Source organism: Skermania sp. ID1734 (assembly GCF_007489285.1).
In the GTDB taxonomy this organism is placed as follows: domain Bacteria; phylum Actinomycetota; class Actinomycetes; order Mycobacteriales; family Mycobacteriaceae; genus ID1734.
The window spans coordinates 115,344-172,463 of sequence record NZ_VLIY01000007.1; the positions used below are offsets into that span (position 1 = coordinate 115,344).

58 protein-coding genes (1 of these 58 cut by a window edge) are annotated in these 57,120 nt (G+C 64.7%); 33 read left to right on the forward strand and 25 right to left on the reverse strand.

The window, feature by feature from the left end:
• Positions 1–737, reverse strand: the 5' portion of a protein-coding gene (locus FOS14_RS10680) for a DUF1989 domain-containing protein (RefSeq protein WP_143770301.1). 10 nt of this gene lie to the left of the window's left edge; only the first 737 of its 747 coding nucleotides appear in the window; its start codon is at positions 735–737; its stop codon lies off the left edge, out of view.
• A complete protein-coding gene (locus FOS14_RS10685) occupies positions 737–2,296 on the reverse strand; it encodes an amino acid permease (protein ID WP_370512205.1) in 1,560 nt (519 codons plus the stop codon). Before FOS14_RS10685 ends, FOS14_RS10680 begins: the two co-directional genes overlap by 1 nt.
• 195 nt (positions 2,297–2,491) lie before the next feature.
• On the opposite strand from FOS14_RS10685, the gene FOS14_RS10690 reads away from it, so the two are divergent.
• On the forward strand, positions 2,492–3,151 hold the full coding sequence (locus FOS14_RS10690) for a TetR/AcrR family transcriptional regulator (RefSeq protein WP_143770303.1): 660 nt from the start codon (positions 2,492–2,494) through the stop codon (positions 3,149–3,151).
• Between the two features lie 35 nt (positions 3,152–3,186).
• On the opposite strand, the gene FOS14_RS10695 is transcribed toward FOS14_RS10690, so the two are convergent.
• Positions 3,187–3,558, reverse strand: a complete 372-nt coding sequence (locus FOS14_RS10695; protein WP_143770304.1) for a PH domain-containing protein — start codon at positions 3,556–3,558, stop codon at positions 3,187–3,189.
• A 59-nt stretch (positions 3,559–3,617) separates the two neighbouring features.
• Between FOS14_RS10695 and FOS14_RS25485 the strand changes: the two genes are divergently transcribed.
• From FOS14_RS25485 to FOS14_RS10745, 9 genes are all read left to right on the forward strand, one after another.
• On the forward strand, positions 3,618–3,854 hold the full coding sequence (locus FOS14_RS25485) for a hypothetical protein (protein ID WP_221936692.1): 237 nt from the start codon (positions 3,618–3,620) through the stop codon (positions 3,852–3,854).
• Between the two features lie 486 nt (positions 3,855–4,340).
• Positions 4,341–5,891, forward strand: coding sequence for a hypothetical protein (locus FOS14_RS10705; RefSeq protein ID WP_255450237.1), 1,551 nt, complete (start codon positions 4,341–4,343; stop codon positions 5,889–5,891).
• A 211-nt stretch (positions 5,892–6,102) separates the two neighbouring features.
• A complete protein-coding gene (locus FOS14_RS10710; protein WP_143770306.1) occupies positions 6,103–7,107 on the forward strand; it encodes a hypothetical protein in 1,005 nt (334 codons plus the stop codon).
• 964 nt (positions 7,108–8,071) lie between these two features.
• Positions 8,072–9,307: an FAD-dependent monooxygenase gene (locus tag FOS14_RS10720; protein WP_143770308.1), complete on the forward strand. Its 1,236-nt coding sequence runs from the start codon at positions 8,072–8,074 to the stop codon at positions 9,305–9,307.
• Positions 9,267–10,010: a TetR/AcrR family transcriptional regulator gene (locus tag FOS14_RS10725; RefSeq protein WP_255450238.1), complete on the forward strand. Its 744-nt coding sequence runs from the start codon at positions 9,267–9,269 to the stop codon at positions 10,008–10,010. Before FOS14_RS10720 ends, FOS14_RS10725 begins: the two co-directional genes overlap by 41 nt.
• Positions 10,011–10,079: 69 nt before the next feature.
• Positions 10,080–10,862, forward strand: coding sequence for an SDR family oxidoreductase (locus FOS14_RS10730; protein WP_143770310.1), 783 nt, complete (start codon positions 10,080–10,082; stop codon positions 10,860–10,862).
• Positions 10,863–11,006: 144 nt separating this feature from the next.
• Positions 11,007–11,228 carry a hypothetical protein gene (locus tag FOS14_RS10735; RefSeq protein WP_143770312.1) on the forward strand — a complete coding sequence of 74 codons (222 nt, stop codon included), beginning with the start codon at positions 11,007–11,009 and terminating at the stop codon, positions 11,226–11,228.
• A gap of 160 nt (positions 11,229–11,388) precedes the next feature.
• Positions 11,389–13,038: a bifunctional diguanylate cyclase/phosphodiesterase gene (locus tag FOS14_RS10740; RefSeq protein ID WP_185981718.1), complete on the forward strand. Its 1,650-nt coding sequence runs from the start codon at positions 11,389–11,391 to the stop codon at positions 13,036–13,038.
• 36 nt (positions 13,039–13,074) lie between these two features.
• Entirely contained in the window at positions 13,075–13,923 is an 849-nt protein-coding gene (locus FOS14_RS10745) for an SDR family oxidoreductase (protein ID WP_143770316.1), read from the forward strand.
• Here FOS14_RS10745 and soxR read toward each other — a convergent pair.
• Positions 13,920–14,387, reverse strand: coding sequence for a redox-sensitive transcriptional activator SoxR (soxR, locus tag FOS14_RS10750; protein ID WP_143770319.1), 468 nt, complete (start codon positions 14,385–14,387; stop codon positions 13,920–13,922). The two genes, FOS14_RS10745 and soxR, sit on opposite strands and share 4 nt — an antisense overlap.
• 175 nt (positions 14,388–14,562) lie before the next feature.
• Here soxR and arcA point away from each other — a divergent pair, with 175 nt between their 5' ends.
• Positions 14,563–15,777, forward strand: coding sequence for an arginine deiminase (arcA, locus tag FOS14_RS10755; RefSeq protein ID WP_143770321.1), 1,215 nt, complete (start codon positions 14,563–14,565; stop codon positions 15,775–15,777).
• On the opposite strand, the gene arsC is transcribed toward arcA, so the two are convergent.
• A complete protein-coding gene (gene arsC, locus FOS14_RS10760; RefSeq protein ID WP_143770323.1) occupies positions 15,774–16,133 on the reverse strand; it encodes an arsenate reductase (glutaredoxin) in 360 nt (119 codons plus the stop codon). The genes arcA and arsC overlap by 4 nt on opposite strands.
• Before the next feature lie 76 nt (positions 16,134–16,209).
• Between arsC and FOS14_RS10765 the strand changes: the two genes are divergently transcribed.
• Positions 16,210–16,566 (forward strand): GntR family transcriptional regulator, encoded by a 357-nt coding sequence (locus tag FOS14_RS10765; RefSeq protein WP_143770537.1) that lies wholly within the window; start codon positions 16,210–16,212, stop codon positions 16,564–16,566.
• A gap of 1 nt (position 16,567) precedes the next feature.
• Here FOS14_RS10765 and FOS14_RS10770 read toward each other — a convergent pair whose 3' ends face one another.
• Positions 16,568–18,124, reverse strand: coding sequence for a dolichyl-phosphate-mannose--protein mannosyltransferase (locus FOS14_RS10770; RefSeq protein ID WP_143770325.1), 1,557 nt, complete (start codon positions 18,122–18,124; stop codon positions 16,568–16,570).
• A 94-nt stretch (positions 18,125–18,218) separates the two neighbouring features.
• On the opposite strand from FOS14_RS10770, the gene rsmI reads away from it, so the two are divergent.
• Positions 18,219–19,067: a 16S rRNA (cytidine(1402)-2'-O)-methyltransferase gene (gene rsmI / locus FOS14_RS10775; RefSeq protein ID WP_143770327.1), complete on the forward strand. Its 849-nt coding sequence runs from the start codon at positions 18,219–18,221 to the stop codon at positions 19,065–19,067.
• Between the two features lie 8 nt (positions 19,068–19,075).
• On the opposite strand, the gene FOS14_RS24705 is transcribed toward rsmI, so the two are convergent.
• The 4 genes from FOS14_RS24705 to metG all read right to left on the reverse strand — a co-directional run bounded on the left by FOS14_RS24705 (position 19,076) and on the right by metG (position 22,572).
• Positions 19,076–19,246, reverse strand: a complete 171-nt coding sequence (locus tag FOS14_RS24705) for a hypothetical protein (RefSeq protein WP_185981720.1) — start codon at positions 19,244–19,246, stop codon at positions 19,076–19,078.
• 329 nt (positions 19,247–19,575) lie between these two features.
• A complete protein-coding gene (locus tag FOS14_RS10780) occupies positions 19,576–20,688 on the reverse strand; it encodes a DUF2786 domain-containing protein (RefSeq protein ID WP_143770329.1) in 1,113 nt (370 codons plus the stop codon).
• 33 nt (positions 20,689–20,721) lie between these two features.
• Positions 20,722–21,003 carry a hypothetical protein gene (locus tag FOS14_RS10785; RefSeq protein ID WP_143770331.1) on the reverse strand — a complete coding sequence of 94 codons (282 nt, stop codon included), beginning with the start codon at positions 21,001–21,003 and terminating at the stop codon, positions 20,722–20,724.
• Between the two features lie 18 nt (positions 21,004–21,021).
• A complete protein-coding gene (metG, locus tag FOS14_RS10790; protein ID WP_143770333.1) occupies positions 21,022–22,572 on the reverse strand; it encodes a methionine--tRNA ligase in 1,551 nt (516 codons plus the stop codon).
• A gap of 22 nt (positions 22,573–22,594) precedes the next feature.
• Here metG and FOS14_RS10795 point away from each other — a divergent pair, with 22 nt between their 5' ends.
• The 5 genes from FOS14_RS10795 to FOS14_RS10815 all read left to right on the forward strand — a co-directional run bounded on the left by FOS14_RS10795 (position 22,595) and on the right by FOS14_RS10815 (position 28,915).
• Entirely contained in the window at positions 22,595–23,461 is an 867-nt protein-coding gene (locus FOS14_RS10795) for a TatD family hydrolase (protein ID WP_370512206.1), read from the forward strand.
• 173 nt (positions 23,462–23,634) lie between these two features.
• Positions 23,635–24,798: a resuscitation-promoting factor gene (locus FOS14_RS10800; RefSeq protein ID WP_143770338.1), complete on the forward strand. Its 1,164-nt coding sequence runs from the start codon at positions 23,635–23,637 to the stop codon at positions 24,796–24,798.
• 44 nt (positions 24,799–24,842) lie between these two features.
• Entirely contained in the window at positions 24,843–25,733 is an 891-nt protein-coding gene (rsmA, locus tag FOS14_RS10805) for a 16S rRNA (adenine(1518)-N(6)/adenine(1519)-N(6))-dimethyltransferase RsmA (RefSeq protein WP_143770340.1), read from the forward strand.
• Positions 25,734–25,820: 87 nt separating this feature from the next.
• Positions 25,821–27,413, forward strand: a complete 1,593-nt coding sequence (locus FOS14_RS10810; protein WP_143770341.1) for a GMC family oxidoreductase — start codon at positions 25,821–25,823, stop codon at positions 27,411–27,413.
• Positions 27,410–28,915, forward strand: coding sequence for an aldehyde dehydrogenase family protein (locus tag FOS14_RS10815; RefSeq protein ID WP_255450239.1), 1,506 nt, complete (start codon positions 27,410–27,412; stop codon positions 28,913–28,915). Before FOS14_RS10810 ends, FOS14_RS10815 begins: the two co-directional genes overlap by 4 nt.
• A 102-nt stretch (positions 28,916–29,017) precedes the next feature.
• Here the strand turns inward: FOS14_RS10815 and FOS14_RS10820 are convergent, their stop codons facing one another.
• Together FOS14_RS10820 and FOS14_RS10825 are read right to left on the reverse strand one after the other, a co-directional pair.
• On the reverse strand, positions 29,018–31,219 hold the full coding sequence (locus tag FOS14_RS10820) for a cation-translocating P-type ATPase (RefSeq protein ID WP_255450240.1): 2,202 nt from the start codon (positions 31,217–31,219) through the stop codon (positions 29,018–29,020).
• Positions 31,216–31,428: a heavy-metal-associated domain-containing protein gene (locus tag FOS14_RS10825; protein ID WP_143770344.1), complete on the reverse strand. Its 213-nt coding sequence runs from the start codon at positions 31,426–31,428 to the stop codon at positions 31,216–31,218. Before FOS14_RS10825 ends, FOS14_RS10820 begins: the two co-directional genes overlap by 4 nt.
• 124 nt (positions 31,429–31,552) lie before the next feature.
• Here FOS14_RS10825 and FOS14_RS10830 point away from each other — a divergent pair, with 124 nt between their 5' ends.
• Together FOS14_RS10830 and FOS14_RS10835 are read left to right on the forward strand one after the other, a co-directional pair.
• On the forward strand, positions 31,553–32,488 hold the full coding sequence (locus tag FOS14_RS10830) for a 4-(cytidine 5'-diphospho)-2-C-methyl-D-erythritol kinase (protein WP_143770346.1): 936 nt from the start codon (positions 31,553–31,555) through the stop codon (positions 32,486–32,488).
• 15 nt (positions 32,489–32,503) lie between these two features.
• Positions 32,504–34,288: an ABC-F family ATP-binding cassette domain-containing protein gene (locus tag FOS14_RS10835; RefSeq protein WP_143770348.1), complete on the forward strand. Its 1,785-nt coding sequence runs from the start codon at positions 32,504–32,506 to the stop codon at positions 34,286–34,288.
• Between the two features lie 11 nt (positions 34,289–34,299).
• Here the strand turns inward: FOS14_RS10835 and FOS14_RS10840 are convergent, their stop codons facing one another.
• The 5 genes from FOS14_RS10840 to FOS14_RS10860 form a co-directional block, all read right to left on the reverse strand.
• A complete protein-coding gene (locus FOS14_RS10840; protein WP_143770350.1) occupies positions 34,300–35,178 on the reverse strand; it encodes an Abi-alpha family protein in 879 nt (292 codons plus the stop codon).
• Positions 35,172–36,491 carry a hypothetical protein gene (locus FOS14_RS10845; protein WP_143770352.1) on the reverse strand — a complete coding sequence of 440 codons (1,320 nt, stop codon included), beginning with the start codon at positions 36,489–36,491 and terminating at the stop codon, positions 35,172–35,174. The genes FOS14_RS10840 and FOS14_RS10845 overlap by 7 nt, the downstream gene beginning before the upstream one ends.
• A gap of 267 nt (positions 36,492–36,758) precedes the next feature.
• Positions 36,759–37,712 carry an Abi-alpha family protein gene (locus tag FOS14_RS10850; RefSeq protein ID WP_185981721.1) on the reverse strand — a complete coding sequence of 318 codons (954 nt, stop codon included), beginning with the start codon at positions 37,710–37,712 and terminating at the stop codon, positions 36,759–36,761.
• 5 nt (positions 37,713–37,717) lie between these two features.
• On the reverse strand, positions 37,718–39,094 hold the full coding sequence (locus tag FOS14_RS10855) for a hypothetical protein (RefSeq protein ID WP_370512207.1): 1,377 nt from the start codon (positions 39,092–39,094) through the stop codon (positions 37,718–37,720).
• Positions 39,095–39,320: 226 nt separating this feature from the next.
• Positions 39,321–40,091, reverse strand: a complete 771-nt coding sequence (locus tag FOS14_RS10860; protein WP_143770355.1) for a universal stress protein — start codon at positions 40,089–40,091, stop codon at positions 39,321–39,323.
• Between the two features lie 304 nt (positions 40,092–40,395).
• On the opposite strand from FOS14_RS10860, the gene FOS14_RS10865 reads away from it, so the two are divergent.
• Together FOS14_RS10865 and FOS14_RS24710 are read left to right on the forward strand one after the other, a co-directional pair.
• Positions 40,396–41,076, forward strand: coding sequence for a DUF6230 family protein (locus FOS14_RS10865; protein WP_143770357.1), 681 nt, complete (start codon positions 40,396–40,398; stop codon positions 41,074–41,076).
• A gap of 7 nt (positions 41,077–41,083) precedes the next feature.
• A complete protein-coding gene (locus tag FOS14_RS24710) occupies positions 41,084–41,569 on the forward strand; it encodes a DUF6114 domain-containing protein (protein WP_185981722.1) in 486 nt (161 codons plus the stop codon).
• On the opposite strand, the gene lepB is transcribed toward FOS14_RS24710, so the two are convergent.
• Complete coding sequence (gene lepB, locus FOS14_RS10875; protein ID WP_143770359.1) at positions 41,547–42,152, reverse strand: signal peptidase I; 606 nt, start codon at positions 42,150–42,152, stop codon at positions 41,547–41,549. The genes FOS14_RS24710 and lepB overlap by 23 nt on opposite strands.
• Positions 42,153–42,362: 210 nt before the next feature.
• Between lepB and FOS14_RS10880 the strand changes: the two genes are divergently transcribed.
• The 4 genes from FOS14_RS10880 (at position 42,363) to FOS14_RS10895 (ending at position 45,029) form a co-directional block, all read left to right on the forward strand.
• Positions 42,363–42,998, forward strand: coding sequence for a DUF6230 family protein (locus FOS14_RS10880; protein WP_143770361.1), 636 nt, complete (start codon positions 42,363–42,365; stop codon positions 42,996–42,998).
• Positions 42,992–43,579, forward strand: coding sequence for a DUF6114 domain-containing protein (locus tag FOS14_RS10885; protein WP_255450241.1), 588 nt, complete (start codon positions 42,992–42,994; stop codon positions 43,577–43,579). Before FOS14_RS10880 ends, FOS14_RS10885 begins: the two co-directional genes overlap by 7 nt.
• Positions 43,576–44,358, forward strand: coding sequence for a hypothetical protein (locus tag FOS14_RS10890; RefSeq protein ID WP_143770363.1), 783 nt, complete (start codon positions 43,576–43,578; stop codon positions 44,356–44,358). Before FOS14_RS10885 ends, FOS14_RS10890 begins: the two co-directional genes overlap by 4 nt.
• A gap of 119 nt (positions 44,359–44,477) precedes the next feature.
• The gene (locus tag FOS14_RS10895; protein WP_143770365.1) at positions 44,478–45,029 is read left to right on the forward strand and encodes a DUF6230 family protein; all 552 of its coding nucleotides are present in this window, start codon (positions 44,478–44,480) and stop codon (positions 45,027–45,029) included.
• Positions 45,030–45,063: 34 nt separating this feature from the next.
• Here FOS14_RS10895 and FOS14_RS10900 read toward each other — a convergent pair whose 3' ends face one another.
• A complete protein-coding gene (locus FOS14_RS10900) occupies positions 45,064–45,309 on the reverse strand; it encodes a hypothetical protein (RefSeq protein ID WP_143770367.1) in 246 nt (81 codons plus the stop codon).
• Between the two features lie 191 nt (positions 45,310–45,500).
• Between FOS14_RS10900 and FOS14_RS24715 the strand changes: the two genes are divergently transcribed.
• Positions 45,501–45,644 carry a hypothetical protein gene (locus FOS14_RS24715; RefSeq protein ID WP_185981723.1) on the forward strand — a complete coding sequence of 48 codons (144 nt, stop codon included), beginning with the start codon at positions 45,501–45,503 and terminating at the stop codon, positions 45,642–45,644.
• A gap of 62 nt (positions 45,645–45,706) precedes the next feature.
• On the opposite strand, the gene FOS14_RS10905 is transcribed toward FOS14_RS24715, so the two are convergent.
• A complete protein-coding gene (locus FOS14_RS10905; RefSeq protein ID WP_143770369.1) occupies positions 45,707–46,504 on the reverse strand; it encodes a universal stress protein in 798 nt (265 codons plus the stop codon).
• A gap of 342 nt (positions 46,505–46,846) precedes the next feature.
• On the opposite strand from FOS14_RS10905, the gene FOS14_RS24720 reads away from it, so the two are divergent.
• The 4 genes from FOS14_RS24720 to FOS14_RS10925 all read left to right on the forward strand — a co-directional run bounded on the left by FOS14_RS24720 (position 46,847) and on the right by FOS14_RS10925 (position 49,401).
• Positions 46,847–47,737: an Abi-alpha family protein gene (locus tag FOS14_RS24720; RefSeq protein WP_185981724.1), complete on the forward strand. Its 891-nt coding sequence runs from the start codon at positions 46,847–46,849 to the stop codon at positions 47,735–47,737.
• A gap of 72 nt (positions 47,738–47,809) precedes the next feature.
• Entirely contained in the window at positions 47,810–48,313 is a 504-nt protein-coding gene (locus FOS14_RS10915; protein ID WP_143770372.1) for a nuclear transport factor 2 family protein, read from the forward strand.
• Positions 48,314–48,316: 3 nt separating this feature from the next.
• Positions 48,317–48,730, forward strand: a complete 414-nt coding sequence (locus FOS14_RS10920) for a VOC family protein (protein WP_143770374.1) — start codon at positions 48,317–48,319, stop codon at positions 48,728–48,730.
• The gene (locus FOS14_RS10925; RefSeq protein ID WP_255450242.1) at positions 48,727–49,401 is read left to right on the forward strand and encodes a pyridoxal 5'-phosphate synthase; all 675 of its coding nucleotides are present in this window, start codon (positions 48,727–48,729) and stop codon (positions 49,399–49,401) included. The genes FOS14_RS10920 and FOS14_RS10925 overlap by 4 nt, the downstream gene beginning before the upstream one ends.
• Before the next feature lie 9 nt (positions 49,402–49,410).
• Here FOS14_RS10925 and FOS14_RS10930 read toward each other — a convergent pair whose 3' ends face one another.
• Positions 49,411–51,048: a peptide chain release factor 3 gene (locus tag FOS14_RS10930; protein WP_143770376.1), complete on the reverse strand. Its 1,638-nt coding sequence runs from the start codon at positions 51,046–51,048 to the stop codon at positions 49,411–49,413.
• A 225-nt stretch (positions 51,049–51,273) separates the two neighbouring features.
• Between FOS14_RS10930 and FOS14_RS10935 the strand changes: the two genes are divergently transcribed.
• Positions 51,274–52,431, forward strand: a complete 1,158-nt coding sequence (locus tag FOS14_RS10935; protein ID WP_255450243.1) for an alkane 1-monooxygenase — start codon at positions 51,274–51,276, stop codon at positions 52,429–52,431.
• On the opposite strand, the gene FOS14_RS10940 is transcribed toward FOS14_RS10935, so the two are convergent.
• Entirely contained in the window at positions 52,428–53,066 is a 639-nt protein-coding gene (locus FOS14_RS10940; RefSeq protein ID WP_255450244.1) for a TetR/AcrR family transcriptional regulator, read from the reverse strand. The two genes, FOS14_RS10935 and FOS14_RS10940, sit on opposite strands and share 4 nt — an antisense overlap.
• A 93-nt stretch (positions 53,067–53,159) precedes the next feature.
• Between FOS14_RS10940 and FOS14_RS10945 the strand changes: the two genes are divergently transcribed.
• Complete coding sequence (locus FOS14_RS10945; protein ID WP_143770380.1) at positions 53,160–54,446, forward strand: NAD(P)/FAD-dependent oxidoreductase; 1,287 nt, start codon at positions 53,160–53,162, stop codon at positions 54,444–54,446.
• A 67-nt stretch (positions 54,447–54,513) separates the two neighbouring features.
• Here the strand turns inward: FOS14_RS10945 and pth are convergent, their stop codons facing one another.
• The 3 genes from pth to FOS14_RS10960 all read right to left on the reverse strand — a co-directional run bounded on the left by pth (position 54,514) and on the right by FOS14_RS10960 (position 57,118).
• A complete protein-coding gene (gene pth / locus FOS14_RS10950; protein WP_143770383.1) occupies positions 54,514–55,095 on the reverse strand; it encodes an aminoacyl-tRNA hydrolase in 582 nt (193 codons plus the stop codon).
• A gap of 23 nt (positions 55,096–55,118) precedes the next feature.
• Positions 55,119–55,778: a 50S ribosomal protein L25/general stress protein Ctc gene (locus tag FOS14_RS10955; protein ID WP_143770385.1), complete on the reverse strand. Its 660-nt coding sequence runs from the start codon at positions 55,776–55,778 to the stop codon at positions 55,119–55,121.
• Positions 55,779–55,945: 167 nt separating this feature from the next.
• Entirely contained in the window at positions 55,946–57,118 is a 1,173-nt protein-coding gene (locus FOS14_RS10960) for an aminotransferase class V-fold PLP-dependent enzyme (protein ID WP_143770387.1), read from the reverse strand.
• Between the last annotated feature and the right edge of the window lie 2 nt (positions 57,119–57,120).

The following is a 57,120-nucleotide window of genomic DNA, read 5'->3' on the forward strand; positions in this document are numbered from 1 at the left end:
CTCCAGTTCTGTGCGGCCGCCCATGCGCTTTCGGTGTTTTCTACTGCGCGTTGGTATTCGGGATCGGTGTTGGGCAGCTGGGTGAGGGTCGCGGGCTCGCCCCAGGCGACGATGTCGAGTGGGGTAGTCGGCGTCGGGTCTAGCGGATGCGGCGCGTTGGCCAACAGGACTATCAACGGCAGGTGGACGATCAGCTCGACATATGCTCCGGCGCCGCGTCTTCCGAGCACATCGAGCGATCCGTCGGATCCGACGTGCACGCCGCGGAAGAACGAGATCGTGGGCCCAACCTCGCGCGGCCCGAGGCCATGTTTGGCGGCGCCGCGGGTTAGCAACGCTCTCCCGGATGCCGAGGCGCCGCATAGCGTGTCGTGCTGGCTCGAGGTATCGGCAACAATCGTGGCGAGCACGCGCCCCTGATCGGAAAGCAGTGGGTGGCCGACGCCCAGGTAGGCCTGCCACGGCACTTTCACCGTGTCGGCGACATTCAATCGCTCCCAAGGTGCTTCGGCTCGCAAGACGATCAGATGTGCGCATCCGCGTCCCTGCGGGTCGGTCAATCGGAGCTTCGTGCCCCGACCAAGAACCCTTGTGGCGTAGCCGTCTGCGGGGATCTGCTCAGCCCAGGTGACGGAGTCCGGATCGACACCGGCGGGGGGAGCGGGGACCGACCAGTCAGCGTTTGCGGCTTGAGCGCGGGCGTGGTCGCGGGCGCCAATCGTGGAGGCGGTGTTCATCATTGGGCCCCTTCGAGCGAAATTGCGTTCAGTGGCCGACGACGTAGCGCTCCGTGTACCACGACCCCAGAGAGCAGTGAGGCGAGCACGAACAGCGGTGCGGCCCACAGCATCCACCACGAGCCACCGTTCGGCGTGTAGATCTCCGGCCGCGGCCATGCGAGGTTCACCACCATCGCGATGCCCCAGACGACCGCGATCGCGTTGATCGGTATGCCGAGCGCGCCGAGTGCAAACAGTTTGGTGCCGTCCGTGCTCAGCTCAGGCTCCTGCTTGGGCCACCCGCGTAACCGGCGCACCAGCAAGGGCACCGTCACCAGTAAGTAGGCGAGGTAGAGCATGGTGATGCAGACGCTTGCCAATGTCGCGAACAGCGCGGCGTTACCCAGATTGATCGCCAGCAACCCGATGCCTAGAACTCCGATGACCACGGCAGGCCAAGCCGGCGTGCCGAACCTCGGCTGCACGGCAGCAAGATACTTGGCTGCGGGCAGCTTTCCGTCGCGTGCCATCGAGAACATCAGCCGGGATCCGGCCGTCTGAATAGCCAAGGTGCAAACCGCGATCGCGACGGCAACTGTGCACAGCAGCAGCGTCCCGAACGGACTGTCGAGGCGTGAGGTGATGACGTAGGCGAGTCCCTCGCTCGCCAGCCGGCCGTCGCTGAGGCTCGGCGCGGCCATCAGCGCACCGATGAGCATGAGGCCGCCCCCGAGGGCCGACGCCGAGAGCGCGCTGATGATCGTCCGGGGCGCGACGGCGCGAGGGTTCTTGGTCTCTTCGGAAAGCTCACCGGCAGAGTCGAATCCGACCATGACGTACGCGGCCATCAGGCCGGAAACCAAGAATGCTGCCCAATATGGCCCGGGGGCGGCGTAGTTCGTCTGCACCACGACGCCCGGTCCGCGATCGGCGCTGCCGAAGAACACACCGATCACCGCGATCACGCCGACGATTTCGCACGTCACGCCTATCGAATTGATTCGGGACATCACATCGATACCCACGACGTTGACGATTGTGGTCAGTATCAACAAGATCGAGCCGAGTAGCACCGCATTGGCCGCGCCGGAGGTGGATGTCAGCGCCGGGTCGGTTCCGATGATTTGGAACCCGCTCCACACCGACGGCAACACCACCTGCAGCGCGATCGCGGCCGCGGCGGCGGTGACGATCTGCGCGATGATCATGAACCAGCCGGCGAACCAGCCGACCAGCTCACCGGCGAGGCGTCGCGACCATTGATAGATGCAGCCGGAAATCGGGTATCGCGCAGCAAGTTCGGCGAAGTTGAGCGCGACCAACAATTGGCCGACGAACACGACCGGCCAGGTCCAGAAGAACGCTGCCCCGCCGAACGAGTAACCGAGACCGAAGAATTGGAAGATCGTGGTCAGGATCGAGACGAACGAGAATCCCGCGGCGAAGGATGCGTATCTGCCGAGCTTGCGGCGCAGTTGTGGTTGATACCCGAAATGGGCGAGGTCAGCGCTGTCGGCATCGGTGGCAGACGACTGTGTGGTGACGGCGGCGGGCAGGGTTATCGGGGGTGCGCTCACGAAGGGCTCCGGTCGTCGAAGGCGGATTACCTGTCGCTTGAAAGTTTTCCCGGGTCCTCGACCGTTGCGGTGACGCTGATGTATCGCTCTGGTGGCCGCCGGTAACTTCTGTGTTGCCAGCGTTTCTGTCGAGTGACAGAAATCTCACTGCCGCGGGTTCGGACACTGCGCAGGGACTAATGCCAGAATGTCGCCGTGGCGAATCCCGGCCCCGGCCGACCTCGACTCGAGCAGCAGCGGCGACCCGGAACGACCCCGCGCGCCGAAATTCTTGACGCCGCAGCCGAACTCTTCAGCGAGCACGGCTACGCCAACACCTCGACCCGGCGCATCGCGGACGCGGTTGGGATGCGGCAAGCCTCGCTGTACCACCACTTCGCGACCAAGGACGACATTCTCGATGCGCTCTTGAGCGAGACGATCGCCGAACCGCTGGAATTGGCGGGCCGACTGGTGGGCGACACCGAGGCGCCGGAAATTCGGTTGTATGCACTGGCTCAGTTCGATGTCGCGCAGCTGTGTGCGAGCCATTGGAACCTCGCGGCGCTGTATCTATTGCCCGAGGTGCGGACCACCAGGTTTGCGGCCTTCCGGCAGCGCCGCGAGGAACTTCGGGGCCATTACGCCAGCCTCGCTCGGGACGTAGTCGCCGCCTGTGACGGCGTAGCGGACGCGATCACCTTGCCGTTTCGGCTTGTCGAGACGGTGGTCAACATCCGGTCGGACGACGGAATGGCTCCTTCCGACGCCGAACGCACGATCGCCGAGGCGGCCCTTCGTGTTCTCGGGTGGTCCGGCGACTTCGCCGATGTGCGGCGTGGAGCAAACGCGGTGATCGGCCGGCTGGCCAGGTAGTTGTCTGGTTCACATTGGATATTTACTGCGCGCAATTAGCGCGTGATGTGCCACAAGATGACGTCGTGCACGTGCCGGGACTTGTCGGCGCCACGGAAATCGGCTACATGGACGTTGGATCCGGCGTCGATGGCGATGCTGCCGCTGGAGAAGAACTTGCCGGAAAAGCTTTTGTTGCTCACCACTGACACCGACCGGATGTTCTTGTACGGGACTGAGGTGATGGCGACTTTGTTGCCGACGAAACTCTTGTCCTGCAGGATCACCCTGCTGCTTGTCAGGGCGACGAATCCGGTTCCGGTGCCGATGCAGTCGTAGACCGCGAGGACCGTTTCTCCTTGGAGCAGACCACTTTGAATCTGCGCGAGCTGGTCGGGGCGGTCATAGACGGGTTGGGGGTTCGTCATCAGGTTCAGGCCTTTGGTTGTTCGGTGGCGTTTGCTTTGCTTGGACATTACCGAGGTCGGTGACAAGGCTGTGCAGAGGTGCGCGCATCGAGCTCTCGAATCCCGACGGAATTGGCAAGCAGACTTCTTTCGACCATGATGCTTCCATCTATTGGGCGCCATCACCCGGCGCCCACGAAATGGGCGGTGCCATCGGCGCGAAATGGTGTCGACTCGGCTGCGAGCGCGTCCTTGGATATCCGACTGCTGATGAGCTGACCAATCCACGTTGCCGTTGCCGTCGAAGCCGCAGGTGAACCCGGGTTGTGCTGCGCAAAGGGCCTCCATGGCACTCGTCAAGCGCATTACTCCTGTTACCAAAGTGATAGCTGATGAGCTTGTTCATTTGCGTCTCGTGTGAAAAGGATAGGTAAAGAACGGCCCTCAGCGGGCTTCGCTGAGTGACGACCACCAAATTTCTCTGGGGGATCACGACCATGGATAACTTGCGGTTACGACGAGATCGCGCAACCCAGCGCTGGATCGCAGCCGCTGCGGCCATCGGCAGCATCGTCGGCGGTTCTGCGGCTGTCGCCTCCGCCGCTCCAGAATCCGAAACGACAACTACGACGTTGTCGGTGCCGATACCAACGAGCGCACAGGTTTCAACGACAGCACCGCCAACACCGGTGACTAGCCCAGATCGCAGCGGCGCACTTGAGTCCACTTCTGCGCAAGCGGTACCACCCCGGATTACGAAGGCGACGAAGCCTCCAGTCGCAACCAGTCCTGAGACTCGGTCGATGGTGATGCCCGCGCCAACCACTTCGAGTCCCGCTGCCGTGCCAGGCGGAAAGTGGAAACCGACGCAGAACCCGAAGTCGAAAATCGTTCCAGGACAAATGCGGTCGGACCGCGAGAAAGTGCCTGGCGGGTTCAGCAAGGCTGATGCCGACAAAGCCGAAACCATGGAAGCAGCACTGCAACCGCAAAGCGGAATGATGTCACCGATGGTCGCGCCCGGATGCCAGGTGTACTGGCCGTCCCCGTACGAGGTGTGCGGCGCTATCCGCGATAAGTACAACTCGCTTGGCGGTCCGAACAGCTTTCTGCTGTGGCCGACCAGTAACGAGCTGGTCAATCCCGATGGATTTGGACGGAGAAGCGTCTTTCAAAATGGACCCATCTACTGGTCGGCATCCAGCGGCGCGCACCCGGTGGTCAACCACTTCTTCGCATGCTGGCAGCGCAACGGCTGGGAAGCTGGTGTCCTCGGCTACCCAACGACCGATGAGATTGTCAACCCTGACCCGGTTGCGCCAATCGGGCGGCGCCAAGTGTTTCAGGGCGGCACCATTTACTGGAAGCTCAACGAGGCTTACTACGTAGCTGGAGCCATCCGTGACAAGTGGGGCCAAACTGGTTGGGAGCAAGGATTCCTCGGCTACCCAATGAGCGACGAAATCAAGCTGCCCGACGGCCGAGGCCGGATGAACAGGTTCGAAAAGGGAAACGGCGTGATCTATTGGTCACCGACGACCGGTGCATGGCCGGTAATTGGACCGATCCTGGAAAAGTGGGCTGCGGCTGGCTACGAACGCAGCAGTTTTGGCTATCCCATCGGTGATCAGGTAAGCCGAGACGGCGACGTCACTGTGGAGCAGAACTTCGAGCACGGAACGATTACCGCGCCCGGGCCGAAAACAGCCGAGCTTGCACAACTGAGCGTCTACCTGACGGCGAACGATGTTCTCGCACTCGCACAACGTATCGCGCAAACAGGTTCTGCCACCGTCGTGGACTTCATCGAAGATGCTTTGGACGAAGCACGACGATCAATGATCATCCTGGCAGGAGACCCGAATCCCGGCCAAGACACGCCACTACCCGAGCCACGTGGTGCTGGCGACATCTTCTTCTCCGAAGCGGCTACCTACCGCGTGAGTCATGGCCACAACGGAATCTTCATCTCGAAAACGCATTCTGTCGAGGCGCTCAACCCTGAAAAAGGGGTGCGTGAGGTAGACAACACGGCGGACGGGGGCAGAATCATGAAGAGTCCGCAAATGATGTGGGTGAATACGTCCAGCGGCGTACGTGCAAAGGCTGTCGAGTTCGCCCAAAACAGAGTCGGTTTCCCGTACAACTCCAATTTCCTTTCCAACAAGGACATCCAGGGAAACGATCCCGGATCGCCGGGCTACAACTGTTCCTCACTCGTGTGGGCTTCGTTCAAATGGGCTTCTGTCAACACGCCGGGGTGGAACGGCGACCTTGACTTGAACGGTGACGGCGGTTGGGGTGTGTATCCGCGAGACATTCTCAAGTCATCCTGGGTCACGAAATATCCATGAGACTCGCCAGTGAATCGGTGAACCAAATGACTAGACGGGCCAGACGAATAAATGAAAAGTCGCGCCTACTGCAGCTTGCAGCGCTTGCGGCCAGCTGCAGCGTCGCCATAGGTTGTACATCGCAAAGCCAGCCCGGAGATCAACCGATCCTCGACACCTTCCCGCGCAAGCTATAGGGATTGTGTCAGTTGGTCCAAGCCAGCCGCCCATTATGTCGAAGCAGGACCACACTTACATTTATGCATTCGATAAAGATGGCCTACCCATTGGAAAATTGCAGGGTGGAGCAATTTACGACAGTCAGATCTTGGCATCGAAAAAGGCTGTCGTCACGACTGCCTCCGACTCAGTCACGAGACTAACGACGACTTCAAAAGCGGTCACAGTGGTCGATGAGGATATGGTCCAGGCCGCTGTAAATGACCCCGCTACCGGCCGGGCGTCGATTTGGTTCAACAGCGGTGTCATAGACGGACGTTATTCGACCAGATTCGTCGCAATCGACACCGACGCTAAGACTAACCGAGGATTAGTCCCCGGCATGGTGCTCGCCGCTGGCTACTGCAGGGAACGCTTGTTCGTCATATCGGAGGACCGCAAAGCTACACAGGCCACGCCATCGTACCGAACTGTCCTATACGAAATTTCGCCGGCCGGGAAGGTCGTGGCCCGTGGCGACTGGGACTACCCCGAGGACTTCAGACCCGCGACCCGGAGCATTCCGTGCTCGCCCGACGGAAAAACGTTGTCGGCTCTCTACGCCTCGCACGAAGCGCGATTATCCAACTCTGGCGATCCCGGCCTGTCACTGGTGCGGATACATACAAGGGACGGGGCCAGAACGGAATCTCAACTCGACATGCATGGATTCAGCTGGCGTATATCGCGGGGCTCACTGATCGACGCAGGTGATCGACTGATCTGGGCCACAATCTATGGGGATATCCTCTCCGTGCCATCGACAGGCTCAAACAAAGTCTTGCTCAAGTGGCGGCTTCCCGCGAACCATCTTGAAAGCAGAATCGATCTCACTTCGACGCATGTCGCCCAGATCGACTATCGCGAAAAGCCGACTTACACAACCTACGATCTTGCCACCGGACAGCGCCGATTCGGTCCCATTGATCTGCCGTGGCTGAAACCCATTGTTCGGTCGACCACCGAGAGCGGAGAATCCACATACACAATCACTGATGTCGCGGCCATCAACAATTGAAGTGACTAGTGATTGCGGCAATGGAGGGCAACTGTGCTCTATTGCGCACGACCTACCTAATTGATCATGTACGAGTTGACCTATGGCTTTGCCATGCTTGATATCCCGATACCGCGATCGCACCGGCACCTATCGGCACGAAATAAGCCCAAACCGCAAATACTGTGTCGACAGCCGGTACCGCGGCAATCGCCAGAAGAAGCAGCGCGATAGCCGAAAACCACGACCACCCACGGCAAATCCGCAGAGCGGGGAGAGCGCAGAAGAGTACCGGGACAGCAAGCAGGGCAATTAATTCCGGACCATAGTGGGCGAAAATTGACTCGCGACAAGCATCGTCAGCGTTCACAACCTCACACGAGGAAATTTGGTATCGCGGCTCGGACGCAACGAAAACGCTCCATGTCCCACATGCCAAAGCCAACAGCAGCCAAGCCACGCGCGTTGATCCCATACAGCAATCACACCACATCCAACTAAACCGTAGCGCTGGTCGTTGCGACCACCGCGATAAAACGAGGTCGGTCCAGCGGAATTCGACAGTGATGGGCCAGGCGGTCTTGACAAAGTCAGATGACCCGCGTTCCAGCACCGATGTGCGTGCTTGTCAGCCCAACGGGATGACGTCCTTCACCCGCGAGTGCTTTGAACTCGCCCACCGCCGGAGGACCTGATTCAGGATAGGCGATTCTGCTCGACCGGGCGGCGGCCGTGGTCGATGAGGCGTCACATCCGACGAGCGATACGAGCACACCGTGGTCGAGGAGCTCCGGACCTGCCGCTATCTGGAATCGGCCACCAACATTCTGCTGGTCGGCCCACCCGGCACCATTGCTGGACGCCGACCAAGACCGACTCGATACGCACTTTGTGGCCAGCTCGGTCTGGCGCTGACCCTTGCGCCAATAAGTGTGTATAGCGCATACTGTTAGCGACATATACCGTATTGAAGGGTTGGTGCAGGATGCGACGTACATCTGTTCTGATTTCTGGAGCCAGCATCGCGGGCCCGGCACTCGCGTATTGGCTGCACCGCCACGGCTTCGAGGTGACAGTGGTCGAACGGGCGCCGAGGTTGCGTCCCGGCGGACAGGCGGTCGACATCCGTGGCGTAGCGCGCCAGGTGGTCGCGTCTATGGGCTTGCTCGAGAACGTTCGCGAAACCGCGCTGCACCAGCACGGGCTGTCCTACGTCGATGCGTCGGGCAAGGTTTTGGCGCGCCTGTCGGTGGATGCTTTCGGTGGCGACGGCATCGTCTCGGAAATCGAAATCTTGCGCGGTGATTTGAGCAGGGTCCTCTTCGACGCTACGGCGGGAGAGGTGGAGTACCTGTTCGGAGACACCGTCACCGGCCTCGAGCAGGATGACGACGGCGTCACCGTCAGGTTCGAGAACGCGGGAACTCGACGGTTCGGATTGGTGATCGGGGCGGACGGTCTGCATTCGGCGGTCCGGCAATTGGGATTCGCTCCGGATTCCGAGTGCGTGCAATCGCTGGGCTGCTACACAGCGTGGTTCACGGCACCCGCCGCGCCGGACCTCGACGGTTGGTTCGAAATGCACAACATCCCCGGCGGTCGGGTGGCCTCGGTCCGGCCAGGCCGGCTGGACACCGAATGCAAAGCGAGTCTGAGCTTTCGCGAGCACAGCTCCTCGATCGCCGTGCGTGACCCCGCCGAACAGCGCCGGGTGATCGACGAGCGGTTCGCCGGAGTCGGGTGGCGGGTGCCTTGGCTGCTGGAAGCGATGCGCACGGCCGACGATTTTGCGTTCGATTCGATGGGCCAGGTCCATCTGGACCGCTGGTCGTCGGGACGGCTGGCGCTGGTCGGCGACGCCGGATACTGTCCCTCGCCGCTTACCGGACTCGGCACCAGCCTGGGCCTGGTCGGCGCCTACATTCTGGCCGGCGAACTGTCCCGCGCCGAAGGCCACGCCGCGGCGTTTGCGCGCTATGAGGAACTCATGCGGCCCTATGTTGCGCGTGCGCAAGAGCTTCCGCCGGGCGGGGTGCGCGGCTACGCACCCAACAGTCGCCTGGCCATTAAGTTGCAGACGGCGTCGGTGCGGTCGTGGACGCGCTGGCCGATGCGGCCCATTCTTGCCCGCGTCTTCGCCAAGGCCGACGCCATCGACCTACCCAGCTACGATTGCGCCGTTGGCCGATCGGAAGTGGGTGGGGATGTCGTCGGGTGCTGACCGACTGCCCAGGTCGATTGAATTGCTCTGGGGCCGTGACGAACCCGGGAGTCGTGGCCCCAAACGCGGACTGACGCTGACCCAAGTGGTCGACGCTGCGATCGACCTCGCCGACAAGGAGGGCTTTGCGGCGCTGTCGATGGCCCGGGTCGCCGAGCAGGTCGGCGTGACCACCATGGCGCTGTACCGGTATGTGGACACCAAAGACATCCTCATCGAACTTGTCTCCGACCGCGTGATCGGGCCGCCGCCCAAGATTGCCGTCGGCAAAGACTGGCGTCGCGGATTGCAGCAGTGGGCCACAGCGGAATACGAGGCGATCAAGAAGCATCCGTGGTGGCTCGATATTCCGCTCACCGCACCGCCGCTGGGGCCGAACAACACCGCATGGCTCGAGACCGCGATCGCCGTGTTCGATGAGACCCCCGTATCGGAACCCGTCAAGGTTCAGATGGTGCTCAATCTTTCGTTGTACGTGATCAGTCGTGCGCGGTTGCTGCGCGAGATGTCGGCAGGTGCTGATGCCGACGATGCGTATCCGACGGTGCTGCAGTCGATCATCGATCAGGAAACCTTCCCGGCGTTGACCCGCGCCATCGAGGGCGGCGCCTTCGACACCGATCGGCAAGCCAACTGGGAAGACGCCGATCTCCGATGGGGTCTCGAACGGTTGCTCGACGGCTACGAACGTTTCGTCAACTAGAACGTGTTGCAGTTTTATTGCCACTGCTGTTAGCTTTGGTCCACTAGCCGGCGGCGCTGGAGGCCAAGAATGACGGACTTGTTGAGCGGCAAGACGGTGGTGGTGTCCGGCGTCGGTACCGGACTCGGGCGCGAGATCGCGTTGGCAGCCAGTCGCGACGGCGCGAACGTCGTTCTCGGTGCCCGGACCGAGGCCAACCTGAAGGCCGTTGCCGACGAGATCGACCCCAGCGGGCAGCGGGTGTGTTACGCGGTCACCGACATTCTCGATTCGGATGCCTGTCGGGCTCTGATCGCCACGGCAGCAGAAAAGTTCGGTGGTGTCGACGCGCTGATCAATGTGGCCGCCAAGGAAGACGTCTTCGGCGGACTGGCCGGCGCGGATCTCGAAGACTGGCGGAAAATGCTGGACGCCAATGTGATTGGCACGCTGCAATTGACCCAGGCCGCGTTGGGCGAGTTGGAGCGCAACGGCGGAGCCGTGGTGTTCATCGGCACCCAGTCCTCTTTTCACCCACGGCTGCCGCAGTCTGCGTATGCCACGTCGAAGGGTGCGCTGCAGGCTGCCATGTTCAACCTGGCAAAAGAATTCGGACCGAAAAAGATCCGCTTCAACATGGTGGTGCCGACGTGGATGTGGGGACCGAACGTGGAACTCTACGTTCAGCTCACCGCCAAGCAGCGCAAAATCCCCGAGGACGAGGTCAAGGCGCAGATCACCAAACACATGCCGTTGGGCGAGATACCCGAGGACGGCGACGTGGCCAACGCGGCCGTGTTCTTCATCTCCGATCGGGCCCGGATGCTCACCGGGCAGACGCTGTTTGTCAACGCGGGGGAGTACTTCCGGTAATCGCACATGCACGGCCGTTGAGCAGCGGCGATGGATCGAGCCGCTAGCCTGGGGGATTGAATTCGCCAGCCGAGTTGTTAACTGGCATTGGTGACCTTTTGCGCTGGGATCGCAGCGCGCCGACACGGCAGAAGGAGGGAGTCCTTGATCGACCGGAATCGCCGCGCACGCCGTGGCAGCAGCGATGGAATGATGGCCACGGCATTGCTTGCCATCCATCGGTTCATGATGAGTGTGGTTACCTTCTTCCTTTTTGCCGCCGTCGCCTCGGTGCTGGGCATCGTCCTGTCCGGCTGGTTGGTGGTCGATTGGGCGCAATGGAAGCGGCAGCGGCGCCGCCGCCGCAAGACCCGACACTGCAGGTAGACGCACATTCGTGGTTTGATTGGGGTCGCTGGTTAATTCCCGGGGGGAGCAGTGGACAGCCATGAGCGGCGAAGGCGGTAGTCGAAATCGCTGCGACGACCGTCGGGACGGCGATCGCGGCGAGCGAGGTGCGCTCGTTTTTCGGGTCGCTTCGCACCTCATGTCAGCCACCGACCAACACGGCATGTCAGCCGCCCTCGAGGCGGTGGCCACCCACTTCGATGCTGCGCACGCCTTCGTCCGGTTCCAGCACGCATCGGTGGCCGGCCTGGACGCAGAATGGCCCGCTGGCAGCCCTGAGCAGGACCTCGTCACGGCGGGCTCGGAGATTCGGCTACCGCTCGTGTCCAGCGACAACACGATCGGCGTGCTGGTGCTGGTGCGCGCGAACGGGCGCGAATGGATGGCGGACGAGGTACGCACGCTGACCGACATTGCTGAGTTAATGGTGCTGACGCACTCGCGGCTCGATACTGACACTCAGCTGCGCTTCATCGCGGCTCACGACGACCTCACGGGGCTGTGCAATCGACGGGCGCTGCTGCAGCACCTGAACGCCCGGCTCGCGCCCGGTCAGCCGGGGCCGGTTGCCGTGCTGTTTCTCGACCTGGACCGACTGAAGGCGCTCAACGACTTTCTCGGGCACGCCGCGGGGGACAACTTCATCGAAAAGCTAGCGCTGCGGTTGCGCGAGCATGCCGGCCCCGGCGACATGGTCGCACGACTGGGCGGCGACGAGTTTGTGATCGTTCCGGCCTTCCCGCTGGAGCGCGAACAGGCCGAGATCGAGGCTCGCCGGATCACCCAGCTGGTCCGGGAGAAGGTCACGGTGGGCGAGGAATCGGTGAGCAGAGCCGTCAGCGTCGGAGTCGCACTGGGGATTCCGGGTCGCACGGCGGTCGCCGATCTGCTGCGGCACGCCGACCAAGCCGTCATGGTGGCCAAGGCGGCCGGCGGAAACGGCATCGCCGTCTTCACCGACCAGATGCTGGCGCGTGACGCGTTGCGCGCCGAGCTCGAGACGCAACTGCGCGGCGCGATCAGCGCCGGTGAACTGCGCGTGCATTATCAGCCGGAGGTCGAGTTACAGACGGGACGCGTGGTCGCACTCGAGGCGCTGGTCCGGTGGCAGCATCCGGAGCGCGGGCTGTTGACCGATCCGGAATTCCTCGAGATCGCCGAAGCCACAAATCTCGCCGGCGAGATAGGCCGCTGGGTCATTCGCACGGCCGTCGGCGATTTCGCCGGGTGGCGCCACGCTGGCCTGGCCGAGCGCGTGCAGTTGCGGATCAGCGTTTCCCCGGTGCAACTGGTGAGCCTGCAATTCCTGGCAACGATGCGACAGGCGCTCGCGGAATTCGGCCTATCGGGCCGGACGTTGTGCGTGGAGATACCGGAGCGGGTGATTAGCCAAGATCTCGCCCGTACTCGGGTGACCCTCGATGGTCTTGCGGCCCTTGGCATTCGAGTGACGGTCGCTGCGTTCGGGCGGGGCGCCAGTTCGCTCGCGCAACTCGGCTGCCTGGATATCGACGCGTTGAAGATCGATCCGGCGTTCGTGCAACGGGTCGGCTCGGGGGCGGAGCCAAGCGGTGTCGCCGCGGTGAAATCTATTGTCGCAATTGCTGATTCGCATGACCTGGGGGTGATCGCCGAGGGTGTGGACACGTCGGCTGCCCGGCAGCGGTTGCTCGAACTCGGCTGTCGGCACGGCCAAGGCGCGCTCTTCGGCGCGCCGCTCGACTGCGCGGGGGTACCCGACCTGCTGACGCGTGGGTGTGTTTCCGTGTCGCAATCTCGGCGCGGGTAACCTTCGAGAAGTTGTCCATATCCGGATAGGAGCCGAATGAGCGGCGCACTGGAAGGTAAGAAGACGCTGATCACCGGCGCGGCCAGCGGAATTGGCCGTGCAACGGCGATTGCCTCCGCTGCGGAGGGCGCGCGGTTGTTCTTGACCGACCGAAACGCGGAGGGCCTCGAAGAAACCAAGGAACTGATCGCGGCGGCTGGCCGCGGGTCGGTCGAATACCTCAAACCTCTCGACATCACCGACTACGAAGCCGTGGGCGCCTTCGCCGCCGACATTCACGACACCTTCGGCAGCATGGACGTCGTCATGAACGTCGCGGGCATTTCGGCGTGGGGCACCGTGGAAAACCTCGAGCATCGGCACTGGCGGTCGATGGTCGAGGTCAACCTCATGGGCCCGATCCACGTCATCGAATGCTTCGTGCCGAAGATGATCGAGGCCAAGCGCGGCGGTCACCTGGTGAACGTGTCATCCGCCGCGGGACTGCTCGCTCTGCCTTGGCACGCCGCGTACAGCGCCAGCAAGTTCGGCCTGCGCGGGGTGTCGGAGGTGCTGCGATTCGACCTCAAGCGGCACAACATCAAGGTGCATCTCGTGGTTCCGGGCGCGGTGAAGACGCCGCTGGTGGGGACGGTGGAGATCGCCGGCATCGACCGGAACGATCCGAAGGTGTCGCGCTATATTCACGCGTTCGAGAAGCGCGCGATCGAGCCGGAGACCGCGGCGAAGGCAATCATCAACGGCATCAAGAAGAATCAGTTTCTGGTCTACACCTCGCCGGATATTCGGTTCGGATACTGGTGGGCGCGCAAGTTCGCCTGGCCGTACGAGTTCGTCATGCAGAAGGCCAACGACCAGTTCAGCAAGTTCCTGCCGCCCGTTTAGCCGTCGTTCAGTCCGACGTCGAGAACCCTTGCGCCCGGGCCGAATTGGCCCAGCCGGTCGTGTGCGTTGACCAGCGTGCAGCTACCCAGCGAGAGGCAGCCACAGCCGATGCAGTCGCTGAGGTCATCGCGCAGGCGGGTGAGTTGCTCGATGCGATGGTCGAGGTTCGCGCGCCAGGTGGTCGATAATTTTTCCCAGTCCTTGCGGTTCGGCGTGCGGCCGTCGGGCAGCGTATCGAGGGCTTGCCGGATTTCGCTGAGCGGGATGCCCACGCTCTGCGAAATCCGGATGAACGCGACCCGGCGCAGCGTCTCCCGCGGGTAGCGACGCTGGTTGCCGCTCGTCCGCCGACTGGTGATCAGGCCCTCGCGCTCGTAGAAGTGCAGGGCAGACACGGCCACGCCGCTGCGTTCGGAAAGTTGACCAGGAGAGAGTTCCTTGGCTTTCCAGGACGGCTGGGTCACGGGCACCTCCGATCGTCGGTTACCTCAATATTACTTCAGGTTTTGTCGGCGCCGACTGCCGGCGCCGAGACCGAACAAATGGTCGCGTTTTGGCCGGAAATTTGAGCCATTCATTCGTGATCAACTCCGGTGGTTGCGGTGCGCCGATCTCGGCAGGACCGTCTACCGTGGTGCCATGGGTGCGGATGTGGTGCTCGGTGTCGACTCCGAGGTCGGCCGATTGCGATCCGTGCTGTTGCACCGCCCGGGCGACGAACTCAAGCGGTTAACGCCCCGCAACAGCGATCAGTTGCTGTTCGACGGGCTGCCCTGGGTGGAGCGCGCTCAGGCCGAGCACGACCGTTTCGCCGCGGTGCTGACCGAACGCGGCGTGGAGGTGCTGCTGCTCGCCGATGTGCTCACCGAAACGTTCGCCACCAGTGGCGCCGCGCGGGTACAGGGCATTGCCGCCGCGGTCGATCCCCGGCGGCTCGGCCATCCGCTGGCTCAGGAGCTGGCCGGTTATCTCCGCGGCATCCCGGCGCCGGACCTCACCGAGGTGCTTACCGCCGGCATGACCTTCGACGAATTGCCGGTCGGACCGAGCGCACCCTCGTTGGTTCGGCGCATGCACCATGGCGGTGACTTTGTCATCGACCCGTTGCCCAATCTGTTGTTCACCCGCGATTCCTCGTTCTGGATAGGAGAGCGGGTCGCCATCACCTCGCTGTCGATGGCGGCGCGGCGGCGCGAAACATCGCTCACCGACTTGATCTACGCGTTCCACCCTCGGTTCCTCGGTGTCCGGCGCGCGTACGAGTCACACACCGCGCCGATCGAAGGCGGTGACGTGCTGTTGCTGGCACCCGGGGTCGTTGCCGTAGGCGTGGGGGAGCGCACCAAGCCGGCCGGCGCGGAGGCGCTGGCCCGCAGCCTCTTCGATGATGGGTTGGCCCACACGGTTTTGGTGGTACCGATCGCGCAATCGCGGGCCACGATGCATCTCGACACCGTCTGCACCATGGTCGACGTTGATGCCGTGGTGATGTACCCGGGCGTGCGGGAGTCGTTGTCTGCGTTCACCATGCGGGCCGACGCCGATGGTGGCGTGGAAATCGCCGGCCCGGACCACTTTCTCGATGCGGCCGCCGACGCCATGGGTATCGGCAAGTTGCGGGTGATCGACACCGGGCTGGACTCGGTCACGGCCGAGCGCGAGCAGTGGGACGACGGGAACAACACGCTGGCGATCTCCCCGGGCGTCGTCGTCGCCTACGAACGCAACGTCGAGACCAATGCGCGGCTAGAAGCGTCGGGCATCGAAGTGGTGCGGATTTCCGGGGCCGAGTTGGGATCCGGGCGCGGCGGACCGCGATGCATGTCATGTCCACTCGCCCGGGACCGCCTCTAAAGGATGTCGTTGACCCGCTCGGCCGGGCGGGCGAGCCGAGTGCCCTTGCCAGTCACCACGATCGGGCGCTCGATCAAGATCGGATTGGCCACCATCGCGGCGAGCAGGGTCTCCTCATCGGCGTCGGCAAGGCCGAGTTCGGCGAAAATCGGCTCCTTGCGACGGATCGCTTCGCTGGGACGCAGCCCCGCATCATCGAGCAACTTCGCTAAAGCGTCCCTCGACGGCGGAGTTTCGAGATACTTGACCACGGTTGGCGCGATACCGGACTCCTCGATCATCCGCAGAACTGTGCGCGACGTGTTGCAGCGCGGGTTGTGGTAGATCGTCGCATCCCGGTCAGAAGTGTTGGCCATGGCAGTCATTGTGCCGGTACCTGCCGACAGGAGCGATGCAGTGTCCGTACCACCTGAGGGCTCAACAGCTGACCGCCTGCCGGTGGTGGTCGACCATGCCTCGGCAATCCCGCCGTTCGAGCAGCTCAGGTTGGGAATAGTGGCACTCGTGCGCGACGGCCAGCTACCGGCCGGAAGCAAGATCCCGACGGTTCGAACGCTGGCCATGTCGCTCCGGCTCGCGCCGAACACCGTTGCGCGGGCCTATCGCGAGCTCGAGCAACAAGGGGTCATCGAGACTCAGGGCCGGCGCGGCTCCTTCATCGCCTCGACCGGCGACCCCACCCGCGACAGTGCCGGTCGGGCAGCCACCGAGTATGTCGCAGCCATCCGCAAGCTCGGGCTGTCCGACGATGACGCCGTGCAGTTCGTGCGGTCCGCGATCCGGGCCTGAATCAGCGCCAACTCGGCAGCCAGAGCTCGTTGGACCACATGGTCGGCGAGATCGGCAGCGCGGTCAGCACGGGCCATAGCCAGATGAAGTTCGCGATGACAATGGCCAGGTACAGCGCCGCCACCAGCAGGCCGGTGTTGCGTCGTTCCAGACCATTGCGGGCGCGACCGATGATGTCGCCGAGAGTGAGCGCGAGGACCATCATGAAGAACGGCGCCATAGCGACGGCGTAGAAGTAGTACATCTGCCGGTCGAGGTCGGCGAACCAGGGCAGCAGCGCGGCGAAATATCCGGTCAACGCGGCGGTGTAGCGCCAGTCCCGACCGACGATCGCGCGCCAGAGCCCCCAGATCAGCACCGGGAAGGCCAGCCAGTAGATGGCCGGCGTGCCGATCAGCATGACGGCCTTCACGCAGGAGGCGGCGCCGCACCCTTTGATGTGGTCACCGTCGGCGAAGTAGTAGAGCATCGGACGCAGCCCCATCGGCCAGGTCCATGGTTTCGACTCCCACGGGTGATGGTTGCCGGCCGAATTGGTCAGCCCCTCATGGAATTTCAGGACCGTGCCGCTGTAATACCACAGGGAGCGTAGCGCGTCCGGGACGAAGGAAAAGTGGCCGCCGGTGCCGACCTTCACGCCGACCACGTGTCGGTAGACGCCGGTCTCGCTGGCGAACCAAGGCCAATAGCTAGCGAGATACACGCACAGCGGGATCAGGACGAGCGAATAGATGGTGGACGGCAGGTCGCGGATGGCGGTCCCCAACCACGGCCTGGCCACGCCGTATGCCCGCCGGTTGGCGATGTCGAACCCAATGCTGAGCACCGCAAAAAAGAGCAGGAAGTAGAGGCCCGACCACTTGGTACCGCAAGCGAGGCCGACGAGCACGCCGCCGCCGAAGCGCCACCAGCGCACCCCAAGTCGCGGCCCCAACGCCGAGACGCCGATCCGGCCTTCCGCCTGCACGGTCGCCATCCGTTCGCGCATGCGGTCTCTGTCGACGATGAGGCAGCCGAACGCGGCCACTCCGAAGAGCGCCAGAAAGATGTCGAGCATCCCCAGCCGAGCCGAGACGAAGCTGAGTCCGTCGACGATGAGCAGCAACCCGGCGATCGCACCGATCATGGTCGAGCGGGACAGTCGCCGCACGATGCGCACCACCAACAGCACGGTCACGGTGCCGGCTACCGCCGAAGAAAACCGCCAGCCCCAGGCGTCGTAGCCGAACATTGCCTCGCCGATGGCAATGAGTTGCTTGGCCACCGGTGGATGCACGACGAGGCCGTAACCCGGGTTGTCCGGCGTCCAGCCGCCGGTGAGCACTTGCCAGGCCTGTGGTACGTAGTGCTTTTCGTCGAAAACCGGGGTACCGCCGTCGGTGGGATAGTTCAGCATTGTGAACCGGGTGATGGCGGCGATCAGCGTGATGAAGGCGGTGACGACCCATCCGCGCTTGGTGTCGGTGGGACCGAAATCTGCCGGCGGAACGAGCGGGCCGGGCCCGACGGCGAGTTGATGCGTCGAGGCGGCGGCGCGTCGCTCGGCGGTCACGGTCACGCAGTCGATCGTATGCTGTTGGGGAGCCCGCTCGGCCACGCGCGCTTGCTGTCAGCTATCGGCGCAGGTAGGAGTGTGGAAGGACGGTGTGGCGATGACCGAGAACGGCGACGAACTCGGGCGACTGCTGTTGGCGGCCACACCACTCGGCGATATCGACGACGCGTCCCCGCGGCTGCGGGCGGCGCTGGCCGATGCCGACGTCGTCGCCGCCGAAGACACCCGACGGGTTCGTGCCCTGGCGCATGCTCTCGACATCACGATCGGTGGACGGGTGGTCAGCTATTACGACCACGTCGAAAGCGCTCGCACGCCGGCCCTGCTCGATGCGATACGCCGCGGCGACACGGTCCTGCTGGTCACCGACGCGGGCATGCCGTCGGTGAGCGACCCGGGCTACCGGTTGGTCTCCGCGTGCATCGACGCGGGCCTACCGGTCACGTGTCTACCCGGGCCGTCGGCCGTCACGACCGCGCTCGCGCTGTCGGGCCTGCCGGTCGAGCGGTTCTGCTTCGACGGCTTTCCGCCGCGTAAGCGCGGAGCTCGCCGGGCATGGCTGGACAGTCTCTTAACCGAGCAACGCGCGTGCGTCTTCTTCGAAGCGCCGCACCGGCTCGCGGAGTGCCTGGCCGACGCCGCCGATGTGCTCGGTGCACAGCGTCGCGCGGCCGTATGCCGTGAGCTCACCAAGACCTACGAAGAGGTCGTGCGCGGCACGCTTGAGGAACTCGCGCAGTGGGCCGTCGGCGGCGCCCGCGGCGAAATCACCGTGGTCATCGAGGGCGCGACCCGAGCCGCAGCGGATCCCGCCGAGTTGATCGGCGCAGTCGAGGAACTGGTGGAATCCGGAGTGCGGTTGAAGGAGGCCTGCGCCCAGGTCGCGACTGCCGGCGTTTCGCGGCGCGAGTTGTACGAAGCAGTGCTGGCGGCGCGGCGGGGCTAGCGCCGGTTCTAAGCGGTAGCTCTGCGTACGAATTCCAGGCGCTCGTAGCTGGTTTTTTGCGCCGCAGCCTCGATGACATGGGCTTCGGTTTGACGGCCGAGTTTCTGATCGATTTCGATGATGCCGCGCGCGGCATTGATTTGCGCGTCGCGAAGCGGCTTTTGGCGGTCCTCAGTCATCTGGTTCTCCCTCAACCTGCCTATCAGTATCGTTGCGGCGCAGAACCTCAGCAAGCACGAGCCGACCGACAACCAGCTCGTCGTGTCCTGCGAGACTGCTCGTCAGCATTGACCGAACCGTCTCGGTGCCCAGATCGGCGCGCCCGGAATCATCGACAACGCCAACTCGACCGCCCACTGAAACCGTCGCCACCATTCCTCCCTGCGGCCTTGCGACTCGCGTTGGAGTGTGGCGCCCCTGTTGGCCCGCCACACTCCAACTCCCGTCGCTGCAGCCACGATCAGTGTCAGACTCGATAGCAGAATCTGCGCGACGCCCACTCCGCGACCTAGCCGGCGATGCCCGTGGCGGGCCGATATCCGGAATCCTCCCCAAATGTCGCGCGATCGGCCGCGGCTCGGCCGGCCAGCCAGCCCGAGGGATCGATGGTGCCGGTCCGCATCGGTGTGGTGTTCGGGAACAACCTGCTGAACTCCGCGTCGACGTCGGCCAACTGGCTGGACAGCACCGGCAGGACGTCACTGACCGAGAGCGCCGACTCCGCCGCGGCCTGCATGGTTGCCTGACTGTCGGCCGCGCTCAGCCGCTGGCCGATACGCACGGCGAACCCGTATAGGAAGGCACGCCGGAACGAGGTGGTCGAACTGGCGTCAATACCACCAGCGGCGGAATGCATTGCCCGCGTTGCCTGGATGAGTAATGACGTGAACAGCAGTTCCACCTGATCGAGGTCGGTGGGTGTACCCACTGCGGTGGCCATGGCCAGCTTGGTGAAGAACACGGTGCGCACCCGGTTGGCGTCGGCAACCTCGGCGAGCAACTGGGCCTTCTCCTTCACGTACGGGCTGTGCAGATGAATACGCCGGCTGTCGACGGTCGTCTCCGAGTCGCTGGCATCGGCCCGCAACAGCACTGCGCTGACCGCGTGCTTGGACATGAGCTCTTGGGCCTTGGCGGTGAAAGTTTCGGCCTCCTCGGCGAATTCGGTGCTTTCGGCTTTAGCGAGCAGGCCGCGGATGCGGGCCAGCAACTTCGGGTCCGCGCCACCACGATCGGCGCGCTCCTCGAACCCCTCGTGCCACCGCGACGGCGGCGGCAGTTCCGCGGTCAACCGCGGGAGCCGCCGCCACAACCGGACGACGGAACTGCGCTGCAGCGGCGTGGACCCGAAACCGGCCGGATCACTGAACTGTTCGGCCAACGCACGCACCTGATTCAGCCAGCGCTTGGGCGCGCGGTCCGAATTCGGGTGCAACCGCGCGTCGTAGAGGATTGCCCACGCCGCGAGCCGGACTTCCGCGACGCCGAGCGACTTGCGGGTGATGTGCATGACGTCGGCGGGTTGCCAGCCGCGTTCATAGGCCTCGGCCAGCGCCTGCAAGACCGCATCCCCGTCGGCCACCAGCGATTCCAACGTTTCCCGAACATATGTTCTATCCATGCGGACAGTGTGCCCGAGGCCACCGACAAAAATTCAACGGCGGGCGGTCAGCGTCTGAAAAAGCTCGGTGAACTCTTTGAGTGCTCGCCGGTCTTCGAGGTCGGGCGGGTGGAAACCGCGGTCCGTGGTCACGGCGACGGCAGTGCCCCGGCGGATCTTCAATTCCTTCCAGCACAGCGAAAGGCACTGCGCGCCGACGCGGCGGCCGTGCACGATCAGCACGATCCGGGAGGTGAATTCGGCGGTCTTCCACGACAGCTCGTCGGCAATGTCGTCGGTGAGCGGCCCCGGGGCCACGAATTCCGCCAGGTACACCCTTACTCACCCCTTGCACTACTCCGGTTCGACGTACCTCGGAAACACCGGCGACGGCGCCGGCAGGGGTCGGCCCGGCTCGAGCGTCGTAGCAATATCGGCGAAACTACGCCGATCCGGCTCCACCGCAAGCAGATCGAGAATCTTGGCGGCCGAGTCCGGCATCACCGGCTGCACGAGAATGCCGACCACGCGCAGCACGCCGAGCGTCACGTACAGCACCGTGGCCATCCGGGCGGGATCGGTCTTGCGCAGTACCCACGGCTGTTGCGCCGAGAAGTAGCGATTGGTTTCACCCAGCACCGACCAGATCGCTTCCAGCGCCAGATGCATCTGCTGCACCTCGAACTCCTCGCGGCAGCGAGCCAGCAAAGCGCTTGCGCTGTCGAGCAGTTCGCGATCCTCGGGGGTGTACTCACCCGGCGTGGGCACCACGCCGTCACAATTCTTCGCGACCATGGTCAGCGAGCGCTGCGCCAGATTTCCCAGATCGTTGGCCAGGTCGGCGTTGATGCGGGTGACGATGGCCTCGTGGCTGTAGCTGCCATCTTGGCCGTAGGAGATTTCCCGCAAGAGGAAGAAGCGCACGGCGTCGAGGCCGTAGGTCGCAATCAACTGCGTCGGGTCGATCACGTTGCCCACCGATTTGGACATTTTCTCGCCCTTGTAGTTGACGAACCCGTGCGCGAAGACCCGCTTGGGCAGCTCGATGCCCGCCGACATCAAGAACGCCGGCCAGTACACGCAGTGAAAGCGAATGATGTCCTTGCCGATGACGTGCAGGTCGGCCGGCCAAAACTTCTGGAACGCAGGGGAGTTGGTGTCGGGATAGCCGACCCCGGTGAGGTAGTTGGTCAATGCGTCCACCCAGACGTACATCACGTGTTCGGGATGGTTGGGCACCGGAACGCCCCAGTCGAACGTGGTCCGGGAAATCGAAAGGTCCTTCAATCCGGACTTGACCGCGCTGATCACCTCGTTGCGCCGCGTGTTCGGCGCGATGAATTCCGGGTGCTCCTCGTAGTGCTGCAGCAGCCGGTCCTGATACGCCGAAAGCCGGAAGAAGTAGTTGGATTCCTCGCTCCAGGTCACCGGCGTCTTGGTTTCGGTCGAGATTCGGGTGCCGTCCGGCAGCAGAGTGGTCTCGTCCTCGGTGTAGAACGCCTCGTCGCGGACCGAGTACCAACCGGCGTAGGTGTCGAGGTAGATGTCGCCGTTGGACTGCATCCGGTTCCAGATGTCGATGCTCGCCTGCAGATGGTCTTCGTCGGTGGTCCGGATGAACCGGTCGATCGAGACGTTCAGCGCGCGGTCGAGCGCCTCGTTCACGTCCGAGTTGCGGGCGGCGTACACGCCGACCGCCGTGCCCTCGGCCTCCGCGTATTGCTGCACCTTTTGGCCGTGTTCGTCGGTGCCGGTCATGAAGAACACGTCGAAACCGTCAAGTCGCTTGAACCGGGCAATCGCGTCGGCCGAGATCGACTCGTAGGCGTGCCCGACGTGCGGGGCGCCGTTCGGGTAGTCGATGGCCGTGGTGATGTAGAAGGCTGGCCGGTCAGGTGTGCTCATGGTGGGCCCTACTCTAATCGGCGTGCCGACTGCTGATTCTGACGTGCCCGGCCTGCCGGGCAACAGGGCCCGTCCCGCGCCCGACCTGCCCGAGCCGCTGGCGCCGCTTGTCGACGCGCACACGCATCTGGACGCGTGCGGCGCTACCGATGCGGACAGCGTCGCGACGATCGTCGACCGGGCTGCCTCCGTCGGAGTCGGGCGGGTCGTGACGGTCGCCGACGATCTCGCGGCCGCCCGCTTCGCCGTCGACGCCGCGCGGTGGAACCCGCGGGTCTACGCGGCGGTGGCCATCCATCCCACCCGAGCCAATGCGCTCGACGACGCGACCAAGGCGGAGATCGAACGACTCGCCCGTGACCCGCGGGTCGTGGCGGTGGGCGAGACGGGACTCGACTACTACTGGCCCGGCAAGCTCGATGGCTGTGCCGACATTGCCGAACAGGTCGAAGGCTTCCGCTGGCACATCGACCTGGCCAAGCGGCTGCACAAGCCGTTGATGATTCACAATCGCGAAGCCGACCATGACCTGCTCGCCGTGCTGCTCGACGAAGGCGCCCCGGAAACCGTCATCCTCCACTGTTTCTCGTCCGACGCCACGATGGCCGACGCCTGCGTCGAAGCAGGCTACATTCTCAGCTTCTCCGGCACGGTCAGCTTCCGCAACGCCCGCGAATTGCACGAGGCCGCCAAGCTCGTCCCCGACGATCAGCTTTTGGTCGAAACGGACGCGCCGTACCTCACCCCGCACCCGTTCCGTGGCGCTCCGAACGAGCCGTACTGCCTGCCGTACACGGTGCGCGCACTGGCGCAATTGCGCGGTCAGGATCCGGTCGATCTGGCCGCCGCTGCCACTGCCAACGCAGAGCGGGTTTACCGACTGAGCTGATCACTGCTCGGTCGCTTCCCAGCACCTGGACCCGCGCGCTCGGCGAAAAAAATATCTTGGTGTATCGCGCCGTTATCTAGCTGGGCAAACGTTGTGTTTTCGTAACCAGCAAATCCGCTGGTTAACCGCGTTCAGTTGCAGACGGTCCTACGGACCGTTACCGTACCGTGACAATGTCAGCTTCAAGGTCAGCTTCCCCGGCCCAACGCGCCCATGCGTTGAGCCGAATCAACAGCTCGCGGTCGCCGATGCTTTATGCCATCGTCGCGGCGCTGTTGGTCACGCTGATCGTCGGCGGTGTGATGGCCGTGACGCGACACAAGAACGTGACACTCGAAGTCGACGGGCAGCGGATTTCGCTGCAAACCGTCGCCACGAACGTGGCCGGCGTCATCGGTGCCGCCGGCTACTCCGTGAAGGATCACGACGTCATTGCGCCGGGGCTCGACGCCAAGGTGTCCGACGGCGACACCGTACAGCTGCACCGTGCCCGCGAGGTTGCGCTCAGCGTCGATGGCCAGACCCGCACGGTGTGGACGAGCGCGCACCTCGCTGCAGACGCGGTGCGGCAACTGCAACTGCCGGCCGACGACTACTTGTCCGGCGCTCCCGATCGTCAGCTGCCGCTGGACGGCGCGGCGCTGCAAGTGTTCAGCCCGCGCACCGTGCAATTGACCGACGGCGCAGCGCGCGCGACGTCGGTACGCCTCGCCGCTCCGAATGTCGGGGAGTTCCTTCGCGCCAAGGGCGTGCCGCTCGAGCAGCAGGACACCGTCTCGCCACCAGCCCAGACGGCGCTCACCGAGGGTATGCACATCGTGGTCACCCGCAAACGCGTCGTGAACAAAACCGAAACCATGCCGCTGGCACCCCCGGACAACATCGTCAAGGACCCGACGATGAACATGAGCCGAACCGTCATCGACAGCCCCGGCGCGCCCGGTGTGCAGGACGTGACGTTTGCCGTCGAGGTCGTCAACGGCAAAGAAGTCAGCCGTCGTCAGATTGCCACGAAGGTGCTCACGCCCGCGCAGCCCAAGACCATTCGGGTGGGGGCCAAGCCGGGGACCGAGGTGCCGCCCGTGCAGAACGGCCCGATCTGGGACCGCCTGGCGCAGTGCGAATCCACCGGCAACTGGCACATCGACACCGGCAACGGCTTCTTCGGCGGCATTCAGTTCGACCAGAACACCTGGGTACGGCAGGGCGGACTGCGTTACGCGCCACGACCCGATCTCGCCACCCGCGAAGAGCAGATCGCCATCGCGTCGGTTACCCAGCAACGCCAGGGCTGGGGCGCGTGGCCGTCCTGCTCGGCTCGCCTGGGCCTGAACTAGCGGCAATGAGCGCGGCCTGAGATCCACTGCGCTAGCTTCTCCCCGTGCCCGAAACTCCAGACCCGTCCCGGCGCGGCCTTGCCGCATTACTCGGGCCGGCCGAGGTGCGCTCGCTGGCCGCGGAGTTCGGCGTGCGGCCGACCAAGCAACTCGGGCAGAACTTCGTCCACGACGCCAACACGGTGCGCCGGATCGTCACCGCCGCGCGTGTCGATGATTCCGACGTGGTGCTCGAGGTCGGGCCGGGGCTCGGTTCGTTGACCTTGGCGCTGCTCGACGTCGTCGATTCCGTCATCGCCGTCGAGATCGACCCCGTTCTGGCGCAACAGTTACCGCGAACCGTTGCCGAGCGCGCCCCGGAATTGCGACAGCGGCTCACCGTGATTCCCGCCGACGCTCTGCGGATCCGGCGCGCCGATCTGCCGACGGCCCCATCCGCGCTGGTCGCGAACCTGCCCTACAACGTCGCCGTGCCGGTCCTACTACATCTGCTGGCCGAACTGCCGTCGCTGGCCAGCGCGTTGGTGATGGTGCAGGCCGAGGTCGCGGACCGGCTCGCGGCCCCACCGGGCAGCCGCACGTACGGCGTACCCAGCGTCAAGGCGCGATTCTTCGGTGAGGTGCGGCGCGCGGGATCGGTCGGCAAGGCTGTGTTCTGGCCGCAACCGCAGATTCAGTCGGGCCTGGTCCGCATCGACCGGTACGCCGAAGCGCCCTGGCCGCTGGACGCCGAATTCCGCGCCCAGGTGTTCGCCGTTATCGACGCAGCATTCGCGCAGCGGCGCAAGACATTACGTGCCGCGCTGGCCGGTTGGGCGGGCAGCGCCGAGGAGGCCCAGCGCCGACTGGCCGCGGCCGGAATCGACCCGTCCGCGCGCGGCGAAACGCTCGACGTCGTCGACTATGTCGAACTCGCGAGGATTGCGGCGGGGTAGGCCACTACCCGGCCGACCTCAGGCATACCTAAAGTGGAAATGTACGAGTGAGATGCGTCATAGGAATCTATGTCTGCGAGGGCTGGCGTGAGCGACAGTGACCGGTTCGACTATGTGATCGTGGGTGCCGGCAGCGCCGGTGCGGTGCTTGCAGCCCGGTTGTCCGAGGATCCGGCGGCGTCCGTACTGCTCCTCGAAGCCGGCGGTGAAGACGACGCGGACGAGATCCACATTCCGGCCGCCTTTTCGTCTTTGTTCAAGACCAAGTGGGACTGGAACTACGAGACCGTGGTGCAGAAGCACATGGGCGAGCGGACTGCGTTCTGGCCCAGGATGAAGGCGCTCGGCGGCTGTTCGTCGATGAACGCCATGATCTACATCCGCGGCAACCGGTTGGATTACGACGGCTGGCGCGACGAATACGGTGCGCAGGGCTGGGGATACGACGACGTGCTGCCGTATTTCATTCGAGCCGAAGCGAATACCCGATTCGGTGCGCCGTTCCACGGATCCGACGGGCCGCTGCATGTAGAGGACCGCCGCTTCACGCACGAACTCACCGACGCCTGGGTGCAGTCCGCGGTCGCCGCCGGTATCAAGCCCAACGACGACTTCAACGGCGCCGAGCAAACCGGAGCCGGGCGGTATCAGGTGACCTGCAAGCGGGGCCGGCGGTGGTCCACCGCCGATGGCTACCTCCGCCCCGCGATGAAACGGCCCAACCTGACCGTTCGCACCCACGCGTTCGTCACCAAGGTCCTGCTCGATGGCGGTCGTGCTACCGGGGTGTCGTACCGCATTGGCGGCCAGGAGCGCACTGCGCATGCGGATGCCGAGGTCATTCTCAGCGGTGGCGCTATCAATTCGCCTCAGCTGCTTATGCTTTCGGGAATCGGTCCGGCCGCGCACCTGCGTGAGGTCGGCATCGACGTCGAGGTGGACCTGCCCGGAGTCGGGGAGAACCTGCATGACCATCCGGTGGTCCCGCTGCTCTGGCACACCAAGGACACGTCCGACATCACGGACTTCGTCAACCCGCGCCGACTCATTCAATGGCAGTTGACCGGCAAGGGGCCGCTGGCATCCAACATCGGCGAGGGCGGCGGCTTCTTCGCTTCCCGAGACGGCCTGGCTGGCCCAGATATTCAGATCCACGTCGCGCCGACCGGCTTCTACGACAACGGATTGCGCGAGCCGCAGGCTCAGATGTTCACGGCCGGCGTGACTTTGGTGAAGGTCGCCAGTCGGGGTCGGCTTCGGTTGCGCTCGGCGGATCCGACGTGGCGGCCGGAGCTGGACCCGGAATACTTTGCCGAGCCGGTGGACATGGACTCGGTCGTGGCGGGCACGCGTCGGGTCCTCGACATCGTCAGCCAAGGGCCGCTGGCACGCTTCTTGGACAAGCCGTTCCTCCCGGATCGCCTCGACGGGATCAGCGACTCCGATATTCGCGACCACGCTCGGGCCTGGACCCAGACGCTGTACCACCCGGTCGCCACCTGCGCGATGGGTAGCGGCGAATTGTCCGTCGTGGACCCGCAATTGCGCGTGCACGGCGTCGAGAAACTGCGCGTCGTCGACGCCTCGGTCATGCCTGAGGTGCCGCGCGGAAACACGAACGCGCCCACGATCATGATCGCCGAGAAGGCGGCCGACCTCATCAAAGGAGTCCGACAGTGAGTACTGCAATAACCGCGCCTGAAACCTCGGCAGATCAGGCGCCGCCGCAAACCTTCGATTCGCTCGACCCGGCCACCGGCGAGGTCGTGGGTACTTACCCAATCTTCGATGCTGCCGCAGTGAACGAGACGGTGGCCCGCGCCCGGACCGCCGCGGCGTGGTGGTCGAACCTCAGCTTCGACGAGCGTGGTGAGTACCTGCGGAAGTGGGCGGGCGTACTAACGCGTCGCATGAACCAGCTCGCTGAGGTGGTGCACGCTGAGACCGGCAAGCCGCACTCGGACGCTCAGCTCGAGGTCGCCATGGCCGTCGACCACATCGACTGGGCCTCGCGCAACGCCAAGAAGGTGCTGGGCCGCAAGCGCGTCCCGGCGGGTCTGGTCATGGCGGACCACGCGGCGTCGGTGGAGTATCTGCCGCTGGGCGTCATCGGCGTGATCGGACCGTGGAACTACCCGGTATTCACGCCACTGGGTTCGATTTCCTATGCGCTCGCGGCGGGCAATGCGGTGGTGTTCAAGCCGAGTGAGTACACCCCGGGTGTCGGGGCGTGGCTGGTGAACGCCTTCGCCGAAGTTGTTCGCGAACAACCGGTCCTACAGCTGATCACCGGTCTTGGCGCTACCGGAGAGGCGCTGTGCCGCTCCGGCGTGGACAAGCTCGCGTTCACCGGGTCGGCGGCCACCGGGCGCAAGATCATGCACTCCTGCGCAGACACCCTCACTCCCGTTCTGATCGAGGCGGGCGGCAAGGACGCGCTGCTGGTCGACGAGGACGCGAACATCGATGCCGCGGCCGATGCCGCGGTCTGGGGCGGTCTGTCCAACGCCGGGCAGACCTGCATCGGCGTTGAACGTGTGTACGTGCACGAGAAGGTCTACGACCAGTTCGTCAACAAGGTCACCGAGCTTGCCCGCGACGTGCGTGCCGGTTCCGACCCGGACGCGAAGATCGGCCCGATGACCATGCCGAGCCAGCCGGGCGTGGTGCGCAGCCACATTTCCGACGCCCTCGAACGCGGTGCCACCGCCGTGGTCGGCGGCCTCGACGCGGTCGGTGACCGCCTCGTTCAGCCGACAGTGCTGGTGAATGTGCCCGAAGACTCCACCGCCATGACCGAGGAGACCTTCGGTCCCACCCTCGCGGTCAACAAGGTGCACGACATGGACGAGGCCGTTACGTTGGCCAACGCCTCCAAGTACGGCCTGGGCTCCACGGTGTTCTCCAAGAAGCGCGGCGAGGAGCTGGCGCGACGGATCCGCTCGGGCATGACCGCGATCAACTCGGTGATCGCGTTCGCCGGAATCCCGTCACTGCCGTTCGGCGGGATCGGTGACTCCGGATTCGGCCGCATCCACGGCCCCGACGGGCTCAAGGAATTCACCTACGCCAAGGCGGTGGCCAAGCGCCGGCTGCCCGCGATGCTGACGCTCACCAGCTTCAGCCGCACCCCCAAGGCCGACAAGATGGTGACCACGCTGACCAACCTGCGCCACGGCTGATCGAGCCCCCTGTGCGTGAATTTTCACCGCGGGCGGTGAAAATTCACGCACAGGCGGGGGTGCGCAGAGGCGGCAATGCCGAAGCGCCAGGGGTCGCGAGCGCTAGCGCCCGAACCCTCGCAACCGCAGGCTGTTGCTGACCACGAACACGCTGGACAGCGCCATGGCCGCACCGGCCAGCATCGGATTGAGCAACCCGGCGGCCGCGGCGGGGATGGCCGCTACGTTGTAGCCGAACGCCCAAAACAGGTTGCCCTTGATGGTGCGCAGCGTGCGCCGGGACAGTCGGATCGCCTCGGCCGCGCCGCGCAGATCGTCGCGCACCAACGTCAGGTCACTCGCCTCGATGGCAACATCGGTGCCGGTGCCCATCGCGATGCCCAGATCCGCCTGGGCGAGTGCCGCCGCGTCGTTGACGCCATCGCCGACCATCGCGACCACCCTGCCCTCGGCCTGCAGCCGCCGGATGACGTCGAGCTTATCTGCTGGCAGGACGTCGGCAATCACTTCATCGATGCCGACCGCAGCGGCCACCGCGGCGGCCGTCGTCGCGTTGTCGCCGGTGAGCAGGACCGGGTGCAGGCCCAGCGCGCGCAACTGGGCGACCGCGTCCGCACTGGTCGGTTTCACCGCGTCGGCGACCATGAGGACGCCGCGTGCTGCGCCGTCCCAGCCGACAGCAATCGCGGTGCGCCCGGCGGACTCGGCGGCTGACCGCGCCGCATCGAGCTCCGGCGTCGACGCCATGCCGTGCGCAGCCAGCAGGCCTGTGCGCCCGGCGACGACCGCGTGGCCGTCGACCGTGCCGGTCACGCCCTGCCCGCCGTGGTTGCGGAAGTCAGTCACCGCGGCGAGCGGTCCAGCCGCGCGGGCCGCGGCCGCGATTGCCTGCGCGATGGGATGCTCGGACGCGTGCTCGACCGCACCGGCGAAGCGAAGGAGCTCCGACGCCTGGTCGGCGGGGAACGAATCGACGAGTTGCATGCGACCGGTGGTCACCGTTCCGGTCTTGTCCAACACGATCGTGTCGACGCGCCGCGTGGACTCGAGCACCTGTGGGCCCTTGATGAGGATGCCCAGTTGCGCTCCGCGGTTGGTGCCCACCAGCAGCGCTGTCGGTGTGGCCAGACCCAGCGCGCACGGGCAGGCGATGATAAGCACCGCCACGGCCGCGCCGAAGGCAAACTCGACGGAATCGCCCGCGATTAGCCAGCCAGCCAGGGTGGCGATCGCTATGGCGATGACGATCGGCACGAAGATGCCCGCGATCCGGTCGGCGAGACGCTGTACGGGCGCCTTACCGTTCTGCGCGTCTTCCACGAGCGCGGCCATCTGAGCGAGCTGCGTGTCCTTGCCCACCCGGGTCGCGCGCACGGTGAGAACGCCGCCGCGGTTCACCGTCGCACCGACCACGTCGTCACCGACGCCGACCTCGACCGGCACGGACTCACCGGTGAGCATGCTCATGTCCACCGCCGAGCTGCCCGCGGTGACCACGCCATCGGTGGCGACCTTTTCACCGGGCCGCACGACGAATACGTCACCGACACCGAGTTCGTTTGCGGGAATCCGCTTTTCGGTGCCGTCACGCAGCACCGAGACATCTTTGGCGCCGAGTTCGAGCAGCGCCCGCAACGCCGAACCGGCGCGTTGCTTGGCGCGGCTCTCGAAGTAGCGGCCGGCCAGGATGAACGCCACCACGCCGACGCTGACCTCGAAGTAGATGTTTCCCGAAGCATCGCCGCGGCCGACGGTGAACTCGAAGGGATGCCGCATGCCGATCATTCCGGCGGACCCGAAGACCAGCGCATACAGCGACCACGCGAACGCCGCGAGCGTGCCCACGGAGATGAGCGTGTCCATCGTGGCGACACCGTGACGCAGGTTGGCCACCGTCGCTCGATGGAAGGGCCACGCGGCCCAACTCACCACCGGCAGTGCCAGTGCCAGCGAGACCCATTGCCACGCCGGGAACTGCCACGCCGGGACCATGGCCAGCGCGATGACCGGAATGGCCAGTACGACGCTGACCGCCAGTCGGCGCCGCAGCATCGCCAGCTGCCCGTCCGAGTCGGCGTTTTCCGACGGCAGCGTCGCCGCGTAGCCGGCCTGCGCGACCTGGTCGATGAGCTCCTGGGTGGAGTGATTGGATCCAAAGGTGACTTTGGCTTTTTCGGTGGCGAAGTTCACCGTGGCGGTGACGCCGTCGAGCTTGTTGAGGCGTCGTTCGATGCGCGCCGCGCAGGAGGCGCACGTCATGCCACTGATGGCCAGTTCGACCGAGTCGGTGCGGGTAGTGGTCACTGATGTCGCTCCGCGTCGTAGCCAGCCTCGTCGATCGCGGCCACAACGGCGGCGTCATCGAGCGGCGCAGTGCTGTGCACCTGCACCATTCCGGTGCCGAGGTCGACATCGACCGCGCTGACACCCTCGATCTTGCCGACTTCGGCGCGCACCGCCGCCACACAGTGGTCGCAGGTCATTCCAGTAACGACGTAGTTCGTCACCGCCATCTCGCACTCCTCCCAAAGCGACTCAACCTACGTCCACTATACCCCCAGGGGGTAGTTACGGCAAACGCCTCGGGAGTGAACTCGGGCGGCTATTGCCGACCCATCTGCCGTAGGCTGTGATTTCGTGCTCTCCGTCGTTCCGCGCCCGGTCACCGTGCGCGCACCCGCCAAGGTGAACCTGCACCTTGCGGTCGGCGACTTGCGGACCGACGGCTACCACGAGCTCACCACGGTCTTTCAGGCTTTGTCGCTGTACGACGAGGTGGAACTTGCGCCGTCCAACGCGCTGCGGGTGCGGGTACGGGGCGAAGGGTCCCGAGATGTTCCCACCGACCGCCGGAACCTGGTGTGGAAGGCCGCTACCCGGCTCGCGCACAAGGTCGGTCGCGAACCGCTCGTTGACATTTCCATCGTCAAGGGCATCCCCGTCGCCGGCGGAATGGCGGGCGGCAGTGCGGACGCCGCCGCGACACTGCTGGGTCTCAACGCGCTGTGGCATCTGGAAATGCCGCGCGAACAGATCATGGCGATCGCACTCGAATTGGGCAGCGACGTGCCCTTTGCCCTGCACGGCGGCACCGCGCTGGGCACCGGGCGCGGGGAGAAACTGCTTCCGGTGCTGTCCCGCAACAGCTTCCACTGGGTGGTGGCGCTGGCCAAGGGCGGGCTGAGCACGCCCGAGGTCTACCGTGAACTCGACCGATTGCGTGGGCAAGGCCAGCCGCCGCGGATCGGCGACGCGCAAAAACTCATGCGCGCGTTGGCCAGTGGCGATCCGCACCAACTCGCGCCGCTACTGGGTAACGACCTGCAGGCCGCCGCACTGTCGATGAAGCCGGATCTGCGCCGCACACTGCGCGCCGGAATCGCCGCCGGCGCGCTGGCCGGAATCGTCTCCGGTTCGGGTCCGACCTGCGTATTCCTTTGTGCGGACGGAGATTCCGCGGTGGATGTGAGCGCCGAGCTCTCCGGCGCCGGAGTGTGCCGCAGCGTTCGAGTGGCCACCGGGCCGGTGCCAGGCGCGCGGGTCGTCGATGTCGAGCCGGTCGGACGCGGATGAAGTGCCGGTGTCCACGTGGCTAACCTGATCAACCTCGAACAGGTATCTAAGTCGTTCGGTATCACGATGCTGCTCGATTCGGTCTCCCTCGGGGTGCACGAGGGCGACCGAATCGGCGTGGTGGGTCTCAACGGCGGCGGCAAGACCACCCTGCTCGAGATTTTGTCCGGCGTCACCGAGCCGGACTCCGGCCGCGTCAGCCGCGTGGGCGGCCTGCGACTCGCGGTCGTCACCCACCGCGGCACGCTGCCCCCCGACGCCACGATCGGTGACGTGGTGATCGGTCCGCTCGACGCCGCCGAGCACGAATGGGCTGGCGACGCCCGGATCCGGAACGTGCTCAGCGGGCTGGGTATCGCCGACCTGGGCCTGGAGGCGTCGGTTGCGGACCTGTCGGGCGGTGAGCGCAGGCGCGTCGCGCTGGCGGCGGCGCTCGTGCAGGATCTGGACCTGCTGGTGCTCGACGAGCCGACCAACCACCTCGACATCGAAGGCGTGCAGTGGCTGGCCCAGCACCTGCTCGAACGCCGCAGCGCACTGGTGGTGGTCACGCACGACCGCTGGTTCCTCGACACCGTCGCCACGCGCACCTGGGAAGTCGTCGGCGGCCGGGTCGAGACCTATGAGGGCGGCTACGGCGACTGGATCTTCGCCCGGGCTGAGCGGGCCCGGCAAGCCGATGCCGCCGAGGCGCGCCGGCGAAATCTCGCACGCAAGGAGTTGGCCTGGCTGCGTCGCGGCCCGCCCGCGCGCACGTCCAAGCCGCGCTACCGCATCGAGGCGGCCGAGGCGCTGATCGCCGATGTGCCGCCGCCGCGGGACACCGTGGCGCTGAATACTTTTGCGCGCCGACGGTTGGGTCGGGTGGTCGTCGAGCTGGAGAACGCCGCGTTGCAGACGCCGGACGGGCGGGTGCTCGTCGACGACCTCACCTGGCGGTTGGGACCGGGGGAGCGGATCGGACTGGTCGGGGTCAACGGCTCCGGTAAGACCACGCTGTTGCGCGCGCTCGCCGGTGACGCGGAATTGGCCGCCGGGCGCCGGGTGCAGGGCCAGACGGTCCACATCGGCTGGCTGCGCCAGGAACTCGACGATCTGCCGACCGACGTCCGGGTGCTCGAGGCCGTGCAGGAGATTGCGCAGCGGATCACCCTGGGCGACAAGGAAATTTCAGCGGGGCAATTGGCCGAGCGGCTGGGCTTCAGTCCGGCGCGCCAGCGCACGCCGGTCGGTGACCTGTCCGGTGGTGAGCGCCGCCGACTGCAATTGACTCGGATTCTCATGGCGGAGCCGAACGTCCTGCTGCTCGACGAGCCGACCAACGACCTCGACATCGACACATTGCAACAACTGGAGGACCTGCTCGACGGTTGGGCCGGGACGCTCGTCGTCATCAGTCACGACCGCTACCTGATCGAGCGCATCTGTGACTCCACCTGGGCGTTGTTCGGTGACGGCAAGCTGACAAACCTGCCGGGCGGCATCGAGGAATATTTGCGCCGGCGCAGCAGTCTCGGCGCCGCTGCGGCAGACCGGTCCAGCCCCGCGACCCCGGTGCGTCCGGTCGTCGCCACGGACGCCGGTGCTCAACGCGCCGCCCGTAAGGAACTTGCTCGTCTCGACCGTCGCCTGACCAAGCTCGCCGAGCGTGAGACGCAGTTGCACGAGCAAATGTCGGGCGCCGCAACCGATCCGCAGGCACTGACCGAACTTGGTGTGGAACTGAAACAGGTCGTCGCCGAGCGCGCCGAAACCGAGGAGAAGTGGCTCGACCTCGCGAGCGAGCTCGAGGCGGATTAGCGCCGGTTACGTCACTGCACCTCGCGCCTGCGGTTGCGCTGGCCGGTGGGATCTTTGGTGTCGTCTTTCGGGGAGTCGCGGTGGGCGTAGCCGGGATGGAAGTGGCCCTCGGTGATCGGCAGGCACGCCTCGACGAAATCGCGGCCGAAACTGGTCAGCAGGATGCTGCGGGGGATGGCTTTGGCCGCAAAGCCGGCCTTCTTCAGCGTTTCCTGCATGTGCGGCTGGGCTTCCACCAACTGATAGCGCGTGGGATCAGCGACTTGCTCCTTGGAAAATTCCACCAGCCCCAGTCGGTTGAGGTTGGTCAGGTACGGGTGAATCTTGTTGGGCCGCAACAGGCCAGCGTGCTCGCCGATCATGTTCAGCCCGCCCTCGACGAGCTGCGAACCGATGCCCAACGGGCGGCCGGTGCGGATATCGATCGAGGGCTGCGGGCCGTCGAGGTAGAGGAAGCGCAGGATGCGTGCCTCGTCCGGGGCCAGTTCGGCGAGGATGCGGGCGTAGGCCGGGTGCCCCTCGTCATCGGACACGTGAACGTCAGCGGCGCGGCGCAATAGCGCCGCGCCGCGAGCCTTGAGAACTTCATCTCCCGAGGAGCTTCCGGACCGGGCCGGCTGTATCGGATCGCTCACCCCGAGCAATCGGCGCAGCCCTTTGCGCAGCTCGCTGCTGCCTTCGGCCAGTATGTCGCGCGGCGGCACGCCCGCGAGCGAACGTCGCCACACGAAGGTCGAGGCGTCCACGGTGGTGTCGAAACTCCAGGAAGCGAAGTCGCGCACCGAGGTAGCGGCGACCGAGGCCAATCGCGGTGCTGCCCTGAGTATGTCGAAGCGGGACGGTGATGGCATGTCCTCGTCCGCGTCTGACCGCTTGTCCGGATCTACCATGAGGAGGCCACCCCCGTTCCGAAGATGAGCAAGTGCAACCAGCCGGCGAACAGGCCCAGCACACCGCCGTGCACGAACAGCAGCCACTCGTCCTGCTTGATCGCCGAGCGCAGCATGTCTACGAAGTCGTCGGGACCCATTACCGACATCTGCCGAGCGACAAATTCTTTGACGCGTCGGCCCTGACGCTTGTTGAACTCGGCATCCGAGAAGGCGACGGGTGCGATGGCGGTGGCCTCGCTGGCAATGGTCGAGGTGATGTGCGCGTATTCGCGCGACCCGATGGCCGCCCGGACCGCGCCTCGCGCGGGGCCGAGGGCTCGGTCTGCGGCTGGTTTCAGCGTGTCCTCGAGCATTTGAACGGTACGGTCCGAGCGCGGACCGGTCATCAGTTCATTACCCACATTCGAGATGGTCACAACCTGATTGGCGACCATGTCCGCGTAGCCCTCGGTGATTTCGGGCTGCCGTTTGATGAGCAGGCCCTGGCGCCACGGGCAGTACCACTTGGGAAAGATCGGCTCGAAGATCATCGAGATGCCCACCCAGTTGACCACCCAGCCGATGATCACCCCGCCGATTGGCAGCACCACCAGCGGTGACCACCCACTCAGGTGCAGGATGCCGACCAGCACGAAACCCATCGGGAAACCGAAGTAAAAGCCGAAGTTCTGCATGAAGCGCAGTTCTTTGCTGCCCAGCACCTGAAACAGGTCGTTGAGGTATTGCGGGTTCGCGGTGAAGTAGCGGATCACCATGAGCTTGACGTCGATGAGTTGGTCGATATTGCGGCCCAATTCGACGGTGAGCTCGGTGATGATTTCCGGCAGCTGGGCCTGCACCCGCGAATACACGGCCTCCTTCACCGCCCTGGGCAGGTTGTTCCAGATCTGTGGGTATTCGCGGCTGAGAAGGTCGTCGACGATGTCGCGGATCTGCGTTTCGGCAACCTTGGTCAGTTGGGCTGCGATGGCCTCCGGCTCGAGCTCCTCATAGAAATCGCCAATGTTGCCCAGCTTGGCCAGGCCCTTGTCGACGGCCAGGCTGGCCATCTTGTCGGCCCGCGACGGCACGATGCCCTGCCAGCCGATGCGTCCGTCGTAGCGAATGAGCGGAAGCACCTGAATTCGCTTGGGCAGGAACGGAAAAAGAGTCTTGAGGCCGATCATCCGGAAGCCGTGGAAATCCAGCGGCTTGAACAGCATCAGGATGCCGGTCCAGTTGGTGATGTAGCCGATGATGCCAGTGAACAGGGGGATAGTGATCAGTTCCAACAAGTACGTCGGATGGACGCCGAAAACGCTCTCCAACATGTTGGGTCTCCTACTCCGTTCGCTAACTCCAGTCCCCGCGATCGGAGGTGACAGCTGCGCGGTGCGTTGGAATATTCAACACAGACAGTCGTTACCGACAACATGGGAAGCGGCCGCGGCTAGCCGTCGGTCACTCGATTCGGACGTTAGCACCGTCGCGGACGCGGCAATTGAGGTATGGCCGATTGGGGAGCAAACCCTGTTGCGGTAAAAGCCTGGGTTGACAGGCGAAAAGCCGGCCAGTTTCAACGCTGGCCGGCTGCACGCTCAGTGGTGTTTCTTCTTGGGCACCGGGGTGCCCTTGCCGATGATGTGGTCGCCCGGATCGTAGTGCGCCCAGCCGCCTGCGTTGTAGCCCTCGAGGTCGAACACGGTCTCGCAGAACTGCTTGCCGAACAGCGAGAGGTAAATGCTGCGGTAAACCGCAATCGCCTTCTTGGCCTTGTCCTTTGCCGCGTCGGCCTTGGGCTGCGCCTCCACCAGCGAGTAGCGGCGGAAGTCCTCGACCGGCTCTTCGGAGAACCGCACCAGCCCCAGTCGGTTGAGATTGGCCAGGTAGTGCTGGTCGCGGTCCGGCCACGCGCAGCCGGCCATGTCCGCGATCATGTTGATGCCGCCGGCGAGGCGTTCCGAGCCGACGCCGAACGGCGTCTTGGTGCGGATGTCGATCGCCGGTTGTGGGCCCGACACGGCGAGGAACCGCAGGATGCGCGCCTCGTCGGGGGTCAATTCGTGCAAAATCGCCGCGAACGAGGGATGCGCGCCCCGAGGCTGACTGGACGGGTTCCACGACTTCTTGATCAGGCCGTTGCCGTAGTTCTTGAGGTTGTCGACGGTCCCTCGTTTTGCCCGTGCCTCATAGCCGTTGGTGGAATCCTCGAGGCCGAGCACCGAAACCGCAGCGTGGCGAACCTGCTCGACGCGGGTGTCGAAGATCTCCGACAGGGGTTCGCCGGCGCTCACCTCCTCGGCGATCTCCTTGGCGGTGTCGATTGAGCCCTTCGTGAACGCGCCCATTGCCCGCAGCAGCGAGGACCCGGCGAGCTTGGCCAACGCCATCGGGTCGGTGGTGCCGCTGGCGGCACCGGCCTTGGCCAGGTCAGCGGCGAAGCTGGAGTGCTTTTCGTTCTCGGTCGACGGCCGCTTGGGCAGCTCGGCCGGTTCCGGCGTCTCGGCTTGCGGATTGGTGGATTCGTCTGGGTCCGGTGTTGCGTGTGTCATTGTCGTCACCATCCGAAAATGAGTAGGTGGACCGCGCCAACGACGATACCCAGCAGGCCGCCATGCGCGTAGAGGAGCCAAGCATCCTGTTCGATTGCCGAGTAGAGCAGGTCCATGAACTCGTCGACGGGTAGTTCTCGCAGCTTCTGCGAGGCGAAGGCGTCGATCTTTTCCGACTGTTCTTTGCTGAACTCCGCGTCCTGCAGGATCGACGGCGCGAATTCGACGGCGGCGCCGCCGGCGCCGGTCTGAATGGAGGAGAACTCGCGAGCACCGACCGCGACCTTCACCAGGGAGGTGACGGGTCCGAGGATTTTGGTGATTTCCCGTTGCATCATGTCCTGCAGCAGGCCCGTGGTCTTGTCACCGCGGGGTCCGTAGAGCAGCTCGTTGGCGATGTTTTCCAGCGTGAGCACCTGGTAGGCGAGCATGTGGCCGAAGTCGCCGGCGGCCTGATATTGCCGCTTGGCCAGCTTGGCTTGCTTCCATGGATACTTCCAGCGCGGCTGTGGATCACCCGGCGTGAACACCACCTTGATGGCGATGATGTTCACAGTGATTCCGATCAGGGCGGCGACGAGCAGAACGATGATCCATTTCGGAATCGCCTCGATGATCGGAATGTGCGGCATGGCGATCAAGAACAGTGCGAGGCCCACGCCGAACGGCGCACCGAGCAGGCCACTGCGAACCATGAAGCGCAGTTCCGGGGCGCCCATGCCGTGGAAGATGTCGACCACGATCTGCGGGTTGCGACGCATGTGCCCGACTGCCAGCAGCTTGATGTCGAGGAGTTGATCGATGTTGTCGCCGATGACGCGGAACGCCTTCTGGGCAATGCTGGGCAGTTCCTGCTCGACGCGCTGGTAGACCAGCTCCTTCATGTTCGGCGGCAGATCTTGCCAGAACTGCTTGTTCTCCTTCTCCATCACGTCATCGACCATCGGACGGAGTTGAACCTTGGCAATTTCCGCGACGTGTTTGGCGATTCCGTCCGGGTCGAGTTCGCGATAGAAGTCGCTGACGTTGCCGATCTTGGCGATCGCCTTGTCGACCACGATGCTGGCCATCTTTTCGGCTCGGGCGGGCACGAAGCCCTGGAAGCCGAGGATGCCGCCGGGCGCAAAGATCGGCAGGATCTGCAACTTGCGCGGCAGGAACGCGAAGACGGTTTTGACGCCGGGCACGTAGAAACCGCTGAATCGCACGGGAGAGAACAGCATGATCACGCCGGTCCAGTTCGTCAGCAGACCGGCGATGGCGCTGAATATCGGGATGCTGACGATGTCGACGACCCATTCCGGCTGGTGGGTTATCTCTTCCCAGTCGAGAAGCCCGAACATACCGGTGGAAGCTAGAAAGGTCGAATCCACATAGGACACGGGAACAGCTCCTTGCGAACCTAGATCGGCACTGCTTGGTCAATGCTTGCTCAATATCTTGGCCGGTTGCACGCGCCGCGTCCTGAAAATGGCGGATATCCGTACCCGTCGGTTACAAGTTTTGCGGACCGAATGTCGGGTGGACATTGATCAAGCGGTGGTGGAAACGCTGATCTTGTCGAGCCGGGGGGAGAATTGGCTCGACAAGATCAGCCGGTACGCACGCTTACCCGCGAGTTGTATTGACGAGTAAGAGATTTGTTTCGAGGCCGTGAGTGACCTTGTTCGCGATCGAGCCCAGCAGCCGGGACGGCCCACTCATGCTCTTGTTGCCGATGACCATCATTTCGTATTTCCAGCCGGCCAGGATCAGGGCGCTACCGGCCTGCGGGTCGACGAGCACCTCCCGGTCGACGTCGGCACCGAGCCCGAGCGCGGCAAAGGCCTCGTCGAGAACCTTGTCGCCGTCGTCCTGGCTGCGCGCGGCGGTGATGAGGCGGGCGCGGGCATCGAGTGCGCGGGCGATATTGAGCCCCCGGGTGACCGCACGGTAGGAGGTTTCGGTGCCGTCGGTGGCCAGCGCGACGAAGTTCCAGTGTTTCGGCGCGGGATCGCGCGCGTACAACACGTCGGCCAAACTGTGGTGCGACAAACGGTTGGACGTGCTGCCCACCAACCGGCTGCTGGCCCGGTGCAGGCCGGACGACCCGACGACGAGGAGGGAATCCGGATTGTCGTTGGCGGCGGCGATGAGCACGTCCGGCGGATCGCCGCCCGACTGCTTCGGGTTGATCTCGGCCACCCCGAGGGTCCGCAGTTGTGCTTCGGCGGTATCCAGAATGCCGGCGGCCCAGTCTTTGTCCTTGTCGTCCTCCCGAACACAGATGACCTCGACCGGCACGCCGAGCCCGACCGCAATCTGCCCAGCTACTTGGGTGGCGGCCTGCGCGTCGGTTGATCCATCCGTTCCGAGCAGAATGCGCGGATACGATCCCATCGATTGATCCTTCCAAATGTGGCGGAAGTCCACGACCGTTGTGGAAGTTTCGGTCTTGGCGTGCGAGCGACACCGGCCGCTTATGCTCCGTGCGGCTCGACGGGCGTTGACGCTACACCGAATCACTGTTTCGAGGAGGTGGTTCGCAGAATCCGTAACTGACCAAATCGCGGCCCAAGCTGGACGCAAGTCTCGGTTTGGCCGTCGTTGTCCGGGAATGGGTCATTTCCCTGACGCTGATGCGGTACCTTGACTGGCGTTCAACTCGGCAGGTTTATCCGAGATTAGGGATGAAATGACAACCGTGACGGCTGACGCAGTGACCCGCGGCGGCACACGGTGGCGGCGTACCGGGTTGTTGCTGCTGCCCGCGCTGCTGCTCGTGTTGCTGATGACCGTGTTGCTGCTGCAGGGCGTCATCCCTATTCACCTGGCCATCTCCGGGCAGCGGTTCAAACTTTCGTCCAATGGTCCGGCGAAATTACACGGGGTAGCCGCCTATCCGTCCACGATGAAGATGAAAGACGGTTCGCACGTACCTATTGTTCTGGCCGCAGTGCCGCAAGCGGATCTCCCGGACGGAATGTGCCTTTCGCTCGTTTTGACTTTTCCGATCATCGGGACGAACACAATTCAATTCAGAACCAATAATCGCACCGAAGCCAACGATCTCAGTGCAAGCATCGACCATTTGCAATTGACCGATGCGCTGCTCAACGCAAAAACCGTCGACAAGAAAGTGCCGGAAGACATCCGTAACAGCGTCGGCCAGGGCTTGGTGGTAAACAAGGACGCTTCGAGCCTGGTAGGTCTGCCGTCGGGGCAGCCAGGGGGGTTCGGGCTGCAAGGTGCAGGCATGGCGACGACGCAGAGACTGAAAGTCAATGCTGACGGCGCGATCATCGCCGGGACGGTGACGCTGAACGGTATTGCCATTCCCAAGGTGGGACACGGCAGCGGAGTCGAGCACCACGAGTGCTTTTAGAGGCGGAATGAACGAGCAAGCATCGACGACATCGAGCACGACGGAACCGCGCGGTGGTGGCCCGCTCGCCAGGTTTCGCCACTTCCGCTGGACCAGGCCGTTCTGGGGCGGGTTGTTCATCATCGTCGGCGGATTGATCATGGGTTGGCTGCCGCTTGGGCCGGTGACCGAGATTATCCACCTCGGCTTCGGCGGGATTGGCGGCTATCTGTGCGCTCTCGTGCTCATCGCGATGGGGCTGATCATCTGGTTCATCCCGGGCTCGCGCGTCGTCGCCGCAATCATCGCCGTCATTGTTTCGTTGATCTCTTTTCCAGTGACCAACATCGGCGGGCTCGTGGTCGGCATGCTGTTGGGCTTGTTTGGCGGCGCCATGGCGTTCGGATGGTCGCCGGACAAGCCACGCCGCGCCGGATGGCGGCGACGCCGGGCGGCTCGCCGGGACGCGCAAGAGCGCGACCGTGAGCCCGTCAGCGGGGGGGCACCAAGGTGACGTCGGTGCTGATTCGGCCAATGCGCGATGGCGGGTATACCCGCCACGTGACAGCGCCCTCGAGCAGTGCGACCGGTGCCCAACCGTTGCGCCGGGAGTCCTCCGACACGTTGAGGTTGTCTCCGAGAACGAAGACCATTCCCGACGGAACAGTTTGTGGCTCAGGGGCGTTGGATCTTTCGCCCGTGCCGTCGCAACAGTTGCTGGTGGCCATGCCCCAGTTGCCGCTCCATGCCGGGTTAGCCACGGTCAGCCACGGCCCGGTACCGCTCGGGCGCACCCGCACCACCCCAGGATCGGAGCCCCGCTTTTCGATTTCGATCACGTCGCCAGGCAGTCCGATCACCCGCTTCACAAAGTCGCCTCCGCCGGGCGTGAACCTGCCGATCATCACCGCAAACCGGGCCGGCGCAGCGTTCGGGTCGACCAGCACGCGATCGCCATTGCGCAGCGTCGGTTCCATGCTGACACCGTCGATGTGTCGGGCGCGCACCGCCACCACGGCGATGCCAGCGCAGATAGCGGCCGTAAAGATCGCGGCAACCACCAACAGTCGCTGTCGAAATTCAGGCCGTTTGATCATCTGTCATCCGATTCGTCAGTCATACTTGCGCCCGGACGGGGCCAGTACGAACCGTGAATCGGTCCCCTGTGTTCCCCGAACGCCGGAAGGGAAATCCGCATGCACCCAATGATTCGGCGCAGCGCGCACAGTATCGGACAACGTACTGCGAAGCTAGTACGGCGCTCCCAGCAACATTGCATGTCCGCCTCGCGGTCATGGAACGAGCACATGCTCGCCAGTGCTCAGAACGCCAACGGCACGCGCTGGGGTCGCGGTCTTGCGGTGATGCTGCCGTCTTTCCTCGTGGTAGGCGGACTCGGCGCACTGATCGCCCAGGGCGCGCTCGCCGCCAACTTCGCGGTAGGCAGTCAGCAGATGCAGATAACTGCCGACAAGATCGACGCACAGGGCCTCGGCATTGTGATGGCCTCGACGAATGTCAAGAACAGTGACGGCAGCACGTCCGCGGCGCCGGTCCTGCACGCAGCGTTGCAGTCGGGCACCATCGACAACCTCTGCCTGATCGCCACTCAATCTCTGCTCGGCGCAAAGTATTCGGTGATCATTGCCGCTCCGCACGGCGAACAGAACGTCAATGGCGCGGACGTCAACTTCGATCTCACCGGGCTCGAGACTTCGCCCGCGGTCCTGAACAACGCGATTCTCGGAAAGTCCGCCGACGAGATCTCGGTAGGTGGAAAGTCGCTGGGCGGACAACCTGGCGGGTTCGGATTGGATGTATCGCAAGGCACCGCAACCTTGAACAACCTGAAGGCGCCGGCCTATTCGGCCGATGTGCTCGGCTCTCTCGAGGTGCCCAATCTGAAAGCGTCGTTGAAGCCGGGGGAGGCGACGGGTTGCTGAGTAATCTCCTCGATCGCGAAGACGGCGACACGGCACAGCCGCCCGCAGAGTCAGCTCCGGCGCAAGCGGCTCGCCCGAACCTGCGTGACTCTATCGGCCGAGCAATCAGCAATGGCCGGAACCGAATTCAGCCGGCGCGGGCCTGGTTCCGAGCGTTCCGCCGAACCAGGCCGTTCTGGGGCGGCCTGTGGATGATCATCGGTGGCTGGTGCATTCTGCGACTGTCGATGGTGTCGATTCAGGTGGTCATGTCGGCGGGTCTGACCGGGTTCGGTGGTTGGCTGTCTGGCGGCGGCCTGATCATGTGCGGTTTGTTCGCGTGGGCGGCGCCGAGCCAGCGCTATGTCGCCGGCTTGATCGGTCTGCTCCTCGGCGTTGTGTCGCTGGTCATTTCGAATCTCGGCGGTCTCGGACTGGGCATGTTGTTCGGGGTCATCGGTGGTTCGATGACCCTTGCCTGGGGACCCAAACGCACGCGCAAACCTACTGCTGCTGCGGTGGAAGACGACACCGAGTCGTCGGACCACATCGAGGCGGGGGACCACACCGAGTCGGGCGAGGCAAGTGAGCCTGCCGGATGATCCCCGGCAACGTGCGGCAGCGTCGTGGGCCGCTGCGCATCCTGCTTGTCCTGACCGTGGCCGCGCTGCTGTCGGGAACTGCCTACGGTCCGGCGAGGATCGCGGATGCTCTTGGTCTGCACCGCATGCCACCGCCGCCGCCCGAGTCGGTCGGGTTTCTTCCGGATCCGCGCCCAATCGAAATTATTTCGCCTACCGCGAGGGTGATCGGGCTGTCGAAGGTCGTGCCCAATCAGGCGCTGCGCTTGGCCGACGGCAGCATGTCGCCGCCGGACATGCTTTACCTGCGGGCAAAGGCAATCGAACTCGACAAGCTCTCCATCACACAGTTGCGCCCGGGTCAGTCGAAGTTCTCGCTGAACAACAAGGGGTCCGGTGATCAGGCCGCGCTCGTCGGCTCGCCAAGTCCGGATTCGGTGGTCGAAATCTGGGTGCGGCCAGTTTCGCTGAAACTGTGCGTCACCGCCCAGACACTCAAAACGATCATCGTGAACTATGCGGGTGTGTTCGGCGGTCGCCTCGATCAGGTGCTCCAGTTGCTCGCCGACGCCTTCACGCCGTTTGCGAACGGTCCGCTCGGCCCAGTGGGGCCGTGCCTGCCGATCCAGTCGCTGTTGCCGCTTATCGGTGTGCTCATCGACTACGGTGTGCCGCTGCCGGCGGTGCTCCCCGTCGCCGGTTTGGATCTGAATGTGTATGTCCTGAAGGTGGCGACGAGCGGGCCACAGACGCCGTCGATCGTGCTGCCACTCGGTCAGCTGGAGGTAGCCCCGGCATGACAAAAAACGACGCAGCCAAGAGCGAAACGGAGCCCACCCAGCGTTGCGGGACCAGGTGGGGGCGCGCGTCGGTCGCTCTGGTGCTTAGTCTGGGTGTTTGCGCCGGGCTGGGTGTGGCAATGATGAACGGTGCACTCGCCACGACTATCACTGCTACCCAGGCCAAAGGCACACTGACGACCAGCGGCCTGCAGGGCACTGGCCTCGGCGCCGTCGTGAAGCCGGTTCCTGTCAAGGACTCCAGCGGCAAAGTGCATCAGTCGTGGGTGGCGCGGTTCGGTCTACAGCACGCTTCGGTGAAGGATCTGTGCATCACCGAGAAGGCGAGCCTGCTGGGCCAGGTGGTCACGTTGATGGTCACGGTTGGGGGGCCGAACACGCCCGCCGATATCGAGTTGGGCGGCGTGATACTCGACGCCTACAAGGCCGACGCCAGAATCGTCCTCAAAGGAACGACCGCCATCAACAAGAACGGCCGCGATGTGGCCGTGGCAGGTTCGCCGATCACGCTCGACGGTCAGCCGGATGAATTCGGATTGCAGTCGGAAGCAGCTGAACTGCAGAACGTCACGGGCACCATCTCGACCATCCAAGTGCCTGCTGGCTTGTCGGCGCCGAGCGTGCGCGGAACGTTCGCGTTCGGTGACCGCAACTGCCCGACCCCGTCGTGAGGGCGGGCAGTTCGGCCGTTGCTCGCTCGGTTGCTCAGTGGGTCGGCTGCAGCTCGCGGGTCCGGCGCACGGGCGCGGGGACCTCAGCATGGCGGACAGCGTCGGTACGGACGGCAAACGGGCGCTTTACGGCATTGAGCGCGCGTCCCCAAACGCCGGCCGGTACCAGCAGTAGCAGCCAGGCGAGCACGATGGCCGCGCCGACGAGCAGTGCGTGGTCGACCAAAAAGCCCATGCCGGCAAACAGATAGCCAACGATCAAAACGGGAAGCTCGGACATGGTCGGCTCCTCTCTGTAGTAACCACCTTGTGAGTGGAAGTCAGTCGCGGTTGCGCGTGGAATTGGTTCATCGGCTTCTCTCGAAGAGCTATCTACCATTCCGGTGTCGCTGCGTCGTATAACCAATATTGGTCGAGGTGGAATCCGACGGGAAGGCATTTGCGGTCGCGCTCACAAAGGTGGGGGTGGTTGTGACGACGCTCACCAAGGCCGTGAAAATACCGTTTGAACTGCGATTTCAGAAGTCACTGCAACGCCGCGTAACGGATATCGTCACCGCGCGAGGCGACCGTCACACAACCGCCGTCGGCAATAGTGAAGAATTCGCGAAGTAAACGCCGTACTGGAAATTGTTTCCGCAATCACATTCAGGAATTGATTGTGCTGCGGCTCACAATTATTCGCGGGTCGTGTTGACCAGCAGCAGGGGACACTCGGCGCTGTGGGTGACCTTGTTCGCGATCGAGCCAAGCAGCCGCGAACGTCCGCTCATGCTCCGGTTGCCGATGACCATCAGGTCATAGTCGCGGCTGGCCTCCACCAGCGCCTTGGAAGCCAGTACGCCCAGCAGCACATCGCGCTCCACAGTCAGGTCCGGTTGGCACAATTCAATCTCTGCCAGGGCCGACTTCATCAGCCGCGTGCCTTCTGCTTCATCCTTTGCCACGGTGACGATGTGCGGTGTGGCGCCGAGGGCAAGCGCAACAGCCAGACCGCGCCGTACCGCAATGCGCGAGGTGGCCGAACCGTCGGTCGTCAGTCCCACCGACTGCCATTGGGACGGCACGGGACTACGGGCGAGAAGCAGGTCGGCGGGACTGTGATGGGACAGGTGATTCGACAGGCTGCCGGTCAGGCGGCTCGTCGGGCTGCTGAGTCCGCGGGCGCCGATGGCGAGGAGGCTGTCGGGCGCGTCGGTCGCAATTTTCAGCAGGATGTCGGTGGCCGATCCGGTCGGCTGGTCCTGCCGCACGTCGGTCACCCCGAGCTCACGCAGCTGGTCCACCGCTGCATCGCCGACACCGCGCGCCCATTCGTAGTCTTGGGATCCCGGCACATCGGAGTCGCCTTCCCATGCGGTAACCACCGTGGCCGGGACGTCGAGCCGGGCGGCGATCTGGCCAGCGATCCGGATGGCTGAGTCGGCGTCCTCGGAACCGTCGGCTCCGATGAAAACCTGGGGGTAGCTATCCATTCAGCTTGTCCTTAAGGAAAGAGGATAAGGATGCTGCCCGGCGCGACGGCTCTCCATACACCGCGCACCGACATTAATTCCGACGCTACCACCAGGTTTCGGCTGATCACCGGGCCTTGCGGATACCCGTTGGGGCCGTTACGACAGGTGGTTGACTGTGGTGTCGGAGACTGTGTGGTATTCATCGCAGGAGTCGGGGCAGTCGATGGGCGGCACGGTATTGTGCTGAGCAATTCACGGGCATTCCACCAGTGACTTGCCCCCGGCTTGAGGTGAGAGGCCGGAATCCGGCTGGGCGGTCGCCCTGCCGGGTGACAAGACGAACTGATCGGACAGTAGGTAATGGCTAACGAGTTGGACCGCCGTCGGCAGAACGCGCCGGAGCGCATCAGCAACGAGGCCAGAGCCATTCGCAGTGCATTCCGGATCGCCGGGTTTGCCGCCGGCACAGTCGTGCGGAGCGGCCAGTGGGTGGCCGGGGCGGCCATCGACGCGGGCAAACAGGTGGTCCGCGCGGTCGAAGAAGGTGAGACGTCCGCCGAGTTCGCCGAACGCGCGGCCGCTGGTTTACGTTGGTGGGCTCGCAGCGTCCTCGGCGTCACCGAAGGATCGGTGCGCGAGATCGTCAGCTATGTGCCGTCGAGCATCGCTACCCCGAACGGGCCGGCGCTGTCGTCCCGGCCCACAACTGCGGAGGAATTGCGCGGGCGAGGGGACCAATTACTTGCGCGTTCGGCCGACCTGACCGTGTCCGACGACCTGCATCCGGCCTACGAGCGAATTCTCGACGAACTCGCCCCGGACGAGGCTCGAATTCTGCGTTATCTCGCGCTGTCCGGGCCACAGCCCGCAGTGGATGTGCGCACCAATCGGCCGCTGGGCATTGGATCCGAACTGATCGCCAGCGATCTGTCGTCCATTCCGGAGCAGGCCGGCTGCCGGCACCTGAACCGGCGCCGCACGTACACCATCAACCTGGCCCGGCTCGGTTTGATCAGGGTGTCCACGGACCCCGTGGAGCTGGGCCGCTACCAGGTGCTCGAGGTGCAACCGATCGTTGTCGAGGCGCTCAAGCGTGCGGGCCGCGCGCCGAAGGTGGTACGAAAGCGGGTTGCCCTCACGGATTTCGGCGCCGATTTCTGCGAAACAGTTTTTACCTTGGAGTCGCGAGAGAACGCTTTCACGGCCGGGGCGTTCGACAGCTCCGTCCACCCCGACACCGAACTGTCATAAAAAAGACCGTTCCGGCGAAATTCTCCCGAAATTTCGGGCGCTCGCACCCGCTATTGGTGGGATCGTTGAGTTATGGACCTCGAAGCGGTTGCGGCTATCAGCCGATTGAAGTATCGCTATCTGCGTTGCCTCGATACCAAGTCGTGGGATGAGTTCGCCGACACGCTGGTACCAGAGGCCACTTCGACATATGGGGAGTACCTCCAGTTCGAATCGCGTGATGCGCTCGTAGCCTTCATGCGCAATACCCTTGGCCCGCACGTGATCACCGAGCACCACTGTGATCACCCCGAGATCGATGTGCACGGCAATAAAGCGACGGGTGTTTGGTACCTCGCCGACACCGTCCTGATACCCGAACACAGCATGATCCTGCGCGGCGCCGCCTTCTATCACGACGAGTATGTGCTTTGTGATGACGGGCAATGGCGGATCGCGCACACCGGTTACGAACGCACCTACGAGGCTGTGGTTTCGCTGCGTGACCTACCGAGCTTCCGGATGACGTCCAACCGGTGGGCGTCGGTGCTGGCCGAGGGGCCATGGTCGATGGCCGAAAATCCCCGGGCGAGTTGAGGCATGGGGGCAACCGACGAGGCGTTTCCTAGCCCCGGTGCCTTGCCGTACCTGACCGTGCGCGGGGCAGCCGCGGCGATCGACTGGTACGTCAAGGCGTTCGGCGCGCAGTTGGTGGGCGAGCCGATCACGATGGAGGACGGCCGTATCGGACATGCTGAACTGCGCCTGCACACGGGGATGATCTACCTGGCCGAGGAATTTCCGGAGATGGGGCTGACGGCCCCGGAGGCCGGTGCCACCTCGGTCAGTTTGATGCTGCCGGTCGACGACACCGATCTGGTGCTGGCTCGCGCGCATGACGCCGGCGGCCGCGTGGAGCGCTGGATCTCGGAAAACTATGGGCGTCGCAACGCCACCCTCATCGACCCCTTCGGTCACCGGTGGATGCTCAGCGGACCGATCAAACAGCAGTGACGGCCGGCGGGTCGAGCGAGCTCGGCGATATCCGCGCCTGGCTGCGCTCGTTTGCGATGTCAGGCGGCACGCCGCCGGTTGGCGAGGCGCCACAGCCAACCGCGGCACCCCACGAGGTCTTCGTTGCCTGGTTGCGGCAAGCCGCCGGGGTGGTGGCAGAACCGCACGTGGGCGTGTTGTCGACGGTCGACGGAGACGCCGCCGACGGGCGCGTGCTGATCCTGCGTGACGTCGACGCCCGCGGCTGGTGGTTCTCCAGTTCGGCGTTGTCGCCCAAGGGTGTTCAGCTCAGCGCGAATTCTCATGCGGCGTTGACGTTCTACTGGCGCGAGCAGGCGCGTCAGGTTCGGGTACGGGGGAATGTGGTGATTGGCGATGCGGCCACGACGAGTCGCGACTTCATCGACCGGTCACCGTATGCCCGCGCGGTCGCGGCGGCGAGTCCGCAGAGCGCGACGCTGACCGACCCGGCCGACTACGACAGCGCCGTTGCGGACGCATTGAAAAAGGTTGAGAGCGAGCCCGATTGGGTGCCCGAGCATTGGCGCTGCTGGTGTCTGGAGCCGGATACCGTCGAGTTCTGGCAATCCGGGGCGAGCGGCCGGCATCTGCGCTGGCAATACCGCCGCGAGGGCACCGATTCCTGGCGGCTGACTACGCTGTGGCCCTGAGCGGCTGCCTCAATCCGCTGTCGCGACAAGCGGTTCGAGGGTAAGGTCCGGCAGTTCTTTCTGGATGTACTGCAAGCGCCACTTGTCGCTGAACAACGCGAGCAGCACGCCGTCGGAGCGGGTGAACACCTCCACGCCGCGCTGGCGAGCGAGCTCGTCGGCGGAGTCTGCGTCGGTGCGTCGAGCGAGCGAATAGGGCAACGGCTCGAGCCGTGCCTGGACGTTGAACTCGGTCCGCATCCGCGCCGACACCACCTCGAACTGCATTGGCCCGACAGCGGCCAACACGGGGGCCGCGTCGCCGCGAATGTCGTTGCGCAGCACCTGCACCACGCCTTCGGAATCGAGTTGGTCGACGGCTCGGCGAAACTGCTTGTATTTGCTAGCGCTTTCGGCGCGCAGGATGGAAAAGTGCTCGGGCGCGAAGGATGGGATGGGCGGGAACTCGACCTTCTTGTCCAGGTACAACGTGTGGCCGGGGGCAAGCGCGGTCGCATTGACCAGGCCGACAACGTCACCCGGATACGCGGTTTCCACGGTCGAGCGCTCGCGGCCGAACACGGTTTGGGCGTACTTGGTGGTGAACGGTTTTCCGGTCTGCGCGTGGGTCATCACCATGCCGCGTTCGAACACCCCCGACACGATGCGCATGAACGCCAACCGGTCTCGATGGGCGGTGTCCATGCCGGCCTGCACCTTGAACACCACGGCGCTGAACGGATCGGTGACTTGCCGGGGCAGGCCGTCGATGTCGGCACGGCTGCGCGGGGCGGGCGCGAACGCCACCAAGGTCTCGAGTAGTTGGCGGACACCGAAGTTCAGCATGGCCGAGGCGTAGATGACCGGCGAAGTCGTACCTGCGAGGAACAGTTCTTGATCGTGGTCCTGCTCGGCGACGCTGAGCAGTTCGCTTTCCTCGACGGCCGTTTCCCACGCCTCGCCCTCGCGTGCCGCGGCAGCCTCGGGGCTCATCAGGTCCTCCGGCGCGATGGTCGCCCCACCGGCCGTGCGAGTGAAATGCACGTATTCGGCCGCCTCGCCGCCTTTCCCGCGGCGCAGCAATCCACGGAAATCACCGGCGATACCGACCGGCAGGAACAGCGGGGTGGGCACCAGTCCGATTCGTTCGTGGATCTCGTCGAGGAGTTCCAGGGCCGCACGTCCGGGCCGGTCCCACTTGTTGATCACGGTGATCACCGGGATTCCGCGGTGTCTACACACCTGGAACAGCTTCAGCGTCTGCGGCTCGAGCCCCTTGGCGGCGTCGATGAGCATGACCGCCGCGTCTACCGCGGTGAGTACACGGTAGGTGTCTTCAGAGAAGTCGGAGTGGCCCGGAGTGTCGACCAGGTTGATCACGCTGTCGCCGTAGGTGAACTGCAGTGCGGTGGAACTGACCGAAATGCCGCGCGCCTTCTCCATCTCCATCCAGTCGGAAACCGTGGAGCGCCGGCCGGCTTTGCCGTGAATGGCGCCCGCCTCGGAAATCATCCGGGCGTGCAGCGCCAATGCCTCGGTGAGCGTCGATTTACCGGCATCGGGATGTGAGATGACGGCAAATGTGCGGCGGCGTTGGACCTCGGCCAGCAATCCCTTCGGGGCGGCCGGTTCGGCGACTGAAACGGCCGAATCGGGCTCGACTGACACACTGATTCCTCTCCCGAGGGGCTATTGACCGGCAGAACCAGGGTAGTCGAACTCGCACAAGGTCAATTTCACGGCTAAAGCGGCTCTGGGCGGTCCGTGCCGTCCGACACCTCGACGTACGCGCTGTGAAACCCGCCATCATCGGTTGCTAACCGATAGCTAACCGGGCAAGTTGTTGATCAAGCTAATTTTTTTCCGCAATGTCTGACCGGTGGGAGGCGGCACGTGAATACATCGTCGATCGGCTCCGACCGGCCACGGTGGCGCGATCGCCGGCGGTACCTGTGGGTGCTCGGGTTGATCGTGCCGGGCTGCGCGCTGCTGCCGTCGCAGGCAGTTCTTCATACTGGACAACCCGTCTTCTGGTGGGTGGGTCCGATGGTCATGTTCATCGTCATTCCGGTTGTCGACGCGCTGGTGGGCGAGAACCGGGACAACCCGCCCGAAGAAGCTGTTGCGTACCTGGCTGCCGATCGCTTCTACCGCTGGTGCACCTATCTGTTTCTCCCGATTTTGCTGGCCGGCCTCGGGGTTGCTGGTTACCTGTGGGCGAATGGCACGTTGACGGTTGTCGACAAAATCGGGCTGGCCGTTTCCGTCGGTTTGGTCAGTGGCGTGGGCATCAACGCGGCGCACGAATTGGGCCACCGCGTCGAAAAGCACGAGCGCTGGTTGGCCAAGGTGGCGTTGGCGCAGTCGGGCTACGGTCATTTCTTCGTCGAGCACAACCGCGGGCATCACGTCCACGTGGCCACGCCCGCGGATCCCGCGAGTTCACGTTTCGGTGAATCGTTGTGGGCGTTTCTGCCGCGCAGTGTGGTTGGTGGCTTCCGCTCCGCATGGCGGCTCGAACGTGACCGGCTGGCCCGGCAAGGTCGCGGCGTGCTCAGCGTGCACAACAACATCCTGCAGGCGTGGGCGATGAGCGCGGTCCTGTTCGGCGCACTCATTGCGGCGTTCGGCGCGGCGATCACCCCGTACCTGATCCTGCAGGCCGTTGTTGCTTTCGGGCTGCTCGAGGCGGTCAATTACGTCGAGCACTATGGGCTGTTGCGGGAGCGACGTGCCGATGGCCGTTACGAGCGCTGCTCACCGCGACACAGCTGGAACAGTGACCGCCTGGTCACCAACATCTTCCTGTTCCATCTGCAGCGCCACAGCGATCACCACGCCAACCCGGGCCGGCGGTACCAGACCCTGCGTTCGTTCGCCGAGTCACCGCAGCTCCCGGCCGGTTACGCCACGATGGTGCTGCTGGCGATGTTCCCCCCGCTGTGGCGCCGGGTGATGGACCCGCGGGTACTGGCGCACTACGGCGGCGACCTTTCCAAAGTGCATCGTCGAGGGGTCGATGCGCCGGAGCCGGAGTTGGTGTCCGCTTAGTCTTGTTGGGCTTGGTCGGCGTCCACCGCGTGGGCGGCGAGCCTGCCGAGTTCCACGACTGCACGTGACATGCGGGTGGCGATCGTCGCCGGGTCGTCGCCGAGGCGCTCGGCGAGGTTGCCGGTGAGTGCGAGCGTGGCGAATCCGTGCGACATCGACCATCCCGCCAACACCACGGCAATGAGGTCTTCGGTCGCCACCGGCCGGCCGTGCTGAGCTTGCAGGCTCGTCCGGGCGCTGCCATAGAGCAGGTCGAAGGCGGCGTCGCGGGCCGCGATCAGTTGCGGGTTGTCGAGCCGGTACAGGTACGGCCGGAACATCACCTCGAAGTAGCCGGGGTGGGTGAGCGCGAACTGGACGTAGGCCTGACCACCCCGGACGAAGCCGTCCGGCCCGTCGGCATGCGGCGCAATCATCTCGGTGGCCAGCCGGAAGCCCGCTGTCGCCACCGCCGTGAAAATGCCTGTCTTGTCGCCGAATTGGTACGCCAAGGCTGCGTGCGACACACCCGCTCGGCGCGCGATGCGCCGCATGCTCACGGCAGCGATGCCGACGGCCGCAACTTCATCGACGGCGGCGCTGATTGCCGCGCGTTCGAGGTCGCCGTGATGGTAAGGGCGCTGGGTTCTTTCCACGGTTGGCACCTTAGCGCCAGATCTGACCATTGATAAGTTTGCCGAAGTGGCGCAGACTTACCATTGGTAAGATGGCGAGAGCGGAGGCTCGAGATGTTCGATGTCGTTATCGTTGGCGCCCGCTGCGCAGGCTCGCCGCTGGCCATTCTGCTGGCCCGGCGCGGTCTGCGGGTCTGTCTGGTCGACAAGGCGAATTTCCCGCACGAAACCCCATCGACGCACGTCATCCAGCCCTGCGGGGTGCGCATCCTGGCCGAACTCGGGGTCCTCGAGTCAGTTCTCGCCACCGGCGCCGTCCCGCTCGACTGGTTCACCATGGTCAACGACGATGACCGCATCGACGCGTCGATAGATCTCGACGAGTTCGGGGCTCCGGGGCTGTGCGTGCGCCGGCTGACGCTGGATGCGTTGCTCGTCGAGGCGGCGGCGGCCGCTGGGGCGGACGTCCGAACCGGCTGCCGCGTGACAGGTTTGCTGACCGAGCCGGGCGGTCGGGTCGCCGGCGTCTGCACCGACGGCGGCGACATTCCCGCTCGACTGGTCGTCGGCGCGGACGGACGTAAGTCGACGGTTGCCGCGTTGGTCGGCGCCACCGAGTATCTGAAGACGCCGCCGGGCCGCACACCGGCGTGGGCGTACTTTGCCGGCGTCGGCGACCGAACTGGACGACTGCTCCTGGGCCGCACCGGCGATCTGGCTTTTCTGGCCAGTCCCACCGACGGTGGCCTATACATGGCCGGCATCGGCATCGACGTCGCCAGGGCGCCCGAATTCCATGCCGCGCGAGAGGCGTTTTTCGCCAAGTCGCTCGCCCAGTGCCCAGAACTTCCTGCCTTGCTCGATGGCGCTGACCGGGTGGGCCCCATCCGCGTGATGACCGACTGGCACGGCTACTTCCGGTGCAGCGCCGGGCCCGGCTGGGTGTTGGTCGGGGACGCCGGGCATTTCAAGGATTTCACGACTGCGCAAGGCATTTCCGACGCCTTTCGGCAGGCGCGTGCGCTGGCGCAGGCGATCGCAGCCGACGGCGGTGCTCTCGATGCGCGGTTGACTGACTGGTGGCACTGGCGTGACCGCGACGCCTTCGAGATGTATTGGCTGGCAGCCGATATGGGCCTGCCCGGAGCCGCGAGTCCACTCGTTGCCCGGTTGTTGCGCAGCATCGGGGAGGATCCCGCGGCGACGCGACTGTTCCTGAAGGTGCTCAACCACGATGTGCGGCCCGCGCAGCTGTTCACCGCGCGAAGGGTTCTCGCGGCGGCGGCCTGGGCGCTGGTAGAACGGCCGGATCGGCTCGCGGCGACCTCGCGCGAGATCGGGGCCGGGATACGCAACGAGATTTATCGGGCTCGAGCGCGACGGCGGCTCGCGTCGAAGTAGTCGGTTTACCCGCGATTCAGGCGCTCAGCGTGTGCAATTCGACCAACTGAGCACATCGAGCCGTGCGTTAATGCAACTGGTTTTGCGCGGCCTCGAGTCCCACTCGCAGCAGCAATTCGACGGCGTCGGCGGCCTGCTCACAGATCAGCGGAACTTCCTTGCGCTCCGGGGCGGAAAACGGCTTGAGCACGTAGTCGGCCGGATCCATTCGCCCCGGCGGCCTCCCGACGCCCACCCGGGTGCGTAGATAATCCTTGGTGCCCAATGCATTCGAAATGGAGCGCAGCCCGTTGTGGCCGCCCTCGCCGCCGCCGCGCTTGAGCCGGATCGACCCGAAGTCGATGTCGAGTTCGTCGTGGACCACAACGAGGTTGGCGGGATCGATCGAGAAGAAGCGGACCAGCGCGGCGACCGGCTTGCCCGAAAGGTTCATATAGGAACGCGGTTTGGCGATCACCACTGCGCGATCGCCAAACCGCGCCTGCACAACATCACTGCCGGACTTCTTGTGCGCGTTGAACTTTGCGCCGACCCGTCCGGCCAGCACGTCGGCGACCAGAAATCCCACATTGTGGCGGGTGCGTTCGTATTGCGGCCCGGGGTTGCCCAGGCCGACGACGAGCGCCGGCCCCGTAGCGGGATTGATCATGACGAGCGGTATCAGCCTGCTGGTTAGTCGCTGGCCTCGGCCGATTCGCTCGCCTCCTCGCCGGCAGCCTCGCCCTCGCCACCCTCTTCGCTCGCGGCCTCCGCTTCCGCCTCTTCCTCGGCGGACTCTTCCTCGGCGGGTGCGGCGATCACGTTCACGATCAGCGTTTCGGGGTCGGCCTGCAGGGTCGAGCCCTTGGGCAGGTCGAGCTGGCCGGCCAGCACCTGGGTGCCGATCTCGGCGCCCTCGACCGACACCTCGATCTGCTCGGGGATGGACAGCGCGTCGGATTCGATGGAAACGGTGGTGGCGTCCTGGGTGACGAGGCTGCCGGGGGCGGCGTCACCGGAAACGACGACCGGCACGTCAACGGTGACCTTCTCGCCACGCTTGATCACCAGCAGGTCGGCGTGCTCGATGTAGCGACGGATCGGGTGCACCACCACGGACTTGGTCAGCGCGAGCTGCTCCTTGCCATCGATGTTGAGGGTGAGCACCGCGTTGCTGCCGTTCTCGCGCAGCACGGCGGCGAAGTTGCGGGCGTCGAGCGCGAGGTGCTGCGGGTCGGTGGCGTGGCCGTACAGAACCGCCGGAACCAGACCGGCGCGGCGGGTCCGCCGTGCGGCGCCCTTACCGAATTCGGTACGGACCTGGGCTTCGAGACGGTTTACATCGGACGGCATGACGAATGAGCTCCTCGGTTACGTGCTGTGTGCATTTCGGTCGCTATCTGGCGGCGCCGACACGCCGCGACCAGGAAGGAGCCGCAGTCGCGTCGATCACGGTGGGCCGGTGCGGCCGCACCCTCGCCGAGACAGCCCGACCAGCTTACCCGACATCGTGGCACCGCTCAGCGCAGCCCCTTCAGCACCTGGACGAACCGGTCGAGGTCAGCCTCAGTGACGAAGTAGTGCGGCGAGGCGCGAACGACGGCGTCGAGCCGGCGCCGACGCATGTCCAGCAGGGTCGACGAGCGGTGGCTTACCGTGACGGTGACGGACGCGGCGGCGAGCCGGTCGCGAACCTCGACCGCTTCGACGCCGTCCACCGTGAACGACACAATTCCGCACTGCTGATCGCCCAGGTCACGCACCGTCACGAACGGCACCTCACCCAGGCGTTCGCGCAGGCCAGCGGCCCGCTCGGACACTGCGCCGTACACCGCGTCGGGCCCGAGATCGAGGAGATACCGCGCCGCCCGGCCAAGGCCGAGACGGGCCGCCACGTCGCATTCCCAGAACTCGAACCGGCGCGCGTCGGCGGCCATGTGGAACTCGTCAGGCGCCGTCCACGCTGCGCTGTGCAGGTCGAGCGCGGCCGGTTCGAGTCGTCCGAAGGCGCTCGGAGCCACGTAGAGGAATCCGGTCCCGCGCGGGGCGCGCAGCCACTTCCGTCCCGTTCCGGACAACGCGTCGACGCCGAGGTCATCGACTCGCACCGGCAGTTGGCCCATCGACTGGCAGGCATCGAGCAGCACCAGTGCGCCGACGTCGTGGCTGAGTTCCGCAACCGCGCGCACCGGATTGACCAGGCCGCCGTTGGTGGGCACGTGCACCACCGACACCAGTCGCACGCGCTCATCGAGCATCGTGGCCAGCGCGTCGACATCGAGTTGGCCAGCGGGATCGCTCGGCACTACCTCGACGGTCGCGCCAACCGCGCGCGCCCGCTGCAGCACCGCGATGGCGTTGCTGGCGTATTCGACCTCCGAGATGAGCACCCGATCGCCGGCTCGCAGCGGAACGGCATGAAAGAAGTCGCTCCAGGACCGGGTCGCGCTGTCGCTCAGCGCGATCGATTCGGCACTGGCGCCGATCAACGCGGCAAGGGCTTCTTTCACCGCGGCCAGGTCCTCGAGGCGTTCATTAGCGGCGCGATAGCCGCCGACTTCGGCTTCGCGGCACAGGTGTCCGATCACCGTGTCGAGCACCGGCAGCGGCGGCAGGGAGGACCCGGCGCTGTCGAGAAAGACCTGACCTGCCGCCCCGGGCGTGTCCGCCCGAACTAGCGCCATATCGAGCATGC

Coding starts and splice junctions, on each gene's coding strand:
- FOS14_RS10695 (WP_143770304.1), bottom strand. CDS start 3,558: ATGACGAACCCCCAACCCGTCTATGACCGCCCCGACCAGCTCGCGCAG.
- FOS14_RS10705 (WP_255450237.1), top strand. CDS start 4,341: ATGGTGATGCCCGCGCCAACCACTTCGAGTCCCGCTGCCGTGCCAGGC.
- FOS14_RS10710 (WP_143770306.1), top strand. CDS start 6,103: ATGTCGAAGCAGGACCACACTTACATTTATGCATTCGATAAAGATGGC.
- FOS14_RS10720 (WP_143770308.1), top strand. CDS start 8,072: ATGCGACGTACATCTGTTCTGATTTCTGGAGCCAGCATCGCGGGCCCG.
- FOS14_RS10730 (WP_143770310.1), top strand. CDS start 10,080: ATGACGGACTTGTTGAGCGGCAAGACGGTGGTGGTGTCCGGCGTCGGT.
- FOS14_RS10740 (WP_185981718.1), top strand. CDS start 11,389: ATGTCAGCCACCGACCAACACGGCATGTCAGCCGCCCTCGAGGCGGTG.
- FOS14_RS10745 (WP_143770316.1), top strand. CDS start 13,075: ATGAGCGGCGCACTGGAAGGTAAGAAGACGCTGATCACCGGCGCGGCC.
- arcA (WP_143770321.1), top strand. CDS start 14,563: ATGGGTGCGGATGTGGTGCTCGGTGTCGACTCCGAGGTCGGCCGATTG.
- arsC (WP_143770323.1), bottom strand. CDS start 16,133: ATGGCCAACACTTCTGACCGGGATGCGACGATCTACCACAACCCGCGC.
- rsmI (WP_143770327.1), top strand. CDS start 18,219: ATGACCGAGAACGGCGACGAACTCGGGCGACTGCTGTTGGCGGCCACA.
- FOS14_RS24705 (WP_185981720.1), bottom strand. CDS start 19,246: ATGACTGAGGACCGCCAAAAGCCGCTTCGCGACGCGCAAATCAATGCC.
- FOS14_RS10780 (WP_143770329.1), bottom strand. CDS start 20,688: ATGGATAGAACATATGTTCGGGAAACGTTGGAATCGCTGGTGGCCGAC.
- metG (WP_143770333.1), bottom strand. CDS start 22,572: ATGAGCACACCTGACCGGCCAGCCTTCTACATCACCACGGCCATCGAC.
- FOS14_RS10800 (WP_143770338.1), top strand. CDS start 23,635: ATGTCAGCTTCAAGGTCAGCTTCCCCGGCCCAACGCGCCCATGCGTTG.
- FOS14_RS10825 (WP_143770344.1), bottom strand. CDS start 31,428: ATGGCGGTGACGAACTACGTCGTTACTGGAATGACCTGCGACCACTGT.
- FOS14_RS10840 (WP_143770350.1), bottom strand. CDS start 35,178: ATGGTAGATCCGGACAAGCGGTCAGACGCGGACGAGGACATGCCATCA.
- FOS14_RS10845 (WP_143770352.1), bottom strand. CDS start 36,491: ATGTTGGAGAGCGTTTTCGGCGTCCATCCGACGTACTTGTTGGAACTG.
- FOS14_RS10850 (WP_185981721.1), bottom strand. CDS start 37,712: ATGACACACGCAACACCGGACCCAGACGAATCCACCAATCCGCAAGCC.
- FOS14_RS10860 (WP_143770355.1), bottom strand. CDS start 40,091: ATGGGATCGTATCCGCGCATTCTGCTCGGAACGGATGGATCAACCGAC.
- FOS14_RS24710 (WP_185981722.1), top strand. CDS start 41,084: ATGAACGAGCAAGCATCGACGACATCGAGCACGACGGAACCGCGCGGT.
- lepB (WP_143770359.1), bottom strand. CDS start 42,152: ATGATCAAACGGCCTGAATTTCGACAGCGACTGTTGGTGGTTGCCGCG.
- FOS14_RS10880 (WP_143770361.1), top strand. CDS start 42,363: ATGCTCGCCAGTGCTCAGAACGCCAACGGCACGCGCTGGGGTCGCGGT.
- FOS14_RS10890 (WP_143770363.1), top strand. CDS start 43,576: ATGATCCCCGGCAACGTGCGGCAGCGTCGTGGGCCGCTGCGCATCCTG.
- FOS14_RS10895 (WP_143770365.1), top strand. CDS start 44,478: ATGATGAACGGTGCACTCGCCACGACTATCACTGCTACCCAGGCCAAA.
- FOS14_RS10900 (WP_143770367.1), bottom strand. CDS start 45,309: ATGTCCGAGCTTCCCGTTTTGATCGTTGGCTATCTGTTTGCCGGCATG.
- FOS14_RS10905 (WP_143770369.1), bottom strand. CDS start 46,504: ATGGATAGCTACCCCCAGGTTTTCATCGGAGCCGACGGTTCCGAGGAC.
- FOS14_RS24720 (WP_185981724.1), top strand. CDS start 46,847: ATGGCTAACGAGTTGGACCGCCGTCGGCAGAACGCGCCGGAGCGCATC.
- FOS14_RS10915 (WP_143770372.1), top strand. CDS start 47,810: ATGGACCTCGAAGCGGTTGCGGCTATCAGCCGATTGAAGTATCGCTAT.
- FOS14_RS10920 (WP_143770374.1), top strand. CDS start 48,317: ATGGGGGCAACCGACGAGGCGTTTCCTAGCCCCGGTGCCTTGCCGTAC.
- FOS14_RS10945 (WP_143770380.1), top strand. CDS start 53,160: ATGTTCGATGTCGTTATCGTTGGCGCCCGCTGCGCAGGCTCGCCGCTG.
- pth (WP_143770383.1), bottom strand. CDS start 55,095: ATGATCAATCCCGCTACGGGGCCGGCGCTCGTCGTCGGCCTGGGCAAC.
- FOS14_RS10955 (WP_143770385.1), bottom strand. CDS start 55,778: ATGCCGTCCGATGTAAACCGTCTCGAAGCCCAGGTCCGTACCGAATTC.
- FOS14_RS10960 (WP_143770387.1), bottom strand. CDS start 57,118: ATGCTCGATATGGCGCTAGTTCGGGCGGACACGCCCGGGGCGGCAGGT.